The sequence below is a fragment of the Fodinicurvata sediminis DSM 21159 genome, from assembly GCF_000420625.1.
Lineage (GTDB): Bacteria > Pseudomonadota > Alphaproteobacteria > Kiloniellales > DSM-21159 > Fodinicurvata > Fodinicurvata sediminis.
In genome coordinates, this window is sequence record NZ_ATVH01000016.1 from 1 (window position 1) to 55,404 (window position 55,404).

Here is a 55,404-nt window from a genome sequence, read left to right on the forward strand (position 1 = left end):
AGAGCCGTCGTAGACCACGACGTCGATAGGAAGCATGTGGAAGCGCGGCAACGCGTGAAGCTGAGCTTTACTAATCGCTCGATTGGCTTGATCAATCAAAAGCTACCGACCGGCCCCACCGCGCACAGCAGCAAGGCAAAAGCTGCCAGGCGCGCGAAGGCCCCAACAAAAGGCTCCAAAGCCCGAGTGACGAAAAGATCCAAAACGAAACGTGCACAACCTTGCGGTTTTCGACGACCTGGTGGTTAGGGCGGGGGTCCAAACACCCGATCCCATCCCGAACTCGGCCGTGAAAACCCCCAGCGCCGATGGTACTGCGTCTCAAGACGTGGGAGAGTAGGTCGCCGCCAGGTCTTCCAAAACCGCAAGAAACAAAAAGAACCCTCACCGCAATAAACCAACACCACACATACCTAAACACACCCACTAACGCGGGGTGGAGCAGCCCGGTAGCTCGTCAGGCTCATAACCTGAAGGTCGCAGGTTCAAATCCTGCCCCCGCAACCAATTACACAAAGCCCCGCAGGCGCCAAGCCGCGGGGCTTTGTGTGTTTTGGGTGTTTGTTTTGACTGACATAAAGCAGAAAATTGGCCTGCTTGAAGGGGCGGAATTGGATCGGTTCGGCATGCCAATTCTATGGTAATGCTCGGTCTTATCACTTCTGAGGGGCTGTCCCTCATCATCTTTGAGGAAAGTGTTTTGGTGAATATAAGTAAGCTGCGGCCCGGCTATGAATGCTGGCTGTGCCCCAACAATTTCGTTGCGGCAGGAGGTCAGTTGCGCCGGCTGACGTTCGAGCGGTGAGTGCCGGTCTCGAGTCCCGCGCAGATACGGCCGAGCCGCTGGGCGCCCGCGCCCTGCTGCTGTTGGTCGCGCTCGTGTGGGGCGTGAACTTCGTGGCGACCAGCTTCGCGCTGCAGGGCTTTTCTCTCTGGACCTTCCGCACGCTTTCCTTCCTTGTCGGTGGGCTCCTGCTGCTGCCCCTGGCGCGCATACTCGGCGCTGACCTGCGTGTCCCCTCTGCGCGCGACAAGCTGCACCTGATCGTCTCGGGCATGTTTGCCTGCGGCGGGTTCGGCGCGCTGTCGGCCCTTGCGATCCAGCTGACCGCGACCGGCCGGGTCGCGATCTGCATCTATACCATGCCCATATGGGTCGTCCTGCTGGCGCGCATCGCGCTGAAAGAGGCGCTGACGCCGGCACGTACCTTGTCCCTGACGCTCTGTTGTCTGGGGCTGCTCATTCTGCTTTGGCCACTGTTGCAGGCCGGGGTCTCCCTGGGGGCACTGGCTGCCATCGGCGGCGCCATAAGCTGGGCGATCGGCATCGTCTATCTGAAATGGGCGCGAATCGCGGCGCATCCCCTGACCGTCGCCGTCTATCAGATCTTTGCCGGTGCCTTGGTGTCCGCCTTGGGTATGCTCGTGGCCGGAGAAGGTTTCGAGGGCCCTATCGGCCTTCAGTCCTGGTTCGGCCTGCTCTACGGTGTCGTGTGCGGCACCGCGCTGGGGTATCTGTTGTGGTTCCGGGTCCTGGGGCGCCTGCCGGCCGGGACGGCCGGTCTTGGCGTGCTGCTGGTGCCGGTCTTTGGCGTGGTGGCTTCGGCCATTCTGTTGGGCGAGCGGCCCACACCGGCGGACCTGGTGGGCTTCGTGCTGATCCTGGCGGCTGCCCTGGTGGCCCTACGGGCACCGGTTCGCACTGCATGAAATGAGGACCTGCATGAGTTCAGGGCCCCATGACTTCCCGCCCCATGACTTCAGGGAGAGACAAATGACAGACCAGCGAAGCAAGTTCGAGCAGTTCAGGACGTTGCATCAGCGCCCATCCAGCTTCGTCATCCCCAATCCCTGGGATGCAGGTTCGGCGCGCCTTCTGACCAGCCTGGGGTTCGAGGCGCTCGCCACCACAAGTGCGGGCTATGCTTTCGCTAAAGGCAAGCGGGATTCGCTGTCAGCGCTCGGCCGGTCCGAGATGCTGGACAACGCCGCCGAGATCGTTGCAGCCACCCATCTTCCGGTTTCGGCCGATCTGGGCGACGGCTTCGGCGCAGATCCGGAGACCTGCGCCGAGACGATCCGGCGTGCCGCCGACGTCGGCCTTGTCGGCGGGTCGATCGAGGATGCGACGGGCAATCCAGACGAGCCGGTGTATGAATTTTCGCAGGCCGTCGATCGCGTTCGCGCCGCGGCGGACGCGGCGCAGGGGCTGCCCTTCCTTCTGACCGCGCGCGCCGAGAATCATCTCTATGGACGCGACGACCTGGACGAAACGATCTGGCGCCTCCAGGCCTTCGAGGCGGCGGGGGCGGATGTCCTCTATGCGCCCGGCCTTCCCGACCTCGACGCGATTCGGAGCGTTTGCGCCTCGGTCTCGAAGCCGGTCAATGTCGTGATGGGACTCAAGGGCTCGGTCTATTCGGTGGCGGAGCTGGAGGAGGCAGGGGTGCGCCGCATCAGCGTGGGCGGGTCGATGGCGCGGGCGGCCTTTGGTGCCCTGATGCGGGCGGCACGAGAGGTGAAGGAGGCCGGGACCTTCACCTATGCGGCCGATGCCCTGCCCGGTGGGGAGATCGCCGCGCTGATGACGGACAGCCCGCTGGACAGCCGGACATGACCTGCTTGCGCGCAGCCCTTCATCGCTAAAGCGCGGGATATTGCCGCCGACCCGGCTTCACCCTGCTGGGGTGCGCGCAAGGGGCATGCGCAGGGCAAGACGGCCTACTCGCGCTGTTGGACCGTGACGTTGTGCAGAGTCCATTCGCCGCCGGCATTGATCAGCGAGAAGCCGTCGAAGCCGCCGGAGAAGGCCCTGTCCCTGGCCTGAAGCACGACGTTGCCGTTGGCGGTAATCGTCATCAGGCCGTTATCCTGACGTTCCCAATCCAGGGACAGCGTCTGGTCATCGGACAGGGGGAGGTCCGTGCTGTCCAGCACCACTTGGTCGTCATCCGTTATGCGCAGCAGCGCCAGGGGTTCGGCATTGCCCTGGAGATAGGCCAGGCGGTAGCCATGCCCGAGCTGTCTTCCGCGATAGGGCCCGATATTGATCTGGCCGCCGGCGAAGTCACGCCCGGAGAGTTCCGCTGTGATCCGGAAGCTGTCGGACATGGAGACCGAAGTCTGGGCCGCGGCCACCTCGTTCTGGGATGGCAGGCGGAGGCCCAGTTCCCGTTCCAGAACCGTCCCCAGAATGTCCAGGCCGGTTCCCTGGACGGTTTCCCGGCGAGGCTGGGCCATTCGGCTGGTCAATCCGCCATTGCTGACCGAAAAGTCGCCGCGGGCGATCTGCCAGCGCGGATTGGCGGTGTAATTGCCGTCCTGGAAATCATCGGACAGCAGGGTGGTAAACGCGGTCTGGCCTTCATCCTGGTCATCCTGGCTGTCCCTGTCCTCGCTCCAGTCACTGTCCTCGTCCCGGTCGCTGTCCTCGTCGCGGGGGTCTTCCTGCAGGCGGGCGAGCAGTTCGGCCGAGACACGCCCGGTCGGTTCCATGCCGGCATCGGATTGATAGGTGCGGATGGCGGTTCGGGTCTTCGGCCCAAGGACGCCATCGGCGGGGCCGGCGTCGTAGCCGCGGTCATTCAAGCCCTGCTGCACATCGGCAATGTCCCGGCTGGTCAGGTCATCGCTGTCCTCGCGCTCGCCCGTGGCACGCAGGTCCTCGAGCAGTTCGGAAGAGGGGCGGCCGGTGACGAGGTAACCGCGGTCGCTTTCATAGGCCCGGATCGCCTCGCGTGTCGCTTGGTCCATCTCGCCCGAAACCGCGGGAATGCGATAATCGCGCTGACGCAGTTCGGACTGGATGGCGGCGATCATCTCCGCATCGTCGTTGCTGGCTGTGTCGTCCTCTTCTTCGGGCTGCTCGACGCGGCCGAAACGCTCCTCGACGCTTTCATTGATATGGTTCAGCAAGGATCGCGAGGGCTGCCCCGTCACAAGCAGGCCTTCATCGTCCTGATAGGTCTCGATCGCGGCCCGAGTCCGCGATCCCATAAGGCCATCCTCCGGACCGGCATTGTAACCCAGTCGGTTGAGCTTGGTCTGGATCTCCCTGACATCGCGCGATTGCGCGATCTGCACGGCACCTGCCTGGCTTGAAGCCGGCTGTACCAACAGGGAGCTGCGCTCGGAAGCCGCTGAGGCCGCCCCAGGCATTGCCGTGGTGGCCAAAAGAATGGCGACGAGTGCTGTTGAATGCCGCTTGGGGATCATTGCCGAATTCCTCCTTATTATATCAAATGTACAGGCATGAATATCGCAACTGTACAGGCCTACAGATGACCATTCTTGGCTCAAATACAATGAGGAAGGCTGGTCGCTTCCCAGCCGATGCAGTGTGATATCTTCGTGACTGAATGAGTACTTGTTCGGTCTTGTTGCGATATTGGCCGGAGGATTCCGGTTTTGTTGCTGTTTTGTGTCCGTGAAGGTGCGCCTTGCGAAAGGGAAGATAGGCTTTCTTGCGTTTGTGCGTGCTATACAGGAGGCAAAGGGAAATATCCTGGCGTCACCAGTCAGACGGCTTCCCGCTTGCCTCTTGCCGCTCCTGAGCCCAATGCTCCATGGCCTGCAGAATAGGTTCGAGGCTGCGCCCAAGCGGTGTGAGTGAATAATCCACGCGGGGCGGGATCTCGACGTAGTCGTGTCGAATCACGAGGCCGTCCGCCTCCATCTCCCGGAGCGTTTTTGCCAGGGTGCGGTGGGTTATCGCGCCGAGCCGCCGCTGCAACTCATTGAATCGCATTGGGCCTTCGAGCAGCCAGTATATGATCATCGGACGCCATTTTCCGCCGAGGAACTCCAGCGTGGTCTCGGCTGGACAGCTGGGCCGGTTGGATGCGCGCTGTTCGCCCATTTCCAGTATCCTTTGGGAGCGTACTTGCAGAAGGTTTATAGGACCCCATTGTTAAGGCAACTGTAAAGACTGTCTGGCAAGCAAAGAGGCGCTTGCTTGAGTTGAGAGGTATACCCATGAAGACTCTACGCAACACCATCCAACCCCCGGCCGGCCATTGGGTCGGTGACGGGTTTCCCGTGCGATCGCTCTTCAGCTATCATGGCGATACGGAAGCCATCAGTCCTTTCCTGCTGTTCGACTATGCTGGCCCTCATGTCTTCGAGCCGAAGGCCGGGCCGCCACGTGGCGTGGGCGCGCATCCGCACCGCGGCTTCGAGACCGTGACCATCGTCTATGACGGCGAGGTCAGCCACCAGGATTCGAGTGGCGGCGGCGGTACGATCGGCCCGGGCGATGTGCAGTGGATGACCGCCGGTGGAGGCATCATCCACGAAGAGTTCCATTCGAAAGGCTATTCGAAAAGCGGCGGTCCGTTCCGCATGGTCCAGCTGTGGGTCAACCTGCCGGCAAAGGACAAGGGTGTGGCGCCAGCCTATCAGGCGATCACCGACGATACCATTCCGGCTGTCCCCCTTGATGGCGGAAAAGCACGGATCATCGCGGGGATGTTTGGTGAGACGGATGGCCCGGCACGGACCTTTACGCCGATCAACCTGTGGGATGTAAGGCTCGACGCCGGTTCCGAGACTTTCTTGCCCTTGCCGGACGGTCACAACAGCATGATCGCGGTCCTGTCCGGCCATGTCATGATCGAGGGAAAAGCTTTCGGTGAAGCCGAGATCGCGCATCTCTCGACGGAGGGCGAGGGCGTTCGGTTGCAGGCCGATGGCGAGTCCATGATCCTGGTCCTGACCGGTGCGCCGATCGACGAACCTGTCTTCGGTTACGGCCCTTTCGTGATGACCAGCAAGGCCGAGATCCGTGAAGCGATCGAGGATTTCCAGAGCGGCCGCTTCGGCCAGATGCCCGCCAACTGAGGGCCGAGGGGCACAGCCGGGTTTCGGATGCGCGGAGCCTGGCTGCGCTTTCTGCTCCATTCCTGTGCGGCGGGGGGCAGGGGCGAAAATCGCGTGCTGGTCCAGATATGACTGGGGCTTCGACGTACGGCTTGTAGCAAGCTTGTCTTGACGCTCTGTCGAGACCGGAGCCCCAAATTCCGATTATTTCATACCCTCGACTATCTCGGATGGGCTCTTCTAGTGTTTGCTAAAATAGCGTTCATGGTATGGGAATTCATGATCCATACCATAAAGGCTATTTAGATGCGTGATGGTATGATACCCTTTAATGCATGGATTCTGGAATTTGATGAATTAAAAGCTATGCAACCCCTTCGCTTGAAGAGCCTGCCGGAAACGATCCGGCGCGAAATCAGACGCGCACGGCTTGAGCACGCGTGGAGCCAGCTTGAGCTCGGAGAGAAAGTGGGGCTCGCCCAGCGCCATATTTCCGGTATAGAGACCGGCAAGATTGCGCCGCGCTACGACACGCTGATCGAGATTCTTCGCATGCTCGATCTGGATCTGGTGCTTGTTCCCAGAGAGCTTGTGCCTGCGGTGCAAGCGCTCATCCGGGATTATCGCAATCAAGAGGGCCAGGACATCACCGGCGAGCGCTCACTTTATGCCGTCAGTGATCACGATGATGAGCAAGAGCATCAGCAAGGCTTCCGCGATGAATGAGCGGAGAAAGCATGAGCCGTCAGCTCTGGTTGTTTATCTGTACGGCCGGCGCGTCGGCATCATCACCCGCCTGGCAGGTGAGCGGAATCTCTTCGCCTTCGATGAAGACTATATCGAGGATCCTGAGCGATCGACCTTGAGTCTGTCTTTCAAGACTCCATCCGACGGTGTTGTGACGGAGATACGCCCGGTCAACACGCGCGTGCCACCATTCTTTTCCAATCTACTTCCTGAAGGCCATCTCAGGGAGTACCTGTCTGCTCGTGCCGAGGTGAATCCGGAGCGTGAGTTCTTCCTTCTGAATGCTCTCGGCACCGACCTTCCAGGTGCCGTGACAATCGCCCCGACAGATGTCGAAGCTGCCCGGGGTGGTCATGGGCAAGTCGAGGCAACCGCTTACAAGCAAGCTGCCCATACCATGCGGTTTTCCCTCGCCGGCGTTCAGTTGAAATTCTCGGCCATCATGGAGGCTGCTGGCGGGCTTACGGTGCCCGCAAATGGAACCGGTGGTTCCTGGATCGTCAAGCTGCCGTCCGCACGATTCCCGGCCGTGCCGGTGAATGAATTCGTGATGATGGAGCTTGCCCGCCGTATCGGTATCCCTGTGCCGGAGGTAAAGCTGATCCCCCTTTCGGAGATTGCAGGTTTGCCGGCGGATATCGGTGACATGGAAGGGCACGCGCTTGCGGTCGAGCGTTTTGATCGGCTGCCGGACGGCCGGCGGATTCACATTGAGGACTTTGCCCAGGTCTTCGGGTTGTTCCCGGAGCGCAAGTACGAACGCCGAAACTATGCCAACATTGCTGCCGTTCTCTGGGCGGAAGCAGGCGGGGAAGCCGTGAATGATTTCCTGCGCCGCCTGGTGTTTTCCGTGTTGATCGGAAATGCCGACATGCACCTGAAGAATTGGTCCCTGATGTACGCGGATGGCCGCACGCCAACGCTATCACCGGCTTACGACTTCGTTGCCACACTGCCTTATCTGCCGAACGACAAGCTGGCTCTGAGCTTTGGCGGAAGCAAGGATATCCATGGTATCAGCCAGGAGCAGATACGTCGCTTTGCAGATCGCGCAGGTTTGGCTGTCAGTCCCTTGTGGCGTCTGGTCGAAGAGACGGTTCAGGAAACCATGGAGACTTGGCGCGAACACAGTGCCAAAGACCTGCTGCCGGACAGACTCCGAAGCAGCATCGATACGCACCTGCAGACAGTCGCCAAGTCCGTGGAGCCCACAGCGCGTGGGTGAGTTTCAGACTTGCTTCGTTCGGGGGTTCGGACTTGGCCAAGTCGTTAGCAGCAGGCATCCGATCCATTCTTGAGACTGGATTTATATCCTATGGTTGTCTCAGTTCGCTATCGATGCTTCGATATGGTTTCATGAAGGTCTGCATTCGTTGCCGTTCCTTTCGCCCACTGGAGCCCTCATGAACTGCTTGTTTGAAGTGTGCATATCCACCTGTTTTTGGTTATGCTGGAATTCACCAAGTCATTGATGAATAGCCCACAAAGGCAAGCTGGTACTTGCATTAGTGGACCAGATTATCTGGTCCTTTGCAGAGGCCACTCACCAGAGTACAGGGAGGTCATTCATGACAAAGCGTATCGGATTCATCGGGGTCGGGCTGATGGGCTATGGGCCCGCGCGCCTGTTGCTGGAGGCGGGCTATCCCCTGACGCTGCTGGGACATCGCAACCGGGAGCCTGTGGACGACCTGGTGGGACGCGGCGCGCAGGAAGTGGCTAACGCCGCGGAGCTGGCGCGCGGCGTGGATGTGATCATCACCTGCGTTTCCTCCTCGGCCATCATGGAAAGCCTGGTCGAGGGCGCGCAGGGAATCCTGGACGGCGCACGCGAGGGGCAGATCCTGATCGACATGACGACGGCCGACCCACAGTCCACCTTGTCCCTGGCGGGCAAGCTGGCGGAGAAGGGGGTGCGCATGATCGACGCGCCCATGAGCCGGACGCCGCGGGAGGCCCGGGAAGGACGCCTGAACCTGCTGCTGGGGGGCGAGGCGGCCGATCTCGACGAGGTCGAGCCCATCCTGTCGGTCTATTCCGAAAATCGCTTCCGGGCCGGACCGCTGGGCAGCGGTCATACCGTGAAACTGATCAACAATGCGCTCTCGCTGGGACATGCCGCCCTGGCTGCGGAAGCTGCGGCAAGCTGTGAGGCCGCCGGGGTCGATCCTCAGGTGCTCTACGATATCGTCACCGCTGGCGGTGCCGACAGCAAGATGTTCCGCATGGTCATGCCGGCGGCCCTGGAGGGGCGTACGGACGGGCTGGAGTTCACGCTGCAGAACGCGCGCAAGGACTATGGCTATTACCTGAAATCCGCCCGCGATGCCGGCTGCGTTCCCATGACGACCCAAGCCATTCACCAGCTGTTAGAGCTGGCCCTGGCCCAGGGCAAGGGTAACGAGTATGTGCCCTATCTCTATCGGGTGATGCAGGGCTGGCGCACCAAGTGATCCAGGACCCCTTACGCGGATAGGAGAATACATGTCCAAGTTTCCTCTTCTTGCCCTGTCCCCCCTGGGACCGTCGGATATCCAGGAGCAGCTCGATGCGGAATTCGAGTGCCACCTGGTCGGCCGCGACGGATCGCTGGAGGAGCTGCTCGAACGGGTGGGCGGCCAGGTCACGGCCCTGGTCACGACCGGCGGACGCGGCGCCGAGGCGGAGCTGATCGAGGCCCTGCCGAAGCTGCGCGTGATCGCCTGCTACGGTGTGGGGGTCGACGCGATCGATCACGCGGCTGCTGGACGGCAGGGCGTGACTGTCACCAATACCCCGGATGTCCTGACCGACGATGTTGCGGACCTGGCGGTCTTCCTGTTGGGGAGTCTGCACCGCCTGCTCGTGCGTGGTGATCACTGGGTCCGTTCCGGCGCGTGGTCCCGTTCAGGTGATCTTCCCCTTGGGCGCAGCCTGCGCGGACGCCGTGCCGGCATTCTGGGGCTGGGCCGCATTGGAGAGGCCACGGCGCGGCGCCTGGAGGTCTTCGGGATGGAGATCCTCTATCACAAGCGCAGCCCCAAGCCGGACTCGCGCTGGACCTACATGGACAGTCCCCAGGCGCTGGCCCGTCAGTGTGATGACCTCATGGTCTGCTGCAGCGGAGGGGCCGCGACCCGTCACCTGGTCGATGACAAGGTCCTGGAGGCCCTTGGGCCCACCGGAACGCTGGTGAACGTCGCGCGCGGCAGTGTGGTAGATGAAGGGGCGCTGATCGCCGCGCTGCAGGACGGGCGGGTCGCAGGTGCGGCACTGGATGTCTTCGAGAACGAACCGCAGGTGCCAGAAGCGCTCAGCGGCCGCGACAATGTGGTGCTGGCCCCGCATATCGGCAGCGCCACCTGGGAGACGCGGCGCGCGATGGGCAACCTGGTGCTGGACAATCTACGTGCGCACCGGGACGGGCGCGCATTGCTGACGCCTGTATAGCAGGGTCAGCCGGCAGCACCGCGTCCGGGGCCACTTTCCTTCAGGGTCCTGTACGAGCCGTAGTGCTGTTCCAGGTGCCGACGCATCGCCTCTTCGGCCGCATCCGGACTGCCGCTCTCAATGGCCTCGACGATCTGGCGGTGCGCCTCGGAGGCGATCCTGTCCTCGCCGGGCCGTTGCAGGACGTGCGCGCGCCGATCGTCCAGCAGGGTGGACAGCGCCTCGTGCACGGCCATGATGATGGAATTGCCGCTTATCTCCGCAAGGGCGGCGTGAAAGGCCACATCCGAACGCTTGAAGGCTGGTTCGTCGCCAATGGTGCGCAGGTTGCTTTCCAGGGCCTCGCGCAGCAGGCGGTGGTCCTCCGGTGTTCCCTGTTCAGCGGCGTGGCGCGCAATGGCCACCTCGAACAGGACGCGCGCGTCCTGCAGTGAGGTTTGACCCTCGGGGTCTTCCAAAAGGCTGCGCACGGCGCCGGACAGGCGGGGCAGCACGCTTTCCAGCGTGGGCTTTATCACCCGTGGCCGGGTACCGCTGCTGATCGCGACAAATCCGAGTTTCTGCAGGTAGAACAGAGCCTCGCGAATGGCGGGGCGCCCAACGCCAAACTGCTCCATCATCTCGCGTTCCGCCGGCAACTGGTCGCCTGCCTGGTAGTGGCCGTCGCGGATGTCCTGTTCCAGGCGTTCCGCCACCTGTTCCGACAGCGTCTTGCGTTCAATCTTGTAGGTTTTCATTTCAGTTCCTGCGCCGTGAAGCATGCGCTTTCACGGCCATGCCCCATGGATCACCAGCGTCCTTGCGGTTGACCCCGCACGCTTTTCCCAGAGGCGGAAATCCTTGTCATGAGAAAAAGTCTCCGAATGTTCGCCCCCAAACGCTCGCCCCTGGCGGCGTGGGGATGCGTGGGTGCCCCATGAGACCAGACTCGCTGTCAGCGGTAGAGCAGGCTGGGCAGCCACATGGAAATCGCCGGAATGAAGGTGATGAGCAGCAGAGAAATGACCAGAGGCACCAGGAACGGCAGGGTGCCGCGCATGCAGCGCTCGAACGAGACGCCGGACACGCGGGACAGGACGTAGAGAACCATGCCGACGGGCGGTGTCAGCAGGCCAATCATCAGGTTCAGCACCATGATCACGCCGAAATGGACCGGGTCGACGCCCACCTGGACCGCGACCGGCAGCAGCACCGGGACCAGAATGGTGATGGCGGCCACCGTCTCCATGAAACAGCCGACCACCAGCATGATGAGGGTCATGATCAGCAGGATGACCGCCTGGTTGTCCGTGTAGGCGGTGAGCAGGCCAGCAAAATGGTTGGTGAACTGGTTGCTGATCAGGATCCACGAGAAGATCGAGGCTGCCGCCACGACAAGCAGGATGATCGCAGTGGTCTCGATCGTCTCCATGCTGATGCGAAGCAGCCGCCGCGGCGGCAAGGTGCGATAGACGACGGTGCCGAGGAACAGCGCATAGACGACGGCTGCGATCGCGGCTTCGGTCGGCGTGAAGGCGCCGGAAATGATGCCGCCGATGATGATGAGCGGGGTCAAGAGCGACAGGAACGCTTTGCTAAAGGTTGACCACAGGCGGCGGAGATCGAAACGGGTGTCGCGTGGATAGCCGCGGCGGCGGGCGATCCAGGCCACCATGATCATCAGGGTCGCGGCCATCAGCAGGCCCGGGATCAGGCCGGCGACGAACAGCTGGCCGATCGAGGCCGAGGCCATCACGCCATAGATCACCATGGGCAGGCTGGGGGGAATGATGGGGCCGATGGTCGAGGAGGCGGCGGTGATTCCGATCGCGAAGTCGGAATCATAGCCGCGTTCGCGCATCGCCTTGATCTCGATGGTGCCAAGCCCGCCGGCATCCGCGACCGCAGCGCCGGACATGCCCGAGAAGATGATGCTGGCGCCGATGTTGACGTGTCCCAGCCCGCCGCGCATCCAGCCCATCAGGGCGTTGGCGAAATTGAACAGCCGGTAGGTGATCCCCGCGCCGTTCATCAGCGTGCCGGCCAGGATGAAGAAGGGAATGGCGAGCAGCGGGAAACTGTCGACCCCGTTGATCATCCGGTGGGCGACGACGAAATCGGGAACCTGCCCGGTGACATAGACGAACAGAAGGCTGGAGCCGCCGAGGGACACCGCAACGGGAATACCTGCGAGCAGCATCGTGAAGAGAACGGCGAAGAGGAAGCCGAGGTCCTGTTCGGTCCAGGCCAGCCAGACGGAAAGCAGTGTACCGATGGCGAGAATGACAGGCGCAAAGATCCTGGGCCGCTGGCCCTGTGCCATGGGGGTCGCGGTCATCGGGTGCTTTCCTCGCTGTCTCGAGTCCCGGAATTGTGCTGGGGTCGGGTGGTGCTGAACCTCTGCGGCCAGACGCTCCACATACGATGGGCCATCCGAAGGGCCATGAGGGCGAATCCTGCACAGGCCATGTAATAGATGATGCTCTTGGGGATATCGACGGAGGCCATGTAGGAGCCTGTGCGTCCCGCCACTTCATAGCAAAGCCAGGCAAGGATGACGAAGAACACAAGGCATACAAGGTCGACGAACGAGGCCAGCAGCCGCCCGACAGGCGCGGACATGTATCGGTAGAGGAACTCCATCATGATATGGCTGTTCCGGCGCACCGCCATGGCGCCGCCCAGGAAGCCAACCCCAATCAGGAGGTAGCGCGCCATCTCCTCGGTCCAGCCAATCGAGTCGCCAAGTACAAAGCGCGTGAAAAATTGCGCAAAAACGTCGACGGCAAGCAGCCAGAAGACCAGAAGGACGATGTAGTCTTCCGGCGCAAATTCGGTGCGGTCAAATGGGGGTTCAGCCTCGAGCTCGAACGATTCTGATTCGGATGCGTCTTCCGGATGCGGATCGGTCATCTTCAACTCCAAGGCTGTGGGAGCAAACGCAAGGGCACGGCTCCCCGCCTGCCATGCTCGATCCGGCAGGCGGGGAGAGCGTTAAGCGTGATCAGAGGTTCTGGAGGCGATCGAAGGTTTCCTGGGACCAGTCGACGTCTTCACCTGTCAGGTGCGGACGCACGGTCTCGCGGAAGGCTTCGCGGTCCACATCCTGATTGACCGTCGTTCCTTCGTCCTCGAACCAGGCGACCAGTTCCTGCTCGGACTCGATGATATCCTGGGTGGCGCCCTGGGCCGCTTCCTCTAGGACGTTGGTGAGGATCTCCTGGTCCTCCTCGGAAAGCGCATTCCAGGTCATTCCGCTGACGATGGTCAGCAGCGAGTCCGTGATGTGGCCGGTCAGGTTGATGTAATCCTGGACTTCATAGAACTTCTTCGCCCGGATGGTGTTGAGCGGGTTTTCCTGGGCATCGACCGTGCCCTGCTGCAAGGCCAGGTAGACCTCGGCAAAGGCGATCGGCGTCGGGTTGGCGCCGACGGCTTCCGGCATCATCATGTACAGTGGCGCATTGGGTGTGCGGATCTTCAGCCCTTCCATGTCGGAGGGCGTGTCGACTTCCGTGTTCGAGGTGACATGGCGCTGGCCGTAATAGGTCTGGGTTATGACCTTGTTGTCGGTCTCGTCCCGATAGCCCTGGGCCAGTTCGCGAAACAGGTCGCTCTCGCGGTATGCCTTCCAGTGATCGACATCGCGGAACATGTAGGGCGCGCCGGCAATGCCGATCGGGCCATAGGAGCGAGCGGCAAACTGGTTGCCGGTGTAGATCACGTCGACCGTGCCCAGGCCGAGCCCTTCGTTGATGTCCACTTCCTTGCCCAGCGAAGAGGCCGGAAAGACCTCCATCGTATGCCGGCCGTCGGTGCGTTTCTCGAGTTCGTCCGCGGCCCAGACTGCCCATTCGTGAAAGGGCTCCGAGGTCTCGTAGACATGGGCGAACTTCATGTCCTTGGCAGATGCGGTGTTCGCTGTCGCCACGGCCCCGACTGCGAGGGCCATCAATCCACATTTTCCCAGAAACGTAAGCTTGGTCATGAGCTGTTTTCCTCCGTGTACAGGTCTTGTTCTGCTTTTCAGTCTTGTTCGCGATACAACCGCGACAGACATGCACCATTCTTCTTTTTGCCGCGGGATATTATACCTTTCATACCAACATACCAAATAATTTTGCGTGACTTTACATGACTATGAAGGCAAGCGCCGTGAGTGAAGGGCTCCGTAAGTCCAGCCAGGGTCGGCCCCTGAAGTTGTATGCTGGCCAGGTGGCATAGCTTTGCATCAAATGTTCCCGGGCATGACAGCAACCAGCGTTTGCAAGCCTGAGGCAAGGGCCTTGCACAGGATTTGCCATAGTCGAACCTTTCATACTGGTATACAGTTATCGGCAACCTGGTGCGAGATCGGACCTATTGGTTCGGGCGGAAACCAGGACAGGAACGGAGGACCCTCATGGCACAGACCGAAACCCAGTTGGCAGAGGCGGAACGGACTCCGAGTGTGCAGGCCGTGTCTGCGCCGGCCGTGGTGCGCCTGAACCCGGACGACAATGTCATGGTGGCCTGTCGCCGCTTGACGGCGGGGAGCGAACCGTCTGCGCTCGGTGTGAAATGTCTCGATGATATTCCATCAGGCCACAAGGTGGCGGCCCGCGCGATTGCGCATGGTGAGGCCGTTCGCAAATATGGCCAGATCATCGGTTTCGCCACTCAGGACATTGACGCCGGCCAGCACGTGCATACGCACAACTGTGGCATGGGCGACTTCGAGCGCGATTATGCCTACGGCGCCGAGGCACGCCCCACCGACTATGTGCCCGAGGCGGAGCGCGCGACTTTCCAGGGAATCGTGCGCCCTGACGGCCGTATTGCGACCCGCAATTACATAGGTGTCCTGACTACGGTGAACTGTTCCGCGACGGTCGCTCGCGCGGTGGCGGACTCCTTTCGCGGACCAGCGCTCGATGCCTATCCCAATGTGGACGGAGTCGTGGCTTTTGCACACGGAACCGGCTGCGGTATGGCCGGCTCGGGCGAAGGCATGGAACTGCTGCAGCGCACCCTGCACGGCTACCTGACGCATCCGAACTTTGCCGGTGTCCTGCTGATCGGACTTGGCTGCGAGATGAACCAGATCAATCGCATCGTGGAGCGCTTCGGGCTCGAGCGCGGCAGCAGCTTCGACTACATGAAGATCCAGGAGGCCGGCGGTACGCGCGCCGCGGTCCAGGATGGCGTGGAGCGTGTCCAGGCCATGCTTCCTGCCGCCAACGAGGTGAAACGCCAGCCGGTTTCCGCCAGCCATATCAAACTGGCGCTGCAGTGCGGCGGTTCGGATGGTTATTCCGGTATCACGGCAAATCCGGCGCTCGGCGCCGCCGTTGACAAGCTGGTACGCCATGGCGGTACGGCAATCCTCAGCGAGACACCGGAGATCTATGGCGCCGAACATCTGCTGACGCGGCGCGCCGCCAGTCGCGAGGTAGGTGAGAAGCTGATCGAGCGTATCCACTGGTGGGAGGATTACACCGCGAAGAATTCCGGTTCCATGGACAACAACCCCTCTCCCGGGAACAAGGAAGGCGGCCTGACCACGATTCTGGAGAAATCCCTGGGGGCGGCCGCCAAGGGCGGCACGACTCGGTTGGAGAATGTCCATGGTTATGCCGAGCCCATCGCGGGGCCGGGCTTCGTGTTCATGGATTCACCCGGTTACGACCCCTGTTCGATCACCGGTCAGATCGCCAGCGGCGCGAATATCGTCTGTTTTACCACCGGCCGCGGCTCGGTGTCCGGCTTCAAGCCGTCGCCCTCCTTGAAGCTCTGCACGAACTCGACGACCTACCAGCGCATGTCCGAGGACATGGACATCAACTGCGGGCCCGTACTGGATGAAGGCATTTCCATCGAGGAGATGGGGGACAAGATCTTCGATCTGATCCTGCGTACCGCTTCGGGCCAGCAGAGCTGCAGCGAGGCGCTCGACTTCGGTGACAATGAGTTCGTTCCCTGGCAGATCGGCGCGGTGATGTAGGGCGTTGCCGCAGTCAATTCGCGCAACTCTTTACCTTCCTGGGCGGTGATCGCGCTCAGGCTCGCAAGCACGAGGACACTGCCGGGAAAAGCTCGCTTTCAAGGGGTTGTGTGCGGTTATCCAGCTTGCAATTTGCTGGTTTGCTGTCTAAGGTCAGATCCAACAAACAGGGCTTGCAAAGGAAATTCCGACAAGAGAATTCCAGCAGGTGCCGAAACAGGAAGCTGGGCCTGCCATAGCCATACTGGGAATGCCGAAAAGGCGTGGAAGGCAAGGTCGGGGTTGAACAGGGAATAGGGGAGTGCCGGACAGGTATGACCGGGTCCGAGTATGTGCTGGAAGCCGAAGGGCTGACCAAACAGTTTCGCGGCTTCTATGCCGTGAACGGTGTGAATCTAAAAGTCCGGCGGGGGAGCATCCATGCGCTGATTGGTCCCAACGGCGCCGGAAAGACCACTGTCTTCAATCTTCTGACAAAATTCCTGGAGCCCACCTCAGGGCGCATTCTCTATAACGGGGAAGACATCACGCGCAGCGGCTCGGCGGCCATTGCACGCAAGGGCATGGTGCGCTCTTTCCAGATTTCGGCCGTTTTTCCGCAACTAACCACCTTGGAGAATGTACGGGTGGCCTTGCAGCGGCCAACGGGCCTGACCCACAAGTTCTGGAAAGCCGAAAAGGTGCTCGATTCCATGAACGAGCAGGCCATGGAACTGCTGGAAGCGGTGGGGCTCAACGATTTTGCGCAGGTGCATGCTGGCGAGCTGCCTTATGGGCGCAAGCGCTCGCTCGAGATTGCAACGACCCTGGCGCTCGATCCGGAGTTCATGCTGCTGGACGAACCGACCGCCGGCATGGCGCACGAAGATGTCAGCAGGGTATCGGCCCTGATCAAGCGGGTGTCGAAGGACAGAACGATCCTGTTAGTCGAGCATAATCTGAGTGTTGTGTCCGATCTTTCCGACACAATTACGGTTCTCCAGCGCGGAGAGGTCCTGGTCGAGGGCGATTACGAGACGCTGACGAACAACCCCGACGTGCGCGAGGCTTATATGGGAACCGGTCATGCCTGAGAGTAAAGCGACAGAGGGAATGCCGCTTCTCGAGGTCTCGGACCTGCATGCCTACTACGGGGAATCCCACATCCTGCATGGCAGCAGCTTTGTCGTTTCCGAAGGACAGGTCGTAGCCCTGCTTGGCCGAAATGGGGCGGGGAAGACGACCACGTTGCGCGCCATCATGGGCATGGTTCGTGATCGGCGTGGCTCGATTCGTTTCCGGGGGCAGGAGCTGATCAAGCTGTCCTCGGACAAGATTGCCAACCTTGGAATCGGTTATTGTCCCGAAGAGCGCGGCATCTTTGCCAGCCTGGATGTCGAGGAAAACCTGCTGCTGCCGCCGACCGTGGCCGATGGCGGCATGAGTCTTGAGGAGATCTACAGCCTTTTCCCCAACCTGAAGGAACGCCGGCGGAGTTCGGGCACACGTCTGTCGGGTGGCGAGCAGCAGATGCTGGCCATCGGGCGCATACTGCGTACGGGCGCGCGCCTCCTGTTGCTCGACGAGCCGACGGAAGGTCTGGCGCCTGTGATCGTCCAGCAGATTCACGATGTCATCACCCAGCTGAAGAGCCGGGGCTATACGATCCTGCTTGTCGAACAGAACTACCATTTCGCCGCCACAGTCGCCGACCATCACTTCATCATGGAACAAGGCAAGGTCGCCGAGGAGGTGCGCAAGGACGAGCTGAAAGAAAAACAGGATTTGATCGAGACTTATCTGGGGGTCTAGCTGTCCCGAGGACAGAGAGCCCCCCGAAACCACAGGGAGGAACGTATGAAACGTACAACAACAGCAACTTTTGGCGCCCTTGCGGCGTTGACACTGGCCCTGCCGGCGCAGGCCGAAATTTCCGACGATGTCCTGAAGATCGGCGTGCTCAATGACCAGTCCGGACTTTATACCGATCTGGCCGGACCGGGGTCCGTCGAGGCCGCGCGCATGGCGGTCGAAGACTTCGGTGGCACCATCAATGGCAAGGAAATCGAAATCCTGTCAGCGGATCACCAGAATAAACCCGACGTCGGTTCCAGCATCGTGCGCGAGTGGATCGACGAGGAAGGCGTGGACGTGATCGTTGACGTCCCTACCTCTTCGGTCGCTCTGGCCGTCAATGAGATCACGCGCGAGAAGGATACGGCCCTGCTGGTCAACGGTGGCGGCACCACGCGGCTGACCAACGATGACTGCTCACCCACCACCGTGCACTATGCCTATGACACCTATTCCCTGGCCAAGGGCACGGGCCAGGCCATTGTGCAGGAAGGCGGCGACAGCTGGTTCTTCATCACGGCCGACTATGCCTTCGGGCATTCGCTCGAGCAGGATACGGCGGCCGTGGTTGAAGCAAACGGCGGCGAGGTCCTCGATACCATCCGCCATCCGCTGGATACCTCGGACTTCTCGTCCTATCTGCTCCAGGCCCAGGGCTCTGGTGCGAAGGTTATCGGCCTGGCCAATGCCGGTTCGGACACCACCAACGCCATCAAGCAGGCCAACGAGTTCGGGATTGTGCAGGGCGGCCAGTCCTTGGCAGCCCTGTTGATGTTCATCACCGACGTGCATGCGCTTGGTCTCGAAACGGCCCAGGGACTGCAACTGACCACCGGTTTCCTCTGGAACATGAATGATGATACGAAGGCCTTTTCCGAACGCTTTGCGGAGCGTCGGGATGGGCAGTATCCCACCATGGTGCACGCCGGCGTCTATTCCTCTGTGGGCCATTATCTTAAGGCCGTTGCCGAGATCGATGACGATGGCGGCGAAGCTGCGGTCTCTCAGATGAAGAAGATGCCTGTCGATGATTTCTTCGCGCCGAACGGCAAGGTGCGTGAGGACGGCCGCATGGTGCACGACATGTACCTGGTCGAGGTCAAGTCGCCGGACGCGTCCGAGGGCGAATGGGACTACTACAACCTGGTAGCCACCATTCCGGGCGACGAGGCTTACAAGCCGCTCTCCGAGAGCACCTGCTCGCTGGTGAAGTGACGCCAGGGTGACAGCAACAAACGGGGCCGGAACAACCGGTCGGGAGAGGAGGCATCGATGACGGAACTGCTGGGGATACCGCCTCAGGTCCTGTTCGGCCAGGTCATGCTCGGGCTGATCAACGGGTCCTTCTACGCCTTGTTGAGCCTGGGTCTGGCCGTGATCTTCGGCATGCTCAACGTCATCAATTTCGCCCACGGCGCACTCTATATGGTGGGTGCTTTCGTGGCCTGGATGATGCTTAATTATCTGGGCATCGGCTACTGGCCGTCCTTGATTCTGGCTCCGCTTGTTGTCGGAGCGCTTGGCGTGGTGCTGGAGCGCACCATGCTGGCGCGCCTCTATCATCTGGATCACCTCTATGGACTGCTATTGACCTTCGGCTTGGCGCTGATCATCGAGGGTCTGTTCCGCAATGCCTACGGCGTATCCGGAACACCCTACCCAATACCCCAGGCGCTTTCGGGTGGGCAGAACCTGGGCTTCATGTTCCTGCCCAACTACCGGGCCTGGGTTGTTGTCGCTGCAGTGATCGTCTGTTTCGGGACTTGGTTCCTGATCGAGCGGACCCGGATTGGTTCATATCTGCGGGCCGCTGTTGAGAATCAGGAACTGGTGCGCGCCTTCGGTGTCAATGTGCCGCTGTTGATGACCCTGGCCTATGGCGGAGCCGTGGCCCTTGCCGGATTTGCAGGCGTCATGGCGGCGCCGATCTATCAGGTCAGTCCGCTGATGGGGCAGGACATTATCATTAAGGTCTTTGCCATCGTCGTGATCGGCGGGTTGGGCTCGATCTTCGGCTCGATGGTCACCGGTCTGGGCGTGGGAGTCATCGAAGGCATGACCAAGGTGTTCTATCCCGAGGCATCCAGTGTTGTCGTATTTGTCCTGATGGCCATAGTCCTGCTGGTCCGGCCACATGGACTGTTTGGCAGGCCACGCACATGACGATCGCAAAGGAAGACACGGGAAACATGTCGACGGGACAGAAGCTTTCACACGTACTGTCCGACCGCCGGGTACAGTTGGCGGGATTTGGGCTTGGGATCGTTCTGATCGCGATTGCGCCCTTTCTGGGATTCTATCCCATCTATCTCATGAAGCTGCTCTGTTTTGCCCTGTTCGCCTTCGCCTTCAACCTGCTGCTCGGTTTTGTCGGGTTGCTGTCCTTCGGGCATGCAGCCTTCTTCGGCATGGCATCCTATATTTCGGCCCATGCGATCAAGGTCTGGGGATTCAATCCCGAGCTGGGGGTTGCGGCGGGCACCCTGATGGCCTGCGTGTTGGGGGCGGTCTTCGGCTCGCTGGCCATCCGCCAGCGCGGGATCTATTTCGCCATGATCACCCTGGCCCTGGCGCAGATGGTCTATTTCTTTGCCGTGCAGGCGCCCTTCACGCACGGTGAGGACGGGATCCAGGGTGTGCCGCGCGGCGAGCTGTTCGGCTTCATCGACCTGTCCCAGACGATGAACCTCTATTACTTCGTGATGGCCGTCTTCATCCTGGGATTCTTCATCATCTACCGCGCCATCCATTCGCCCTTCGGGCAGATCCTGAAGGCCGTCCGCGAGAACGAGAGCCGGGTCACCTCCCTGGGCTACAACGTCACCGCCCTGAAGGTCGGAGCCTTCACCCTGTCGGCCACCATAACCGGTCTGGCAGGAGCCACGAAGGCCGTAGTCTTCCAGTCGGCGACCCTGACCGATGTCCACTGGTCCATGTCGGGCGAAGTGGTTCTGATGACCCTTCTGGGAGGCATGGGAACCGTCCTGGGGCCTCTGTTCGGGGCGGGCATTATCGTGACGCTTCAGGACTATCTGGCGGGGATGGGATCCTGGGTGACGGTTATCACGGGCTCGATCTTCGTGATCTGCGTCCTGACCTTCCGCCGCGGGGTCGTGGGTGAACTGGCGCGTATCCTGAAGATCCAGTCATAAGGCTCACTCTTTGTGAAAGACCCTGCAGGGGATTTGACCAGATGCCAGCGCATGGGTCACCTTGCCAGGATCTGCGCCTCGATTCCTGCGCGCAGGGAAGCTTCCTGCCCGTTCTCAAGACAAGACAAGCGTGATGGCGATGACTGACGAAACACTCTACACACGCCTTTTCAGCAACCAGCCTGATGCGGACAAGGTCTTCCTGGAGACCGCTGAGGGGCGCGCCCTGACCTATGCCGAAATCCAGGCCGGCGCGGGCCGCGTGGCCAATGCCCTGGTGCGCCTGGGTGTCAAGCCGGGGGATCGAGTTGCGGTCCAGGTTGAGAAGTCGCCCGAAGCGCTTCTGCTCTATCTGGGGACAATACGGGCCGGGGCTGTCTACCTGCCACTCAATACAGGTTATACCCTGGCCGAATTGGCCTATTTTCTGGGAGATGCGGAGCCTACCGTGGTGGTCTGTGACCCGGAAGTGCGTGATGAGATCGCGCGTCTGCCGGAGGCAAAGGCGGTTGCGTCGGTGGAGACCCTGGATGCAGCCGGGCAGGGCAGCCTGGCCGATCGCATGGAAAAGGAAAGTGAGGCTTTCCAAACCGTCCCGCGTGCAGGGGATGATCTGGCTGCCATTCTCTATACCTCGGGCACGACAGGCCGCTCGAAGGGCGCCATGCTCACCCAGTCCAATCTGACATCGAATGCTGAAACCCTGGTTGAGAGCTGGCACTTCACGGCTGACGATGTGCTGATCCATGCCTTGCCCTTCTTCCATACCCATGGCCTCTTCGTGGCCACGAACACCCTGCTGATGGCTGGGGGCAGCCTGTTCTTCCTGCCGAAATTCGATGCCGGGACGGTGATCGACCTGATGCCGCGTGCCACGGCCCTGATGGGGGTGCCGACCTATTACACGCGCCTGCTGGCCCAGGAGTTCTTTACCCATGATGTGACAGAAGGAATGCGGCTGTTCATATCCGGCTCGGCACCGTTGCTGGCCGAGACGCACCAGGCCTTCTCTGCACGCACGGGCCATGCCATCCTGGAACGCTATGGCATGACCGAGATCAACATGACCACGTCCAATCCTTACGAGGGTGAGCGCCGGCCGGGCACGGTCGGCTTCCCCTTGCCGGGCACCGAGCTGCGCGTGGTCGACCTTGAAACCGGCAACCCGGTCGCGACGGACGAGGTTGGTGTCATCGAGGTGCGCGGCCCGCATGTCTTCAAGGGCTATTGGAATATGCCTGAGAAGACAGCCACGGAGTTCCGCGCGGATGGCTTCTTCATCACAGGGGATCTCGGCAAGATCGACGGGGATGGCTATGTCCACATCGTGGGGCGCGACAAGGACCTGATCATTTCCGGTGGCTTCAACGTCTATCCCAAGGAAGTGGAGTCGGAAATCGATGCGCTTGAGGGCGTTGCCGAATCCGCTGTCTTCGGTGTGCCGCATCCCGACTTCGGGGAAGGCGTGACCGCTGTTGTCGTCAGGAATACAGGCGCTCATGTGAGCGAGGAGCAGGTGCTGAACGCCCTCAAGGACAGGCTTGCACGTTACAAGCAGCCCAAGCGGGCCTTCTTCGTCGATGAACTGCCGCGCAACACGATGGGTAAGATACAGAAGAACATCCTTAGGGAGACCTATGACAGGCTTTACCAGCCTGCGGGTCAGGACTGAGGATCGCCCACCCTTTGAATGACCGTCACTCAGCGGCCTGTAGTGCGAGCGGGGGTTTGTGATTTTCGGACACAGCCAACGCGGCTGCAGGAGGTGGGATGCGCCCGCGCATGCGTCTGGCCTCGCCCGGAGACTTGCCGCAGAATTTGCCGAAGCGCCGGTAGAAGGTCGAGAGGTCGTTGAAACCTGAGTAAAAAGCGATTTCCGCGATGGACAGCTGGTCCGAGGCGGGGTCGCTAAATCGGGCCAGGCTGACTTCGACGCGTCGGCGTGCAACCAGTTCCGTGAAACCTTCCGACAGGTCTTCCAGCAGGGTGTGGAGCCATCGCGTGGACATACCCAGGTCAGCGGCGGCGCGTCGGGCGTTCAGCTCCGGATCGCGCAGGTGCGCCTCGATATAGGCCAGGACCCGCTGGCGCTGGAAGCTGCGATAGTTGTGGCGGCGCTCTCCGCCGGACCTGTTGGCCGTTTCGATCGCCAGGCCCAGCAGCCCGCAGAGGTGTGTGAGCAGACCCTGTTGTACGCAGCAGTCGAGCCTGTCGGCTTCGCGTGCCAACTGGCACATGTGCTGGGCCAGAATATGGATCAAGCCGTCGCCGGCGGGCAGGTGCACGACCGGATTGCTTTCCGACAGTGGCAGGAAGGGGTGCACCAGAGATTGGGGCAGGCACCAGCGGGCAAGGCGTGCCGGCGTGTGGGAGATCACCTGGGAGGACATGGAGGTGTCCAGGAGCACGATATCGCCCGGCTTTTGTTGCTGACGGCCGTTCGCCCAGTGGTAGGTGCCCTCGCCCTCGAATACGAGAACCAGATGATAGTGCTGCTCTTCGCTATCCACGCCGGTCAGGCAGTCCTGCGTCACGATGACGGGCGGTGTGGTAATCTCGGACAGTGTGACATTGGCAACCTGACGGCTGCGGATATCGAGTTGCGATGTATCACCGCCGAGAAGCTCGACGGTCTTGTCCACCAGCTGTGTGCAGGCGATCTGCTTGCCGTCGCCGCCGTCCTTTCGCGCCTGTCTCATGATAGTCCCTCCTGTTCCATTGCCCTGTTGTCCCTTCAGGACGCAATCCCCTGCCGGAAAGTTCCCGAAACAAGAATTCAGGGATAATTTCCTGAACCTTTCAGGTGAGACTGCCCGGAATGCCAAGCCTTGCTTCGCGGGTTGCGAAGACAGGGTTCGGGGCAGCTGCTATCCTTAAGCCGTGTAGGTCCCAAGCATACCGGTTCTTTGGGCTGCGGCCTGGAAGGTCATGAAACATGACTGGCGACAAGGAAAATGAGATATGGCGGCACTCGGCCCGGGCCTTTTTCCAGGCTGAAGTGGAGCACCTGATGGACCGCCTCTACGGCACGGCGCTGCGCCTGACGGGCAATCGCAGCGACGCCGAGGATCTGGTGGCCGACAGTCTGGCCAAGGCCTGGAACGGACTTTCCGGATTAGAGGACCGCCAGGCTTTCGAGAAATGGGTCTTTCGCATCCTGGTCAATGGCTTCGTAAGTGATCGCCGGCGGCAGAAAGCCCGCCCGTGTGAAGTGGAGGCGGACAGGGAGGGAGAGTTTTCCCTGTTCGAGAAGCTGCACCAGCCGTTCCTCCTGTGGTGGGGCACGCCCGAGCAGGAGCTTCTCGACAAGCTCTTGCGCGCGGATATCGAAAATGCCCTGGATGCATTGCCGGAAGAATTTCGGCTTGCCGTCGTCATGGTTGAGCTGTGGGGGCTCAGCTATGCGGAGACGGCGGAGATGCTCGATGTTCCGGTGGGAACGGTACGTTCCCGGCTTAGTCGTGGTCGCAGCCTGCTGCAGAGTGCGCTGTGGCATCAGGCCCGTGAAGCCGGACTTCTTAAGGGCGAAGCGAAAGGGACCGCCAGATGACACAGGATCTGCGCTGCGAAGAGGTCATCGACAAGCTGCTGGAGTACCTTGATCGTGAGCTCGACCGCGACACGGAAGATGCCCTGGCACAACATATGGAAACCTGCCGCGCCTGTTTTTCCCGTGCGGAATTCGAGCGCCGGCTGCGCGCCAGGGTGCGCGATATCAGTGAAGCCAAGGCTCCCGACTCACTCCGACAACGGATTCATGCTATCATGGAGCGCTATTAGGGCGCGCTCAATCACGCAAGACTTGTTCGAGAGGCCTCAATGGTTGCTATCCTGGGATTTTCCAAGGATCAGGTCACAGCCGCCGTGCAGGCCATGTATGCGGATTTGGCGGGCGATCCTCGACAGCATTTCCACTTTCCAGTTGGGCGTTCGGCCGCACGGGCGGTGGGCTATCCCGAAGAAACGCTCGAGCAGCTGCCAGAGGCGGCCGTCACGCGCTTCGTCGGTGTAGGTTTCCCATTCCGCGCCGGCGTGGTCCGCGAGGGAGATACCGTGCTCGATATCGGGGCAGGGGCCGGGTGCGATACCCTGATTGCCAGTTCCCTGGTTGGCGAGAACGGCAAGGTCTGGGCGCTCGATATCACCACGGAAATGCTGGATCAGTTGCAAACGACACTCACGCAAGCCGGCATCCGCAATGTCGAACTGGTGGAAGCCGATGCCGAGCGTATTCCCTTGCCCAATCATTCCGTCGATGTGGTGACCAGCAATGGCGTCCTGAATCTGATACCGGATAAGCGCAGAGTGCTGTCCGAGATCTTCCGCGTGCTCAAGCCCGAGGGGCGGGTGCAACTGTCCGATATTGTCATCGACAGGCCCGTTCCGCTGGGCGGGCGAAGTGATCCCGAACTCTGGGCTGAATGCGTGGTGGGCGCCTCGATCAAGGAGGACTACCTGGCCCTGTTTCAGGAAGCCGGCTTTACCGACATTTCCGAGTTGCGCGAGTTCGACTACTTTGCCGAAAGCCCCAGTGCGGATACGCGGCGCATCGCCAATGGCCTGGGCGCACGTTCCATCGATATCTCTATGCAGAGGCCCGCACAGGCCCTCTCGCCAGGATATCTTGGACAGCTCGCCCGCCGTTTGCACCCAAGGCGACTGACACGAATCGGCGCACGGGGCCTGTGGGGTGCAGTGGCCGCCGCTGCCGCCGTGTTCGCTTGCTACGGCCTCGTGGCACTGTTCGGGCTGTTGTCGCTCATGGGGCTCAGCCTCACCCTTCCCGAAGGTCTGTGGGCGTTTGCCATCCTTGCCGCTGCAGTTCTTGCCGTCGCCGCCACGGCTTTGAATTTGCCCCGACATGGCCGACCCTGGCCCCTGCTGGCAACGGGGATTGGTGCTGTACTTATCGCATATGCGCTGTTTGTCAGTTATGACCCCCTGCTCGAGGCGTTGGGTTTCGTCGTTCTTGTCGGTGCAATCGGATGGGATCTCTATCAGGTTTACCTTGCCGAGTGCATTCCGGAGCACCGCAGGCGGTTGCGCCAGGCCAAGGCTTGATGATGCGACCCTCCAGATTCTGGAAATAACCGACTTTTCTTCGCTTGTTATCAGAAATCCTGGCATTCTGGCTTCAAGGAGCAAGGTTCATGTGTATGGTGGGGCCCAATAGGGACCAAGGGCCAGCTATGTGAGACGGGGTGGAATGCTACAGGCGCTTGAAGAGGAATATCGCCATCTGATCGGTCTCTGGAAGGAGGCGCGCAGAGGGCAGGGCGTGCCCACACGCGAGCATTTTGACCCCATGACCTTGCGCGGCCTCGTCTCCCGGGTTCACTTGCTGGAATTCGAGGGCCAGGACAAGTTGATCTTTCGTCTTTCGGGCACAAACGAACAGGCGCGTTTGGGAGAGGATCCAAAAGGGGAAGATTACCTGGCTATAGTTGATGCTCCAGCACGCGCTTACCTGCTACAGAACATGCACACTACGCTGTTTCATCCGGCTGGCCTGGTCGTCACGACGGAAGAGATCCATGCAGACGGAAGCCGTATACCCACGCGCTTCATTGCCTTGCCCCTGCGGGATGCGAGACGCGGGCGCGACCAGGTGATTGCGCTGGTGAGCGAAAAGGGTCCCAAGCAGTATCTCCAGGTTACGTTTCCGGTGCCGCGCGATCGTGAGTGGCACGATGAGGTGATTGCCGTTGAAACCGTGGATCTGGGCAACGGAATACCGGACATCCCCATTTACAAGCGTGAAGCCCTATCCTCTTGAGCGGATCTCGGCAGCGCGGCACAGTCGCGGACGGGCTTGGGGGACAGACGGAGGTGTGCAGGAGGTGGAATGATTGATGCAACTGACCATGCGCACCTGAAGCGCTGCATTGAACTTGCGACAGAGGCGCTTGAGGCCGGAGACGAGCCCTTTGGCTCGGTGCTTGTCTCTGGCGAGGGCGAAATTCTGGCCGAGGATCACAATCGCGTGTCCTCCGGGGACCAGACTCGCCATCCGGAATTCGCCCTGGCGCGCTGGGCGGCCGCCAACATGACGCCGGAAGCACGGGCCGGCGCGACGGTCTATACTTCAGGCGAGCATTGCCCCATGTGTGCAGCGGCGCATGGTTGGGTCGGGCTGGGACGGATCGTCTATGCCAGTTCGTCCCGGCAACTCAGGTCATGGCTGGCGGAGATGCAGGTTCCACCTGCGCCTGTCCGGGCTTTGTCGATCCAGGAGGTGGTTCCCGGACTGGAGGTCGAAGGCCCAGTGCCCGATTTGGCTGAGCAGGTTCGCAGCTTGCATCAAAGGCGGCACCAATTCTGATCTTCCTGGCAGGAGAGGCGTCATGAGGGCTGATCCCTTGATGACGTTGAACGTTCCCTACAGGGAATAAGTGGACTTTCTTACCACCGATGCCGTGGTGATGACGGCCTGATTCGAGGTCTGTATGCATTGCCCATTTCTTCAGAAAGGGTCTAAACTCTGTGCTAAAGCATATACGTGCTTTAACTCTGGATGTTGCAAGCCCACGTTCTAATTAGAGCAATTCATTCAATGCAGATTTTGAACCAGGGAGAGAAACATGGCGGGCAAGGACCAAAAGCCGACAACAACGGATGCGGGGATACCGGTTTCCAGTGATGAACATTCGCTGACGGTTGGGCCGGATGGCCCGATCCTGTTGCAGGATCACTACCTGATCGAACAGATGGCGAACTTCAATCGGGAGCGGATCCCGGAACGTCAGCCACATGCCAAGGGTGGCGGCGCCTTCGGTCGCTTCGAAGTGACCCAGGATGTCAGCAAATACACCAAGGCGGCGGTGTTCCAGCCAGGCACGAAAACCGAGACGCTTATCCGCTTCTCGACGGTTGCCGGCGAACGCGGCAGTCCGGATACCTGGCGCGATCCGCGCGGCTTTTCGCTGAAATTCTATACCAGCGAAGGCAACTATGACATGGTCGGCAACAACACGCCGGTCTTTTTCCTGCGCGACCCACTTAAGTTCCAGCACTTCATCCGCTCGCAGAAGCGCCGGGCAGATACCAACCTGCGCGACCATGACATGCAGTGGGATTTCTGGACCCTCTCGCCCGAGTCTGCCCACCAGGTGGCCTGGCTGATGGGGGATCGCGGTATCCCCAAGACCTGGCGCCACATGAATGGCTATTCCAGCCACACCTACATGTGGGTGAACGCCAAGGGCGAGAAGTTCTGGGTGAAGTATCACTTCAAGACCGACCAGGGTGTCGACCACCTGACCCAGGAGGAGGCCGACCGCCTGGCCGGCGAGGATGGTGATTACCACATGCGCGATCTCTATAATGCGATCGAGCGCAAGGAGTATCCGAGCTGGACGCTCTACATGCAGATCATGCCGTTCCACGAGGCCGAGACCTACCGCTTCAATCCCTTCGATCTTACCAAGGTCTGGCCGCATGCTGACTATCCCTTGATCGAAGTGGGCCGGTTGACGCTGGACCGCAATCCGACCGACTACCACACCGAGATCGAGCAGGCGGCCTTCGAGCCCAACAACCTGGTGCCGGGTATCGGGGTCAGCCCGGACAAGATGCTTTTGGGGCGTCTCTTCTCCTATACTGATGCGCATCGGGCGCGCATGGGCGTCAACTACAAGCAGATTCCGGTGAATCGTCCCAAGGCGCCTGTCCACAGCTATAGCAAGGATGGTGCGATGCGGGTCGAGAACGTTTCCGATCCCGTATATGCGCCAAACTCGAAGGGCGGGCCGGCGGCCGATCCTGAACGCTATCCCGAGGACACGACCTGGGAGGCCAGTGGAGAGTTCGTGCGTGCGCCCTACAGCAAGCGCAAGGACGACGACGATTTCGGCCAGGCCGGGACACTGGTACGTGAGGTCATGGACGATGCCGCGCGCGACCGACTGGTCTCCAACGTTGTGGGACATCTGAAGGGTGGCGTGTCCGAACCGGTCCTGGAACGTGCCTTCGAGTATTGGCGCAACATCGACCAGGATATTGGCGAGCGCATCAAGAAGGGCGTGAAGGGCGGCTGACCGCCTTCACGCGTCCGCTTGTCAGGAGGACAAGCTCCGGGGGGCGAAGCCGGCTCCCCGGAGCTTTTTGTGCGATTCGGATACCTCTCCTATCGACCCGCCCGCAGGCGCCCGACGATGCCGGTGGGGAAGAAGTAGACGCTGAGGATGAACAGAACGCCGAGCCAGAGCAGCCAGCGGTCGGGATCGATGAGACCCGGCAGCAGCGGCACATCGCCCAGCGCTGTAGCACCGATGTCCATCAGGTTCTGCAGATAGTTGCGGGCCAGGATGAACAGTGTGGCGCCCAAAACGGCGCCGTAGATGGAGCCCATGCCGCCGATCACCAGCATTAGCAGGATATCGATCATGATGGTCAGACTGAGCGTGGTGTCGGGGCCGGTGTATTTCAGCCAGATCGCCATCAGAGATCCGGCCAGGGAGGCCACGCCGGCGGATAGGCATACCGCGATGGTGCGGTAGATGACCGTGCGGTAGCCGATCGCCTCGGCGCGGAAGGTGTTCTCACGGATCGCCTGCAGGACCCGGCCGAAGGGCGCGTTGACGAAGCGCAGCAGCAGCAGGACGAGACCGGCGGAGGCGAGGAAGACCAGGTAGTAGTTGAGCAGCCGGCCGTCGATCTTGACGCCGAGGACCTCCGTGTCGATCAGCTTGAAGGCGGGCCCCAGTTCCCGTGGCACACGGTAACTGAGGCCGTCCTCGCCGCCGGTCAGCCCCGAAAGCTGCGAGGCAAGAATCATGAAGGCACTGGCGACTGCCAGTGTCACCATGGCAAAGAAGATCGCCCGCACGCGCAGCGAGAACAGTGCGATGATGAAAGCAAGGGCGATCGAAACCGCCAATCCCGCCAAACTGCCAAGGACCATGCCGCCCCAGCTTGTCGGCCAGACGTCGAGCACGATAGCAACACCATAGGCGCCGATGCCATAGAACATGGTATGGGCGAAGGAGACCACGCCGGTATAGCCGAGCAGCAGGTCATAGCTGGCCACCAGAACGATGAAGACACAGATCGTCGCTGCGGTGTTGAGCGAGCGCGTGCCCGGGAACAGGAAAGGCGCGAAGGCGAGGCCGATCAGGATCGCCAGCAGGATGAGCGTCAGCGCACGGCTGCGTGGCAGGTCGCCGGAGAGAAGAGCGTTCAGCATGACCTTGATTCTCCCGCGCTCAATGCTTGTTGACCGGCAGCAGGCCTTGCGGCCGCCACATCAGCACCGCCACCATCAGCAGGATGTTGGAGCCGAGCGCCACCTTGGGCACCAGGTAGCCGGTGTAGTTGGCCATCAGCCCGACCAGCAGTGCGCCGATGAAACAGCCCTGCACCGAGCCGAGGCCGCCGATGATGACGACGATGAAGACCAGAATCAGGACGTCGAGCCCCATCTGGGCGGTGATGATCTGTTCGTAGAGGCCCCACATCACGCCGCCCAGGCCGGCCAGCGCCGAGCCGGCGACGAACACCAGGATGAAGAGCAGGCGGATGCGGTAACCGAGCGCCTCGACCATCTCGCCGTTCTCGACCCCGGCGCGGATCAGCAGGCCGATCCGCGTGCGCCCCAGGACCCAGAGCAGGGCCAGGAAGATGACGAGGCCGAGGATCACGGAATAGACGCGGTATTTTTCGATGGCCACCATGCCATACACCCAGGCGCCCGTGAGGGCTTCCGGGCGGGGCAGCGGAATGGCGTCGGGGCCCCAGATCAGGCGGATCAGCTCCTCGGCCACGATCAGTCCGCCCATGGTCACCAGGATCTGCTTCAGGTGCGCGCCATAGACCGGCCGCACGATGACCCGCTCGAAGACATAACCGAGGCCGCCGGCGACTAACATGGCCGCCAGCATGGCCGGGAGCACCGCACCGAGATTGAGCAACACGGAATCCGCACCCGTCCACCCTGTGGCCTGCAGCAGGACCGTGGCCCCGACGAAGGCGCCGATGGAGATGAAGGCGCCGTGTCCGAAATTGAGAATGTCCATCAGGCCGAAGACCAGGGTGAGCCCCGAGGCCATGACGAAGATCATCATTCCCATGGCCAGTCCGGCCAGGGTCAACGTGGCCCAGGTCGGGCCGCTGCCGATCAAGACATAGCCGAGGATGAGGAAGGCCGGGACGAGGAGATAGGGCACCCAGGCCCCGAGCCGTTCGGTAAACGGCGCACGCGGTGTGGCGTTTTCGGTCTGGCTGGCGGTCTGGTCGGTCATGACTCTGTATCCAGGCTGAGGCCGAGGAGGCGCTGCTGCAGGGCCTCGTCCTCGGCGAGTTCGGCCATGGCCCCGCCATGGACGACGTGGCCGTCGTCCATCACCGCGACGCTGTCGCCGACGGCGCAGGCCATGTGGAAGTTCTGCTCGACGAGAAGAATCGTGGTTTTGCTGCGCTTGAGATCCAGAAATGCCTCGATCAGGGCCTCGACGATCGAGGGGGCGAGGCCCTTGGTCGGTTCGTCGACCAGTAGCAGGCGTCGCGGCTCGGCGATGGCGCGCGCGATCGCCAGCATCTGCTTCTGGCCCCCGGATAGATTCCCGGCCGGCAGCCGCCAGAATTTCCTAAGCGCCGGGAAGAGCCGGAAGATCCAGTCAAGGCGCGCTTCGTCCATGGGCCCCTTGCGGGCGGCCAGGACCATGTTCTCCTGGACCGTCAGGTTGCTGAAGAGACCCATGTTCTCAGGGACATAGGCAATGCCCTGGCGCGCGATGTCCGCTGTTGCCATGCCGCTGATCTCGGCGCCGTCGAAGACGACCTTCCCCTGAGAGGGCTGCCAGAGACCCATGATGCTGCGCAGTGTGGTGGTCTTGCCGGCGCCGTTGCGGCCCAGCAGCATGGTGAGGCCCCCGGCCGGCACGGTGAGATCGACACCTTGGAGGATATGGTACTGGCCGATGTGGGTGTGGACGCCCTCGAGGTGCAGCAATGGCTCAGGCATGGCTCTTCCTCACACCGAGATAGGCTTCCTGGACGATGGGCGAGGCGATGACCTCGTCGGGCGGGCCGTCGGCAACAAGGGCACCGTTGTGCAGCACTATGATGCGGTCAGCGAGCGAGCGCACCACGTCCATCTTGTGTTCGACCAGCAGGATGGTCTTGGTCCGGTCGCCCTTGATCTCGCGAATCAGGTCGAGAATGACCGGCACCTCGTCGGCGCTCATGCCGGCCGTGGGTTCGTCGAACATCAGAACGTCGGGCTCCAGGGCCAGCAATACGGCGACCTCGAGGCGGCGCTGGCCGCCGTGCGGCAGGGCCGCGGCCGTTTCGCCGGCGCGTTCGAGCAGGTTGGTGCGGTCCAGCAAGGTTTCGGCCTCCTCGATCAGGCTGCCGAAGGAACTGGCGCGTGTCAGGAGGTTGAGGCCGATGCCGCGCCGGCTCTGGATCGCCAGGCGCACGTTCTCCAGCACGCTCAGGTTGGGAAACAGGTTGGTCAGCTGGAAGGCGCGGCCGATTCCGCGATGGGTGCGTGCCGGCGCGCTCAGACCGGTGATGTCTTTCCTGTACAGGCGCACCTGTCCGGTACTCGCCTTCAGCTGGCCGGAAATCATGTTGAAATAGGTGGTCTTGCCCGCGCCGTTGGGGCCGACAATGGCGGTCAGGCTGCCGCTCTCGTAACGGCAGGAGACGGAATCCACGGCGACATGGCCGCCGAAGCGGATCGTCAGGTTCTCTGTCTCGAGCACAGGGGGACTGGATGCGGGCATTGGCTCTTGCTCTTTGAGGGAGAGAGCTGGCGAGGCGCGACACTGCACGCCCCGCCAGACTGCTACCGGCCATTCACCGGTCGTTGCGGATGGGGATGTCCATATCCTCGATCTCGAGGGTGCGAACGAGTTCGGGAATGCCCCAATCCACGTCGTCCTCGACTCGGATCTTGAAGTGGTACATGGCCTGCAGGGCCTGGTGATCCTCCTCGCGGAAGCGCATGGTGCCCTTGGGCGTCATGAACTCCATGCCCTCCATGGCGGCGATCAGGTCTTCGGTCTCGGTGCTTTCGGCCTGGCGCAGGGCCTCCACGATGGCGACGCCGGCCGACATGCCACCGGCCGTGAAGAAGTCCGGCGGTTCGTTGTGGCGCGCGAAGTGCTCCTCGACAAGCCAGTCGTTCATCTCGTTTTCCGGGATCTCGTAGTAGTAATAGGTGGCCCCTTCCATGCCCGGAAGTTCCTTGTAGGCTGCCATCGCGGCCAGGATGTTGCCGCCGGAGGCCAACTCGATGTCGAAACGCTCAGGGGCCAGGGCCTTGATCTTCCCGACGGGATTGCCGCCGCCGGCCCAGACCACCCAGATGATCTTGCGCTCGCAGTTCTCGGCCGCGTTCAGCTCATCGAAGAGGCGCTGCGCGTGGGCCGTGAAGTCCGTGGCATCCTGCGGGGCATATTCCTCGAAGATCAGGCGCGCGTCCGTGTCGACGAGCGCCTCCTTGAAGGCGGCGACGCCGTCGCGGCCGAAGGCATAGTCCTGGGCCAGGGTGGCGATACAGTTGCCCTCCTGGCCGAGGGCGACCGCGTTCGCGATGGCGTCCTGGGAGGAGTTGCGCCCGGTCCTGAAGATGTAACGGTTCCACGCCTCTCCGGTGATGGAATCGGCGACCGCCGGCTCGACCAGCAGGATCTTCTCGTACTCCTGGGCGACCGGCAGCATGGCGAGCGCGACGCCGGAGGACACGGCGCCCACCGCCAGGGTGACCTCGTCATCTCCGTAGGCCTCGGCCAGTAGGGTCTTGCCGAGGTCCGGCTTCAGCTGGGTGTCCTTTTCGATCACCTCGATGGGCCGGCCGCCGATCTCCATGGTGCCGTCGGTGGCGTACTCGAGTCCCATCATCAATCCGTTGTGGGACTGTTCGGCATAGGCTTCGTAGGCCCCCGTCTTGCCATAGACATGGGCGATCTTGATGGGATCCTGGGCAAGTGCGCTGCCGCTTGCCAAGAGTCCTGCGGCGGCTGTTGCTGCCGCCAAGCTTGATAGTAGTCTCTGCATTGTTTTCTCCCTTTCCATGATCGTGGTTCTTATTGTTGTTCCGTTTGTCCTGTCGCACCGGAGACGCGGTGGCCGACGTCCTTCATCAGCACCAGGGCCCGGCCTTCGCAGATCCTGCGTCCTTCGCCGTCGCGGCAGAGGGTTGCCAGGTCCACAAGATCCTTCTCCGGCCGGATGCGCGTGATGGTGACGCTCGCCGTCAGCGGCGTGCCCACCTCTGCTGTGCCGACGAAATCCAGGGTCTGTTTCAGGTAATTCGTGCCGAATCCGGGCAGTTCGGCACCCAGCAGATAGGAGAACAGGCCGCCGATCAGCGGTTCCGGCACATCGCCTGTGGCGTGTGATGATCCGCTGAGGGCCTCGTAGCCGGCAATGGCATCGGCATCGAAGATACGGGTGGTGCTGACAGAGTCGCCGGTTTTCATCACCCTTCCTCCTTACCGCGCACAATGCGCGTTTCTCCGTCCAGGGTCAGCGTTCCGTCTGTCGTGCGCAGGATCCGCGTGGCGAGACGACACTCCTCCTCTGTGGGATGGTCGAGCACCTCCACTTCCAGTCGCACGATCTCGCCGGCGAAGGTCGGTGCGGGGAACATGAGGTTCTGCGAAACCTGCTGCATACCCGGAAAGTGGGTTGCGATCAGTCCACGCAGCGCCGTGTAGAGCAGCATGCCGTGGGCGACCGTGCGCCCAAAGCGGGTTTCCGCCGCGAAGACGGGGTCGACGTGGATCGGGTTGTCGTCGCCGCTGATCACGGCGAAGCGGTCGAACTCGGCCTGGGTGAATTGGCGTTCGGACGTGAAGAGCGTGCCGGCGGTGGGCAGGGACGTAGCGGCGGTCATTGCGCCCCTCCTGTCCCGGTGGAAGGGACGCTCTCGCTTTGAAATTGCGCGCGCAGCACGTGCTTCTGTACCTTGCCGGCCGGTGTGCGCGGGAAGTCCTCGACCACGAAGAAGCGCTTGGGAATGCGGTAGCTGGCAAGATGCTCGCGGCAATAGGCGACGATAGACTCCAGGTTAACCTCTTCGCCAGGACGGGGGCGTAGATAGGCATGGCCGACCTCGCCCCACTTCTCGTCGGGCACGCCCACCACGGCAACCTCCAGCAGTTGTGGGTGAGCGCCCAGTATCGCTTCGACCTCGGCCGGATAGACGTTCTCGCCGCCTGAGATGAACATGTCCTTGATGCGGTCGACCAGGTAGAAATAACCGTCGTTGTCCCGCCGTGCGACGTCGCCGCTGTGCAGCCAGCCCTCGACGATGGTCTTGGCGGTGACCTCCGACCGATTCCAGTAGCCGGGTGTGATGTTCGGCCCGCGCAGAAGCAGTTCGCCCGCCTCGCCGTCGGCAACCTCCCTGCCTTCACTGTTGACGATCCGCGCCTCGACCAGGAGTTGCGGCTTGCCGATGGAGCCGGGCTTGCGGGTGACGTTCTCGGCATCCATCAGGAAGGTCGTTGGCCCGGACTCGGTCATTCCGAACCCCTGCTGGATGTAGGCGCCGCGCTTGGCGTAGCTGTGGAGGATGTGATCGGGCAGCGGCGCGCCGCCGGCACTCCAGCTACGCACCCGGGTCAGTTCGATCTCCACGAAGCGCTCATGCAGGCTCAAGGCCTGATAGACGGCCGGCACGGCAAGCAGCGCCGTCAACTCGCCGCCGTCGATCAGATCGAGTAGCCGGTCGGCGTCGAAACCGGGCAGCACCTTGACGGAGCCGCCGCAGATCAAAGTGGGCAGGGTATGGAGGTTAATGCCGGCTGTGTGGAAAAGCGGCAGATAGCAGGGCGTGGTGTCGGCACCGGTGAGATGGGTTGGCTGGGCGATGTTGATGTAGTTGGCCAGCGCCATGCCGAAGGTCTGGATCACCGCCTTGGGCGTGCCGGTGGTGCCTGAGGTATAGAGCATGTACCAGGGAGCTTCGGGATCGCGTTCCTCGACGCGCGGCGGCCAGCTCGGCGTTTCCTCGGCGGTGAGCAGGTCTTCGTAGCTGTCCGTACCCTGCGTTTCCTCCAGCGGGATCAACGGCAGGGCGCACCCATCGGCCAGCTTGCCGGCGAGTTCGGCCGTGGCCGTGTCGTGCAGCAGGAAGCGCGGCGCGCAGTCCTTGACCACTGGCGTCAGTTCGCTTGCGGTCTGGCGCCAGTTGAGTGGCGTCAGGATGACTCCGGCCTTGCCGCAGCCGAAGAGGATCTCGAAGAAGGCGATGCAGTTGTGGCAGAGGATGGCAACGCGCTCGCCGGGTTCGACGCCGCAACGGCGCAGGGCCGCGGCGAAGCGCTCGGCGCGCTCGTTGAGCTGGCGATAGGTGACGCTTCGACCGGTTGCGACCTCGTGCATGGCCATCTTGTCCGGTAGCAGGCTTGCGCGTTTGGCGGCGAAATCGAAGACTTGGAACACTGCCTCCTCCTCCGCTAGACGGCCCGGCCGAGGAACCGCGCGACACCGGCGCGGGTTTCCGGTCGGGCGGCCTGTTCAATGAAACCACGGCGCTCAGCCTCGAGGGCCTGAGCGATTGCGGCGCGTCGGGCGGGGGCGAGCAGTCGCGCTTTGGTGGCGTGCAGGCCGCCCTGAACCTTGCTCGAGAGTATCTCGACCCAGTCATTTACCTGGCTGTCCAGGGTTCCGGCTGGCACCACTGCGTGGGCGAGGCCGAGGCGACCTGCTTCCTCGGCGTCCACCTGACGGTTCAGCAGCTGGATCTCGGCGGCCCGGGCATGCCCGATCCGTTCGGGCAGCAGCGCGCTCCAGCCGCCGTCGGGACTGAAGCCGACCTCGACGTAGTAGGGCGCAATGAAGGCCTCTTCGGCCAGGACGACGAGGTCGGCGGCGAGAACCAGGCCCAGGGAGCCGCCGGTAACCGGTCCCTGGATGCGGGCGATCACGGGCAGAGGCAGGTCGAGCAGTGCCAGGATCGCTTCGTTCAGCTGGCCAACGATCCGTTCCCCATAGACCGCCATGTCCTCGGCATCGTGGAAAGTGGCGAGATCGCCGCCGGTGGAGAAGCTTCGGCCTTCCGCGGCCAGCACCACGACACGCACACTGTTGTCCCGGCGGACCTCGGCAATGGCGTCCAGCAGGTCTTCCAGCAGCTCCGGCACCAGGCTGTTGTGCCGCTCCGGTCGATTGAGGGTCAGGCGGGCGGTGCCGCTGTCGATCTCGCAGAGGACCAGATTGCCGCTCATGCCGTACCTCCTTCTCCGGGTCGTGGCTTGAGGCCGTGGGCGATCATGTCCATCACGCTGGCGACCACGGGGCCCGGGTCGCGCTCCGCCTCCCAGATGCCGTAGCGCAGGCCGAGAAAGAGCGAGATGCCCATCAGCGCCCAGCTCTCGGCGTCGGAGTCCTGGACGCGGATCTCGCCGCGCTCCGCGGCGGCCTCGCAGCGAGCGCGATAGGCCGCACCGAAATCCTGGAAGTAGAGGCGGAAGGCCTCGGGGTCGACGAACTGCGCCTCGAGGACGATGCGATAGAGGTCCGGGTAGAGTCGCACGAAGCGGATGAAGGCCTCCATGCCCTGCGCTTCGGCGCTCAGGCGGTCGGTGCCCTCGTCGACATTCTCGGTCAGGAAGTCGCGCAGCCGCCGGCCGAGATCGAAGACCAGGGTGCGGAACAGCTCTTCCTTGCTGGAGAAGTAGATATAGAAGGTGCCCTGGGCGGTGCCGGCCGCCGAGGTGATGCCGGCAACCGAGGCCTCGTGGAAGCCCTTGCTGCCGAACTCCTCCTGCGCCGCGTCCAGCAGCTTGCGCACGGTGCGCGCGCCGCGTCGCGTCTTTGGCGGGTTGTTCAGTTCCGGCAGGGCCTGGTCCAAGGCGCGACTCCCAAAGTGTTCCGTCCCGTGACAGCGCTTGCCGGCGCAATGGCCTCGGCTTGCAATTTCCGCTGTCGTGCGTTTTCTTATTATGAGACATGACTCAACTGTCATGTTTATACTAAGACCGCTCATTAGGTCCTGTCAATTCGCTCGATTGTTCGTAGGGAGCGAAGGGCGGCAAGCTGGGAGAAGGGTTTGAGCGAAACGCCGGGGAAGGCCCTGCCGATGGGTGACGGACCTCCACTGCACTATCGCGAGCTGGGGACGGGGTCGCCGCTGCTGCTCCTGCACGGCTTTGGCTGTGACGGCCACAGTTTCGACGGGCTGGCTGACCGCCTGAAGGAGCGATTTCGCGTCATCATTCCCGACCAGCGCGGGCACGGTCGCTCGGCGGCGTGTGCCTTCCCGGACGTGCGGGAGGCGACGGATCCCCTTGATGATCTTGCCGATGATGCGGTGCACCTGATTGATCATACGGCGGGGCAGCCAGTGGTGGCGCTGGGCTGGTCGATGGGGGCGGCGGTGCTCTTTTCCGCCGTCGCGCGCCACGGCCAGGGGCGTTTCGCCGGCCTGGTCGTCGAGGACATGGCACCGCGGGTTGCGAGAGGGCCCGGCTGGGATCTGGGCCTGATCGGGGCCGGCTCACCGAAGGAAACGGCTGCGGTCGCCGATCGCATGAGCGAGGACTGGCCGCAGGTGGTCGAGCGCATGGCGCCACGCGTCTTCGCCGATGCGGACACTCCCATGGCGAAGGATCTGCAGCGCAGCATGCTGGACAGTGATCCCGAGGCGATGGCGCTGCTCTGGCGCGCCTTGGCCACGGCGGATTTCCGCGAGACCTGTTCGGCGATCGACATTCCTGTGCTGCTCACACGCGGCGCACACAGCCGGCTCTATCCGGCGGAGACGATGGACTGGCTGGCCGCGCGCATGACGAAGGCGCATAGCCGGACCTATTCCCAATCGGGCCACGCTCCTCACCTCGAGGAGCCGGCGCGCTTCGCCGCGGACCTGGCCGCGTTCGCAGAGCGATGTGCTCTCGGGCAGGACACGCCAATCTGAAGCAAACTGAGAGTAGACGATCTCACGTAGATTTGGACTCCCGGCACGCCTGAACCCTCACGCTTCGGCCGGACCGCGGTGTGTGTGCGCGCGGTTGACGAACTGGTGCCAGATGCGCCAATCGCCGGCCGCGTTCTGACGCAATATGGTGACGTAAGCGCCGTGCTGTTGGACGGCACGCTCACCCTCCCCGAAGGGTTCGACCTCAAACCGTTAGCTCGCCTGGACATAGACAGCCTCGCCGAGCATTTCGGCTCCTTGGATTTCGACGGAGAAACCGGTCAGCCTGACGCCGCCATCCACGCCGAGCAGCCTGGCCAGAGCGCCGCGGATCGCATCGCGCCCCTCCACGGGCGGGGCATCAGGCAGCAACTGGACAGCCCGTTGGTGATAGAGTTGCGCTACGGTATCCCAATCCCCGGCGAGCGCACGCTCCACATAGGCCTCGGGGATCGTCGCGATCTGCTGCCGTATCTCAACCCGGAACGCTTCCGCCGGCACAGCCCGAAAAGGCGTCTTCTGCTGGCGCCGACCGTGCTGGGGTTTGGAAGGCCGCAAGAAAGTTCCTCTGCATCATCATTCTCCTTGGAAGGGTTCGCAGCGCCGGCCGCCCCAGTCTGTCGTCGGGGTGGAAGGCCTGCGGGGCTGTTGGTTCGTGGAGGCCGGCAACCTTAAGGAGCACCGTGTCTGGACGGGGGTGCCAGAGGAATACAGCACCCGGCTGAATCGTGAACTCTACGACCAGCATGTGCGAGGCGTCCTAGATCTCGATCTTCTACGGCGCCAGCCCCTCGCGGTCCTGCGTGATGTGTATGAGGCGGTCTCAGCGCCGGGTCCCCACAATGATCCAGTAGTCGCGGGGCACGCAGATGCCGAGCTCGGTGCCGAAGCCGTCGTGGAAGGCGATCCAGTCCTGCTGGAGCGCCTTGAGCTGGCCGGCGTCCAGCTTGCCCGCCAGGGTGTGAAGGGGACCGTAACCCTTGAGAAAGGTCTCCCAGGCGGCTTTACCATTCGGCTCCCGATAGAAGGAGGTGCCGCGCTCGAACTTCAGGTCGAAGGCTTCGCCCAGCAGTTCATTCACGCGCTCCGGTTTGCCCCAATCAAAGGGCGAGGGTGGCGGCGATCCCGTGGGGGCGGGCATGTAGCCCTTCATGATCTTGAACATCTCGAAGACGTTTCCGTCGGGCGTCCAGGTGGCCAGCGCTAGTCGGCCGCCGGGCCGGCAGACCCGCGACAGCTCGGCGACGGCGTCCTCCGGCCGCTGCACGAACATGACACCGAAGGTCGAGATGACCGCGTCGAAGGAGGCGTCCCGATAAGGCAACGCCTCGGCATCGCCATGGTCGAAGGGGATATCGAGATTGCGGGCGGCGGCGATCTCCTGCGCCGTGGAGAGCATGTCGGGTGCGAAATCGACACCCGTGACATCGAAGCCGCGTTCGGCGAGGCGTCGGGCCGTCCAGCCCGTGCCCGTCGCGACATCCAGGATCCGCTCGCTGGTCGTCGGTGCGAAGCGGTTGATGCAGTGCTCGATCGCGTCGAGGATGCCGCGACTGATCTCGTCATAAGTGCGGCCGGCACTCGACCAGGTGGCCGACGGCGTTTCGTTGTGGCTGCGGATAATAGAGTCGGGATGTTCCGTTGCTGTGGTCATCGTCATCTCCTTCGAAAGTCATATACAGCACAGGAAAACCTGCGATAGGGTGAGAGCATTCCCGAGCCAGCCCGCATCCATCCAGTTCACAATGTGAACTTTGGGCGGGTGTCCGCGGCAGTTGCGCCGCTCGGGAAGCCACGGAGAAGCCGGGAGGCGATCCGATGACCGAGGACAGTGGGTACGGACAGTTCTGTCCTGTCGCGAAAGCCGCCGAGATCCTTGCCACGCGCTGGACACCGCTGATTCTGCGTGAACTGATCAGTGGCAGTACGCGTTTCAACGACATTCACCGCGGCGTGCCGCTGATGCCCCGGGCCTTGCTGTCGAGGCGGCTGAAGGAACTCCAGACCGCGGGCATCGTGGAGCGGGTGCCAATGGAGGAGTCGAAGAACGCCAGCTATCTGTTGACTCAGGCGGGCGAGGACCTGCGTCCGATCATCGTCTCCATGGGCATCTGGGGACAGCGCTGGGTGGAAAGCGCGCTGGAAGGTCCCGACTGGGATGCCGGCGTGTTGATGTGGGATATGCGGCGCAGGCTCGATACCAGCTATCTGGGGAAGCCACGAACTGTCCTGCAGTTCGAATACCAGGATGCGCCCGCCGAGATGCGACTCTGGTGGCTGTTGATCGAGGACGGGGCGATCGACCTCTGCCAATCGGATCCGGGTTTCGAGGTCGATCTCTATGTCCTGACCACGGTTCCGGTGATGAGTCAGGTCTGGATCGGCAAGGCATCACTGGGACGGGCCATGGCAGATGACGAGATCGTTCTGCATGGCGACGCGGACCTGCGCCGGAACTTCAGCCGCCTGTTGCAGCTCTCCGTGATCGTCGAAGCCGCAAGCCAACCGCCGCGCATGCAGATCACATGATGTGACCTGCTGCCGCCCGGTGCGGATTGATCGTCCGAGATACAAGTTGGCGCCGGGATTGGGACGGGGGAGCTGCTCCAGGACTCGGTGTTCGTCCCTGCTTCCCGAACATGCGGCAAGGCCGCTATACTGGACGCCCAGGCCGGATTCAGGGGTGTGCCGACGATCATGGACTTCTCCATCCGCGAACTTTCAGGCGAGGATACTCACCTCTTTCGGGAGCTTCTCTCGATGTTCGGCGAGGTTTTCGAAGAGGTGGATACCTACTCTGCGGCCCAGCCGGGAGAGGCCTATCTATGCGACCTGCTGAAGGGCGAGCAGCTTATCGCACTGGCTGCGGTGCAGGACGATCAGGTGGTCGGCGGGCTTGCGGCCTATGAACTGAAGAAGTTCGAGCGAGAACGCAGTGAGATCTATATCTACGATCTGGCTGTCGCGGCCGCCCATCGCCGCAAGGGTATTGCCACGGCGCTGATCGATTGCGTGAAAGGGATCGCCTCGCGGCGCGGCGCCTATGTGGTCTTCGTGCAGGCCGAGCCGGGCGATGCAGCCGCAATCGCGCTTTACACGAAGCTGGGTAGGCGGGAGGACGTCCTGCATTTCGATATACCGATCGAGTGACGAGGGTCCCCCGCCCCTCGCTGCCGGGTTTTAGTCCTTGCCGTAGGTTAGGTAGAGGGTCTTCATGATCTCACCCGCGGCCAGGTTGGCCTGCTCGCCGCCGATGTTTGTGGCGACGACGATTGCCAGATCCTGGTCCCGGTCGATCAGGATCTTGGCCAGGTTCATGCTGTTGGAGCCATTGTGGGTGTGCAGCGGGCGTTCGGCCCAGTCGAACTGCTCGAAGCCCCAGCCGAGGGCATAGCCGCCTTCCTCGGGGATGCCGGGTGGGGGATCTGGAATTTTTGCCTGGACTTTGGGTTCCATGATGTAGGCCAGGGTTTCCGGTTCGACCAGATCGGGTCCGCGCTCGGCCTGGCCGGCGATCCAGCCGCCCCAGCGTGCGAAGTCCAGGATGGACATGTGGGCCGTTCCGGCTGGTCCCATGATGGGCGGGATATCCGCCGCGGCGCCCCATAGCCTGGGTTCGGGCTGTCCGTCATCATCAGGAAAATGCCCGACCAGAGCATCGATCAATCCTGGTGTGGCGGTGGCGCCCAGGCCGGCCGTTTCCAGCTCGAGCGGCTGGAAGATCCGTTGCTGTATCAGGGCCTCCCAGGGCTGTCCCATGGCAGTCTCGAGCATGGTGCCGGCGATCAGATAGCCGAAATTGGCATACTGGAAGGGGGAGTTCTCTGGAATGACCGGTTCATTCTTCTTCCAGGCCTCCAGCGCCATCAATCGCAGATTCGTCAGGTTGTAGTCGAAGGCATCCGTATTGAAATAAATCTCGATCATTTCCTGCGTGTCGCTGGGGATGCCGCTGGAGTGTGAAAGCAGCTGTTCCAGGCGGACCTTGGCCAGGGTTTCGTTCATTCCCTGGACCTCGTCTCCCAGCACTTCACCGATGGTGCTGTCCCAGGCCAATCGGCCCTCCTCGACAGCCATGCCGGCAAGAAGGGCTGTCATGGCCTTGGTGTCGGAGCCGATGTGAATCTGATCCTGGAGCTCTGCCTTTGCATCATGCCCAATCGCTCTCACGCCGCTAGCCCCGGCCGCAACGATCTTCCCTTCATGGGCAACGGCGGCGACCAGCGCTGGCAGGGCAAATTCCTGGCGTACAGGCTCAAGTTGGTCCTTAAGGTTGTCGCGGGCGGCGGAATCATTCGCCATGAAGGTTATGAGGAGAAGGGCAAACGCAGGCAGCAGCGCCAACCGGAAGTGCAGCATGATAGTTTCTTTCTTCTTGGTGGGATCAAATCTTCCTGGTTGGGAATAGAGCGATAACAGCATCTGTCCAGCGCGAAGTATGCGCGGAAGTTTTTCGCTGTATCAAGTGCTTAGATCCGGCATGTCCCTTGCTCTTGCATGGGTTTGTCTCCGAACCGGTCGCGAGTCCAGTCGATTCTGCGTCCAGGTCTCCACCCTAGTCTGCCCAGCTGTTCCTGCGCAAAGCACTGGAGCCAGCGGCCCTGTCCTGACTTTCCTGTAGGTTCAGTCGATGGCGTTCGAGGGCTTTCTCCAGCGAGGGCTCATAGCGAACCAGAGGTGGTTTGAGTCCGTTCAGGAACAGCTCCTTGCGCAAGGGGCGGGTCGTACCGGTCAGGCTGACTCTTACCCCGCGGCGTTCAGCCTTCCGAGCCAGCCCCTCCAGTGTATTGGCCGCCGTTGAATCCAGGAAGGGCACGGCCGAAAGGTCGATCACCAGTGCCTTGTGGGAATCGGAAATTCGCTCCAACATCGCGCCGACGGAGGCCGCCGCGCCAAAGAAGAACGCGCCTGAAATTCGGTAGACAACGATATCGGGGTTGGCGCCAGCCTGCTTGTCGTAGGGCTGGCGCTCGTTGCGTGGGCCATCCGCCTTGTCCTCGGCAACAAACGGGACGTGTCGGGCCACAGCGGTGGTTTTCGACATACGGTGAATGAACAGAATGGAGCCCAGTGCCACGCCTACGACTATGGCCTCCGTCAGGTCACGGAAGATGGTCAGCAGGAAGGTCGCCAACAAAACCGCAGCGTCGCCGCGAGAGGCGCGCAGGAGGGTGGCAAAGGCCTGCTTCTCGATCATGTTCCAGGCGACAACAGCCAGCACCCCGGCAAGGCTTGCCAATGGAATATAGCTGGCAAGAGGGGCCACGAAGAGAATGAACAGCAAGAGGAAACCGGCATGCATCATGCCCGCGACGGGACCGTGAGCCCCGGCCCGGACATTGGTGGCTGTCCGCGCGATCGTCCCGGTCACACAGATCCCACCAAAGAGGCCGGAGGCCAGGTTCGCAGCACCTTGAGCCACCAGTTCGCAATTGGAGCGATGGCGCCGTCCGGTCATGCCGTCGGCCACCACGGCGGAAAGCAGCGATTCGATGGCGCCCAGCAGGGTAAAGGCAAAGGCGCTGGGCAGCACCGCGCGCAGTTTGTCCCAGCCGATATCCGGCAGGTTTGGCCGAGGCAGGCTGCTCGGAATGCCGCCGAATTTCGTGCCGATGGTCTCGACCGGCAAGGTGAACAGGCCGGCGGCAAGAGAGGTCAGTACCACGGCGATCAACATTCCCGGCCAGTTGGGGCGCAGCTTCTTCAAGCCCACGATCAGGATGACGGTCGCCAGGGAAAGCACCAGCGTGGTCGTGTTGAAGTTTGGCAGCTTGTCCCAGAGGAAGGGCAGCTTTTCCAGCATGGGCCCGGGGGCCGTCCGCTCCGGATCAAGCCCCAGCAGTTCCTGTAGTTGGCTTGCGAAGATGATCACGGCAATGCCGGCCGTGAAGCCCACGGTGACAGGATAGGGAATGAACTTGATGTAGGTCCCAAGGCGCAGGAAACCCGTAAGCATCAGCATCAGGCCGGAAAGCATGGTGGCGAGAAGCAAGCCATCCATGCCATGGAGCTGGACAGTTGTGGCAACCAGCACGATGAAGGCGCCGGCCGGGCCTCCGATCTGGAAGCGGCTGCCGCCCAGGGCCGATACCAGGAAGCCGCCAATTATGGCGGTATAAAGCCCCTGGGCTGGACTGGCGCCGGAGGCAATGGCAATGGCCATGGAGAGCGGCAGTGCAACAATCGCCACGGTCAGGCCGGCCGTCATGTCCGAGCGCAGTTGTGTCAGTCCGTAACCTTCCCGCAGCACAGTGATCAGTTTCGGTGTGAAGAGCTCGAGAAAGCTGGTGGTGGAGGACGCGGATGTTTCTGATGTCATTCTGTCCGGCTGCCTTGTGAAAGGCGGCGGGATCGTCGGCATGGCTCGGCGGTCGCCGTCGCGGAGGTGGGGGTGTCGGGGTGGGGACTTTTCAGCTGCGCGTCGTTTCGACCGGGGATTTGAGGCGCACCCCACGTCCGCGGGCGTGGCTGGAGGCATTTTCACCAATCAGTTCAATGCCGGCGAGATCCAGGGCCTCAACCACCCGGGTCAGGCTTTCCACCACGCCGCGGACATTGCCCTGGCTGGCCTCCATGCGCTGGATGGTGGGAAGTGAAACACCCGCCAAGTCGGCGAGTGTCCTCTGGTCAATGCCCAGGAGCGCCCTGGCCGCACGCATCTGTGCCGCAGTGATCATTCTCACACCTGTATGATATCTATATAAAGATATATAGAATATGCTAAAAGATGTTTCAAACATCAATTATGACGCTGAATCCGGATTTGCCCGCTGCCCGAGGAAACTGCAGGAGGACAGTCAGCCACTGCTCTGAATGGCGTCCTCCCGCTGCGTTTCACTGCAGGCCCGTCAGGCAGGACTTCGCACAGCGGATTGCGTCTTGCTCCGTGGGTTCAACAACCTGGCGGCCACCAGGTCTCCCGTCACGTTCACCGTGGTGCGGCTCATGTCCAGAAGGCGGTCGACGCCCATGATGATCACCATGCCCTCGACGGGAATTCCGAAGTTCGTGGCCACGCTGAGCAGGATGGCGATGCTGACGCCGGGTGTGCCTGGCGCACCGATGGAGGAAGCCACCAACGTGCCGGTGATGAGAAGAGTCTGGGCCAGCGAGAGCTCGATGCCACTCAACTGTGCCAGGAAGAGAATGGCGACGGTCTGGTAAAGCGCGGTGCCGGCCATGTTCATGGTGGCGCCGAGCGGGACCACCAGGTTTGATACAGCTTCCGCAACACCCAGGCGGCGCGCCGTGGCAATGGTCATCGGCATGATAGCCGAGGAACTGGAAGTCGAGAAGGCGAGCAGCAGGGTACCGCCGCTGCGTGAAAGGAAATCCCAAGGGCTGAGACGGCTGAACAGCAGCAGGATTCCCATGTAGAGCAGGAAGAGCAGGACAAGACCAAGCAGCACGGTGCCGACATAACCTGACATGCCGATCACGGTTTCAAGGCCGGCACGCATCACCAGCTGCGCCATCAGCCCGAACACCGCGAAGGGCGCCAGGAACATCGCCCACTTGACGATGGTCATGGCGATTGCAACCAGGGCATCCATCAGTGCCAGGAAGGGAGCAACCTTCTCGCGACTGACCTGGATGGCCGCCAGTCCGAACAGCAAGGCCAGAACCACAACGGCAAGCATGTCGCCCTGGACGATGGAGGCTGTGGGGTTGGTCGGCAGGATAGCGGTGATTGCCTCGGGAATCCTGGCGCTGTCGAAGTCCTCGCCACTTGGTGTACTGTTTCCCGCGGGCGCTGCAGAAAAGCCGGCCAACCCGCTTCCGGGTGTCAACCAGCGCGCCAGCCCCACACCGATCCAGGCTGCTGCGAAGGTTGTGGCCAGAATGAAGCCGGCCAGTTTCAGGCCGATGCTGCGCAGATCCTGGCCAGAGCCCGCACCGGTTATGCCGCCGATGATCGAGCCGAATATCAATGGCACCAGCACCATGGCGATCAGCCCAAGGAAGAGTTGGCCCGGCAGGGCCATCCAGGCACCAAGCAGTTCTGCTGTGCGGGGGTCGAGCAGTCCCACGTCCGGACTGAGCAACGAGCCTACAGCAAAGCCCAGCAACATCCCGCAGAGGACCTGTGCCCAGAGGCGCGTGCGGATCCAGGCGCGCAGCTTGTAGCGCTGCTGGACAACTTGAAGGACATCTTTTGTGCTGTCTGCCATGAACCCGCCAATAGACGTTTTTTCACTTGTCGCTTCAGCTCTCGGAGGCACTATCCCCGAGATGAGTGACGTAGACAAGCTGTGGGGGGATAACAGTGGAAGATACCGACAGAGACCAGAGCATGATTGGTAGTAAGCGAATCTCCGGGATCATCATCGTCTGTTTCCTGCTGGCTCAGTTTGTTTTTGCCGGCCTGACCCTGGCACAGGAGGGTCCGCTGGCCTCCTGGAACGAAGGGTCTGCCAAGTCCGCCATTCTTGAGTTCGTGGCCGAAACAACCAAGCCGGCTAGCCCGGACTACGTCGCCCCCGAGGAACGGATCGCGGTATTCGACAACGACGGCACGCTCTGGTCCGAGAAACCCCTGTACTTCCAGGTGATGATGGCAATCGATCAGCTGCAGGCGATGGCGACAGAGACTCCCGAGTGGGCGGAAAACCAGCCATTCAAGGCAGCGCTGGAAGAGGATTTCGGGGCTGTTGCGGCCTCTGGCGGCAAGGGGCTCATGAAGCTGCTTAGCGCAACCCAGAGCGGATCAAGCGACAGGACCTTCACGCGCGAAGTCGAGGCCTGGCTCGACACAGCGCGTCATCCGCGTTTCGGAAAAACCTTCACCGAACTGGTCTACCAGCCCATGCTGGAGCTGCTCGATTACTTGAGGACGCATGGATTCAGCACCTGGATCGTTTCGGGCAGCGGCATCGATTTCATGCGCGCCTGGACAGAGGAGGCCTATGGCATTCCGCCCGAGCAGGTGATCGGCTCCCAAGTCGAACTCGACTATGTCATGGATGGCGGGACGCCCAGCTTCCAGCGCCGGCCCGGGAATTTCTTCTTCAACGACGGACCGAACAAGGCCATCGCCATCAAGCGCCATATGGGGCGCCAGCCTGTCATTGCCTTCGGAAATTCCGATGGGGATCTGGAAATGCTCGAATGGACGACAGCGGGCGAAGGCCCGCGCCTCGGAGTGCTCATCCACCACACGGATGCGAAGCGTGAATGGGCTTATGATCGCAAGAGTGATATCGGACGGTTGGACAAGGCGCTGGACGCGGCCCCGGAGCATGATTGGCTCGTTGTCGACATGGCTGCGGACTGGGCGAGAATCTATCCCTGGCAGACGGCTCCATGACCACCTGGATCCATGAGCAGCGACTGTCCACGGTTTATCAGGCAGTTCTGGATAGCGAGGCGCGCACGGTGCTCGATCTTGGCTGTGGAGAGGGCGATCTGTTCCTGCGCCTGATGCATGCCCCCGGAGTGGAAAGGCTGGTGGGCGTTGACCTTTCTACCGAGGCCCTGGATTGTCTGCGCGCCAGATTGGCTGAACAGGAAAAGACACCCAGCGCACAGATCGAACTGATCCAGGCTTCGATGATTGAGCCCGGCCCGGGTCTTTCGGGTTTTGACTGTGCCGTTCTGTTGGAAACGCTGGAACATCTCGATCCCGGACGCTTGTCTATCCTGGAAACTGCGCTGTTCCACAAGATGCGTCCCGCAAGTGTGATCGTGACGACACCCAATGCCGACTATAACGAGTTTCTGGGTGTCCCTTCCCATCGGTTCCGTCATCCCGATCACCGTTTCGAGTGGGGGCGGCGGAAATTCCGGAGTTGGGCCGAGGGGGTTGCGAAACGCAATGACTGCAGTGTTGTCACGCGCGATCTGGCCGGTGCGCATCCCTTCTATGGGGGCGTGAGCCAGATGGCCGTTTTTACCAAACAGAGTGAGGCGGCCGCGCGTTGAGAGTGTTCCCCGCGCGGCCGCTGCTGTATCGACCAGGCTTGTATTACTGTGCCTGGGCGGTCTGGCTGGTCTTCAACTGTTCGAAGAGGTCTGCCATCTTCTGGCCGGCACGCCCGGGGTGCTTGACGTCCTCGGCCGCATCGGCGTTGGCCATGTCGTCGCCCACCTTGATGACGCCAACCATGCCCATGCCGTAGTGTGGCAGGCACTTGTAGCCATAAAGGCCTTCCTGGTCGAAGGTAACGGTGATCTCCTCGTTCATGGCACCTTTCCATTCTTCGGCGCCTTCGGGCAGCATGCCGGGAATGATCTCCGCGTTGTGGTTCCTGTCGGTCAGCACGAAGGTCACGCTGTCGCCGGGCTCGATCTCGAGATAGGCCGGCTCGAAGGCCATGGGCTGGCCGTCCGCGCCCTTGTTCAGCATCTCGACTTCGTAGTCGGCAGCCAGGGCTGTGCTCGCGAAAAGCAGGCCCGCTGCAAGTGCCAGGGAGAATGGAATGTTCAGTGCTTTCATCAGTCCGGTCCTTATTTCGGCTGTTGCGGTTGCCTGAATGCTCGGCAACCGCGTCATGCCTGCTCTTATAGGCGTGTTCGGGCTGAGCGACTTTGCGCTGGAACAAATTCATGGATTGAAAATACTGTTTATCGTTCATAGCCTTGCGAAATTCTTTGCGAGAGCACCAACGGCTTCCTGCAGTTAATTTTGTTTATGCTGCACCGACGGAGTTGCATTGGTGCAAACGATAATCCCGAGGGGGTGGCCAGGACGGCGCTGGAAGAGGGCGCAGGGTAGGAAAAGCCCGCTCGGACCGGTGAGGGGATTGTCATGACCAATACGAAACAACTCTGGATCTTTCTGGCTGTCCTGCTTGGGGTTTCCTTTGCGGTACTTCTCTGGAGCGGCAACCAGATCTACCAGGCAGCACCTCCGGTCCCCGAGGAAGTGGTCACCACCGAAGGGGAAACCGTCTATACGCGTGCGGACATCGAGAAGGGCCGCCGGGTCTGGCAATCCATGGGCGGCATGCAGTTGGGCTCGATCTGGGGGCACGGTGGCTATGTGGCTCCGGACTGGAGTGCCGACTGGCTGCACCGTGAACTTATGTTCCTGCTCGATCGCTGGGCTCAGGAGGAATACGACACCGCTGGCTACGAGGAGTCGAGCAACCAGCAGAAGGCGGCTCTGCGTGGCCGGCTGACCGCACAGATGCGCGAGAACACCTACGATCCCGAAAGCGGCACGATCACGATCAGTCAGGATCGTGCCGAGGCGATCGAAGCGGTTTCCGCGCACTACGAGAGTCTGTTCGGCAACGATCCGGAAACGGCGGACCTGCGCGAAGCCTACGCGATGAAGAACGACACGGTGCCGGATCCGGAAAATCGGCAGGTGATGTCGGCCTTCTTCTGGTGGTCCGCCTGGTCAGCGGCCACGGAGCGGCCAAACGACTCGATTACCTATACCAACAACTGGCCGAGCGAGCCGCTGATCGAGAACCGGCCGCCCTCAAGCACCTTCCTGTGGTCCGCCTTCAGCGTGATTTTCCTGCTGGGAGGAATAGCCCTGCTGGGCTGGCACTATGCCGTAAGCCATTCCCGGGAAGAGGAGCCGCACCGCCTACCGGAATTCGATCCCATGCGGCATCTCAAGCCCACGCCCTCCATGATGGCGACGGCGAAATACTTCTGGGTCCTGCTGGCCCTGTTCCTGCTGCAGATCCTGCTGGGCGCGATCACGGCCCACTACCAGGTCGAGGGCCAGGTGATGTACGGCTTCGAACTGGCCGAGATTCTACCCTATTCAATCACCCGGACCTGGCATACACAGCTGGCAGTGCTGTGGATCGCACTGGCTTGGCTGGGCACCGGTCTCTACATCGCACCGGCGGTCTCGAATTATGAACCGCCCTACCAGCGCCTGGGTGTCAATCTTCTCTGGCTCTGCCTGCTGATTATCGTGGTGGGTGCCTTTGTCGGCCAGTGGCTGGCTGTGATGCAGGAACTGGGGCTGGAGAACAATTTCTATTTCGGTCACCAGGGCTGGGAGTACGCCGACATCGGCCGTTTCTGGCAATACTTCCTGTTCATCGGTCTGCTTCTCTGGTTGTTCCTGGTGGGCCGGGCGCTCTGGCCCACGCTGACCGGCAATTCGGAATCACGCTCTATCGTCGGCCTGCTGTTCCTGTCGACAGTGGCCATTGGCCTCTTCTTCGGGGCCGCCCTGATGTGGGGCGAGAACACCCACCTCTCCATTGTCGAGTACTGGCGCTGGTGGCTGGTTCACCTCTGGGTCGAGGGCTTCTTCGAGGTCTTTGCCACCGCAGTGATTGCCTTCCTCTTCACGCGTCTCGGCCTTTTGCCCGTGAGGACGGCGACCGTGGCGGTCCTGTTCGCCACCATCATCTTCATGGCCGGTGGCGTGCTGGGCACACTGCATCACCTCTACTTCGCCGGTTCGCCGACGCCGGTACTGGCACTTGGTGCCAGCTTCTCCGCCCTGGAGGTGGTGCCGTTGGCCTATGTCGGTTTCGAGGCCTATCACCACTACCGATTGGGCGTGGCGACCCGTTGGATGCAACGCTATCGTTGGCCGGTCATGTTCTTCTTGGCGGTGGCCTTCTGGAATCTTGTGGGCGCCGGGCTGTTCGGTTTCCTGATCAATCCGCCGCTTTCGCTGTATTACATGCAGGGCCTGAATCTGACGCCGCTGCATGGGCATACGGCCCTGTTCGGGGTCTACGGCATGCTGGGCATTGGGTTGGTACTGTTCTGCCTGCGCGGAATAAAGCCCAATCTTGCCTGGCCGGAAGGCACTCTCAAGGTCAGCTTCTGGTGCCTCAACATCGGACTGGCCCTGATGGCCTTGCTGACCCTGCTGCCGCTGGGTGTCATGCAGCTGTTTGCATCTCTCGAGCACGGCTATTGGTACGCCCGTTCGGCCGAGTTCATGCAGCAGCCCATCGTCGACTTGCTGGTCTGGCTGCGAGTTCCAGGGGATACGATCTTTTCCATCGGTGCCCTGGCGCTGGCGTACTTCGTCATCCGGCTATGGGTGTTTCCGCGCCGCGAGGACGAACAGCCTGTCGAGCAGGGTGAAGGCGCTTATGCCGGGTCAACGGGGTATCGCCGTTGATCCGGCGATCCAGTCAGTACAGCTGGGACCAGCCTGAATGATCGAATTCTATTCGGAAATCAGGCTGGTCCACATCTGGGCCGTGCTTGCCAGTGGCGGACTTTTCCTGTTGCGGGGGCTTGCGCTCTTCGCCGGTACGCGCTGGTACATGGCCGCGCTTGTGCGCTATCTCAGCTATACCATCGACACCATACTGCTGACGGCCGCGCTGATACTGATGACAATCGTGCAGCAGTATCCCGTCTTCGATGACTGGCTGACGGTGAAAGTGCTGCTGTTGGTGGTCTACATCCTGCTGGGCTATTACGCCTTCTGGAAGGCGCGGAGCCGCATGATGCAGGTCGGTGCCTGGCTCGCGGCGCTGCTGGTCTACGCGTTCATCTTTTCCATCGCACGCGCACATCATCCTCTGGGGGTCTTCTATACACTTGCGGGGTGAAGCGCCCACAAGCGTTTACGCCTACAGAAGAGGAGAGGGCGGATCGGGCAGGTCCTGCCCATTTGCCAGGGCGGTCGCGAAGCCGTGATTGATATCGCGGTGAATGGCTTCGTCTGCCTGCATGGCAACGATGGCGTCCCTAAGGCGCGCGTCCGGTGCCAGGTTCCAATAGGCGATGGCCACCTCAGGGGCTGGCGGGTTCTCCCGCTGTTCCTGGTCGATTTCCCGCAGGTACTCTGCGTAACCCTTGACGGCATCCTCGGCAAAATAGCCGGTGAGTCGGTGGGCGGTCCTGGGGGAGAAGAGGCAGATCAGGAAGTGGGCGTTATAGAACAGGCCCTGGGCCAGGAGGATCAGGATCCGTTCGAAACCGTTCGGTCGGTCGAGGGTGACGAAAACCATCAGGTGCGTGCGCTGATTCTCGGCTTCGTCCATCAGGCTGCGCACCCAGCCGCGATCGTCCTGGAGGCGCCGCAGGCATTTCAGGTGCAACAGCGTGGCGGCAACCATACCCGGCACGGCGGCTATGGTTTCAAGGACGATGGTACGGTTTCCATAGCGCCGTCCGAAAAGGCTCCGGGCAAGCGCGCCGAGTCCGCGTACCAGGGCCAGGGCAAAACGGTCCGAAAGACCGTGGGGGGCGTGATGGTGTGTCAGGTCCGTCTTGTCGATCTGCAACATGGAGCGGTCTGCACCTGCAAGGGTTGAGGGGCCACTATACAGATCGGCTGCCCAGAGGGCAGCCGATTCGTTGCAGTTTCTGTACCAGACTTCTCGAGGCGAGGCTCAGGACGTCGGCTCCTTGGCCTCATGCTCCTTGAAGATCTCCGGGTTCTCCGGACCTTCCACCACCAGGTGGCCGGCAAGGCCGCGTTCGGCGCGCGAGAGGGCGTGGTCCACCAGGACATAGGTGCCCGGTACTTCCATCTCCAGGTCCACAATCGAGGCGCCGCCCGGGGGCACGCTGATGGTCTGGACATCCATCAGGGGTGCGCTGGTCAGCGAAGCGTCCGAGTAGACCGTGTCGAAGATCTCGCCGATCACGTGGAACGATGAGGTCTTGTTCGGCCCGCCGACCCCGAAGAAGATCCGGATGCTTTCCCCGACTTCTGCCGTCAGGGCCTTGTCGCCGGTAAGGGCCTGGGCTGCGCCGTTGAAGACATAGTACTCCGGCTGTTCGGCCGAGAGCTTCTCGTAGCTCTCCATCAGCTCGCCCCTGGTGCCGAAGGGTTCCTCGGTGTAGAGCTCGCCCTGCATGACGTAGAACTCGCGATCGACTTCCGGCAGGCCGCCTTCAGGCTCGACCAGGATCATGCCGTACATGCCGTTCGAGATGTGGTGGGCCACGCTCGGCACCGCGCAGTGGTAGACATAAAGCCCGGGCTTGAGGGCCTTGAAGCTGAAGCCGTTTGACTCTTCTCCCGGATAGGCCATGGTGGCCCCGCCCCCGCCGTGGGGCCCGGTGACTGCATGGAAGTCCACGTTATGCGGCATCCAGCTGTCCTCGGCATTCTTCATCGAAACCTCGACCGTATCCCCGACGCGGACCCGGACCATGGGGCCCGGTACCTGACCGTTGAAGGTCCAATAACGATAGGTGGTTCCATCATCCAGCTGGCCTACCTTCTCGATGGTTTCCAACTCCACCTTGACGGTTTCCGGTTCCGTGCGGTCGATGGCGGGCGGCAGATCGGTGGGAGCGCGCACGATGTCGGCAACTCCTGCAGTCTGCGCGCTCTCGGGCGCCTTGTCCTCTGCCAGTGCAGATCCGAAACCGCCAAGGGCTATGGCCAGGGCCAGTGCGCTTGTCGTGGTGACCAGGTTGTTGCGTTTCATCGTCTTGCTCCTTGAACGAACGCGTGTCAGGACATCCCGTGATGTCCCGATCCTTATGCGGCAAAATGCGGACACGAACTTTGTTCCGGAACAAACTACGGTGATTTTTATCGCTCGGCCGGGAGGTTGCCGCTAGACTCCGGGCAGACTGCAAGGGGCTGGGATCGAGATTATCTATGGAGGGGAAAGCCGACCTGGATGTGCTGGCCGGAACGGAGTTGTTTCGTGGCCTGTCCCGTCAGGCATTGGAGGACATCTGGACCCAGGGCTTCCGCAAGCAGGTGCCGAACGGGACGGCCCTCTTCCTGCAGGACGATCCTGTCACAGCCCTTTACGTTCTGATTGTGGGGCGCTTGCGCGTCACCCAGACCACCGTCGAGGGGGCGCAAGTCATCCTGCGTTACCTGGGACCCGGCGAACTGGCGGGCTATGTCGCCCTCTCCGGGGCCGGCAGCTATCCAGGCAGTGTGACGGCTGTCGAGGATTCTCATCTGCTGGGTTGGTCCAGGCAGGCCATACGCGATCTCATGGAACGCCATTCGCAAGTGGCGCTCAACAGCGTGTCGGTCCTGGGGCGGCGTTACCAGGAGACGCAACTTCGTTTGCGCGAGCTGTCCACGGAGAAGGTGGAACGACGGATCGCTCATACGCTCCTGCGCCTTGCGGGGCAGGCCGGTCGCCGCACCCCCGAAGGAATCGAGATCGCCTTTCCCCTCTCGCGCCAGGACCTGGCCGAGATGGCCGGCACCACATTGCACACCGCAAGTCGTATCCTGAGCAACTGGGAAAAGCAGGGTCTGGTCCTGAGCGGCCGCCGCCGCATCATGGTCCGTTTGCTGGACACGCTGAGCACCATTGCCGAAAGCGGTTGAGCTTCCTGCGATTTTCGTATCCCTGGCGGTGGAGCTCCAGGTTGGTCCGGCCAGGAATGCCGTTCAGCCATCTTGAGCGCACTTGGCGCCCCATTCGCGAAACTTTTCTTAAAGTTGTATTCCCCATTCTACCAATATTCCGGGCAGATAACCCGACTTGCAGGCGAGGAAACGCGTTAGAGAGAAAGTGCGTGCGCTAATAAGTTGAGCACAAGAAGAAAGGTGAAGATGACTTCACTTGTGTCCCAGCATGCAAGACGAAGCATTTTTGTTGCGGGAATGGCATAGTCGTTGACATCTTTGCACGCAGTTTGAAAGACTGATGCCAATCGCAGTCCGGGTTTTGCCGCTTTGGTGTCTGGATCTATAGGCGATTAACGATAGCAAGCGG

Annotated in this window: 54 protein-coding genes, 1 tRNA gene and 2 rRNA genes; 31 read left to right on the plus strand and 26 right to left on the minus strand. The window is 61.7% G+C overall.

Going from position 1 to position 55,404, the window contains the following annotated elements; translation table 11 throughout:
- The 5 genes from G502_RS0112610 to G502_RS0112635 all read left to right on the plus strand — a co-directional run.
- Positions 1-95, plus strand: a 23S ribosomal RNA gene (locus G502_RS0112610); the annotation flags it as partial.
- A gap of 142 nt (positions 96-237) precedes the next feature.
- Positions 238-353 (plus strand): 5S ribosomal RNA (rrf, locus tag G502_RS0112615).
- 77 nt (positions 354-430) lie between these two features.
- Positions 431-507 (plus strand) — tRNA-Met (locus G502_RS0112620).
- A 294-nt stretch (positions 508-801) separates the two neighbouring features.
- Positions 802-1,710, plus strand: a complete 909-nt coding sequence (locus G502_RS0112630) for a DMT family transporter (protein WP_022729036.1) — start codon at positions 802-804, stop codon at positions 1,708-1,710.
- A 64-nt stretch (positions 1,711-1,774) separates the two neighbouring features.
- Positions 1,775-2,617 carry an isocitrate lyase/PEP mutase family protein gene (locus tag G502_RS0112635; RefSeq protein ID WP_022729037.1) on the plus strand — a complete coding sequence of 281 codons (843 nt, stop codon included), beginning with the start codon at positions 1,775-1,777 and terminating at the stop codon, positions 2,615-2,617.
- 104 nt (positions 2,618-2,721) lie between these two features.
- Here the strand turns inward: G502_RS0112635 and G502_RS21560 are convergent, their stop codons facing one another.
- Together G502_RS21560 and G502_RS20095 are read right to left on the minus strand one after the other, a co-directional pair.
- Complete coding sequence (locus tag G502_RS21560; protein WP_022729038.1) at positions 2,722-4,215, minus strand: peptidoglycan-binding domain-containing protein; 1,494 nt, start codon at positions 4,213-4,215, stop codon at positions 2,722-2,724.
- 295 nt (positions 4,216-4,510) lie between these two features.
- Positions 4,511-4,858, minus strand: a complete 348-nt coding sequence (locus G502_RS20095; RefSeq protein WP_022729039.1) for a winged helix-turn-helix transcriptional regulator — start codon at positions 4,856-4,858, stop codon at positions 4,511-4,513.
- Between the two features lie 116 nt (positions 4,859-4,974).
- On the opposite strand from G502_RS20095, the gene G502_RS0112650 reads away from it, so the two are divergent.
- The 5 genes from G502_RS0112650 to G502_RS0112670 all read left to right on the plus strand — a co-directional run bounded on the left by G502_RS0112650 (position 4,975) and on the right by G502_RS0112670 (position 9,993).
- A complete protein-coding gene (locus tag G502_RS0112650) occupies positions 4,975-5,838 on the plus strand; it encodes a pirin family protein (RefSeq protein WP_022729040.1) in 864 nt (287 codons plus the stop codon).
- 285 nt (positions 5,839-6,123) lie between these two features.
- Positions 6,124-6,543, plus strand: coding sequence for a helix-turn-helix domain-containing protein (locus G502_RS20100; protein ID WP_081649802.1), 420 nt, complete (start codon positions 6,124-6,126; stop codon positions 6,541-6,543).
- Complete coding sequence (locus G502_RS0112660) at positions 6,536-7,789, plus strand: type II toxin-antitoxin system HipA family toxin (RefSeq protein WP_022729042.1); 1,254 nt, start codon at positions 6,536-6,538, stop codon at positions 7,787-7,789. The genes G502_RS20100 and G502_RS0112660 overlap by 8 nt, the downstream gene beginning before the upstream one ends.
- 343 nt (positions 7,790-8,132) lie before the next feature.
- The gene (locus G502_RS20105; protein WP_022729043.1) at positions 8,133-9,017 is read left to right on the plus strand and encodes an NAD(P)-dependent oxidoreductase; all 885 of its coding nucleotides are present in this window, start codon (positions 8,133-8,135) and stop codon (positions 9,015-9,017) included.
- Between the two features lie 31 nt (positions 9,018-9,048).
- Entirely contained in the window at positions 9,049-9,993 is a 945-nt protein-coding gene (locus G502_RS0112670) for a 2-hydroxyacid dehydrogenase (RefSeq protein WP_022729044.1), read from the plus strand.
- 5 nt (positions 9,994-9,998) lie between these two features.
- On the opposite strand, the gene G502_RS0112675 is transcribed toward G502_RS0112670, so the two are convergent.
- The 4 genes from G502_RS0112675 to G502_RS0112690 form a co-directional block, all read right to left on the minus strand.
- Positions 9,999-10,730, minus strand: a complete 732-nt coding sequence (locus G502_RS0112675) for an FCD domain-containing protein (RefSeq protein WP_022729045.1) — start codon at positions 10,728-10,730, stop codon at positions 9,999-10,001.
- A 197-nt stretch (positions 10,731-10,927) separates the two neighbouring features.
- Positions 10,928-12,310, minus strand: coding sequence for a TRAP transporter large permease (locus G502_RS0112680; RefSeq protein ID WP_022729046.1), 1,383 nt, complete (start codon positions 12,308-12,310; stop codon positions 10,928-10,930).
- A complete protein-coding gene (locus G502_RS20110) occupies positions 12,307-12,885 on the minus strand; it encodes a TRAP transporter small permease (protein WP_081649818.1) in 579 nt (192 codons plus the stop codon). Before G502_RS20110 ends, G502_RS0112680 begins: the two co-directional genes overlap by 4 nt.
- A gap of 91 nt (positions 12,886-12,976) precedes the next feature.
- Positions 12,977-13,960, minus strand: a complete 984-nt coding sequence (locus G502_RS0112690; protein ID WP_022729048.1) for a sialic acid TRAP transporter substrate-binding protein SiaP — start codon at positions 13,958-13,960, stop codon at positions 12,977-12,979.
- Between the two features lie 414 nt (positions 13,961-14,374).
- On the opposite strand from G502_RS0112690, the gene G502_RS0112695 reads away from it, so the two are divergent.
- From G502_RS0112695 to G502_RS0112725, 7 genes are all read left to right on the plus strand, one after another.
- On the plus strand, positions 14,375-15,955 hold the full coding sequence (locus tag G502_RS0112695; protein WP_022729049.1) for a UxaA family hydrolase: 1,581 nt from the start codon (positions 14,375-14,377) through the stop codon (positions 15,953-15,955).
- Between the two features lie 314 nt (positions 15,956-16,269).
- Positions 16,270-17,028 carry an ABC transporter ATP-binding protein gene (locus G502_RS0112700; RefSeq protein WP_022729050.1) on the plus strand — a complete coding sequence of 253 codons (759 nt, stop codon included), beginning with the start codon at positions 16,270-16,272 and terminating at the stop codon, positions 17,026-17,028.
- Positions 17,021-17,746, plus strand: coding sequence for an ABC transporter ATP-binding protein (locus tag G502_RS0112705; protein WP_026989437.1), 726 nt, complete (start codon positions 17,021-17,023; stop codon positions 17,744-17,746). Before G502_RS0112700 ends, G502_RS0112705 begins: the two co-directional genes overlap by 8 nt.
- 45 nt (positions 17,747-17,791) lie before the next feature.
- Positions 17,792-19,003, plus strand: coding sequence for an ABC transporter substrate-binding protein (locus tag G502_RS0112710; RefSeq protein WP_022729052.1), 1,212 nt, complete (start codon positions 17,792-17,794; stop codon positions 19,001-19,003).
- Between the two features lie 57 nt (positions 19,004-19,060).
- On the plus strand, positions 19,061-19,951 hold the full coding sequence (locus G502_RS0112715; protein ID WP_022729053.1) for a branched-chain amino acid ABC transporter permease: 891 nt from the start codon (positions 19,061-19,063) through the stop codon (positions 19,949-19,951).
- Complete coding sequence (locus tag G502_RS0112720; RefSeq protein WP_022729054.1) at positions 19,948-20,940, plus strand: branched-chain amino acid ABC transporter permease; 993 nt, start codon at positions 19,948-19,950, stop codon at positions 20,938-20,940. Before G502_RS0112715 ends, G502_RS0112720 begins: the two co-directional genes overlap by 4 nt.
- 133 nt (positions 20,941-21,073) lie before the next feature.
- Positions 21,074-22,612, plus strand: coding sequence for a malonate--CoA ligase (locus G502_RS0112725; protein WP_022729055.1), 1,539 nt, complete (start codon positions 21,074-21,076; stop codon positions 22,610-22,612).
- Between the two features lie 25 nt (positions 22,613-22,637).
- Here G502_RS0112725 and G502_RS21565 read toward each other — a convergent pair whose 3' ends face one another.
- Positions 22,638-23,639 (minus strand): helix-turn-helix domain-containing protein, encoded by a 1,002-nt coding sequence (locus G502_RS21565; protein WP_022729056.1) that lies wholly within the window; start codon positions 23,637-23,639, stop codon positions 22,638-22,640.
- 236 nt (positions 23,640-23,875) lie between these two features.
- On the opposite strand from G502_RS21565, the gene G502_RS0112735 reads away from it, so the two are divergent.
- The 6 genes from G502_RS0112735 to G502_RS0112760 all read left to right on the plus strand — a co-directional run bounded on the left by G502_RS0112735 (position 23,876) and on the right by G502_RS0112760 (position 28,976).
- Complete coding sequence (locus G502_RS0112735; RefSeq protein WP_022729057.1) at positions 23,876-24,490, plus strand: sigma-70 family RNA polymerase sigma factor; 615 nt, start codon at positions 23,876-23,878, stop codon at positions 24,488-24,490.
- Positions 24,487-24,720, plus strand: a complete 234-nt coding sequence (locus tag G502_RS0112740) for a zf-HC2 domain-containing protein (protein WP_022729058.1) — start codon at positions 24,487-24,489, stop codon at positions 24,718-24,720. Before G502_RS0112735 ends, G502_RS0112740 begins: the two co-directional genes overlap by 4 nt.
- A 39-nt stretch (positions 24,721-24,759) precedes the next feature.
- On the plus strand, positions 24,760-26,001 hold the full coding sequence (locus G502_RS20120) for a MerC family mercury resistance protein (RefSeq protein WP_022729059.1): 1,242 nt from the start codon (positions 24,760-24,762) through the stop codon (positions 25,999-26,001).
- A gap of 145 nt (positions 26,002-26,146) precedes the next feature.
- Entirely contained in the window at positions 26,147-26,716 is a 570-nt protein-coding gene (locus tag G502_RS0112750) for a PAS domain-containing protein (protein ID WP_022729060.1), read from the plus strand.
- Positions 26,717-26,785: 69 nt separating this feature from the next.
- A complete protein-coding gene (locus G502_RS0112755; RefSeq protein ID WP_022729061.1) occupies positions 26,786-27,262 on the plus strand; it encodes a nucleoside deaminase in 477 nt (158 codons plus the stop codon).
- A 259-nt stretch (positions 27,263-27,521) separates the two neighbouring features.
- Complete coding sequence (locus tag G502_RS0112760; protein WP_022729062.1) at positions 27,522-28,976, plus strand: catalase; 1,455 nt, start codon at positions 27,522-27,524, stop codon at positions 28,974-28,976.
- An 89-nt stretch (positions 28,977-29,065) separates the two neighbouring features.
- On the opposite strand, the gene G502_RS0112765 is transcribed toward G502_RS0112760, so the two are convergent.
- The 10 genes from G502_RS0112765 to G502_RS20130 form a co-directional block, all read right to left on the minus strand.
- Positions 29,066-30,124, minus strand: a complete 1,059-nt coding sequence (locus tag G502_RS0112765) for a branched-chain amino acid ABC transporter permease (protein WP_022729063.1) — start codon at positions 30,122-30,124, stop codon at positions 29,066-29,068.
- Between the two features lie 19 nt (positions 30,125-30,143).
- Entirely contained in the window at positions 30,144-31,178 is a 1,035-nt protein-coding gene (locus G502_RS0112770; RefSeq protein ID WP_022729064.1) for a branched-chain amino acid ABC transporter permease, read from the minus strand.
- On the minus strand, positions 31,175-31,900 hold the full coding sequence (locus tag G502_RS0112775; protein ID WP_022729065.1) for an ABC transporter ATP-binding protein: 726 nt from the start codon (positions 31,898-31,900) through the stop codon (positions 31,175-31,177). The genes G502_RS0112770 and G502_RS0112775 overlap by 4 nt, the downstream gene beginning before the upstream one ends.
- Positions 31,893-32,666, minus strand: a complete 774-nt coding sequence (locus G502_RS0112780; protein ID WP_081649803.1) for an ABC transporter ATP-binding protein — start codon at positions 32,664-32,666, stop codon at positions 31,893-31,895. Before G502_RS0112780 ends, G502_RS0112775 begins: the two co-directional genes overlap by 8 nt.
- Before the next feature lie 73 nt (positions 32,667-32,739).
- A complete protein-coding gene (locus G502_RS0112785; RefSeq protein ID WP_026989442.1) occupies positions 32,740-33,942 on the minus strand; it encodes a substrate-binding domain-containing protein in 1,203 nt (400 codons plus the stop codon).
- Between the two features lie 29 nt (positions 33,943-33,971).
- Complete coding sequence (locus tag G502_RS0112790) at positions 33,972-34,367, minus strand: phosphate acetyltransferase (protein WP_022729068.1); 396 nt, start codon at positions 34,365-34,367, stop codon at positions 33,972-33,974.
- On the minus strand, positions 34,367-34,783 hold the full coding sequence (locus G502_RS20125) for a MaoC/PaaZ C-terminal domain-containing protein (protein WP_022729069.1): 417 nt from the start codon (positions 34,781-34,783) through the stop codon (positions 34,367-34,369). Before G502_RS20125 ends, G502_RS0112790 begins: the two co-directional genes overlap by 1 nt.
- On the minus strand, positions 34,780-36,336 hold the full coding sequence (locus tag G502_RS0112800; RefSeq protein WP_022729070.1) for an acyl-CoA synthetase: 1,557 nt from the start codon (positions 36,334-36,336) through the stop codon (positions 34,780-34,782). Before G502_RS0112800 ends, G502_RS20125 begins: the two co-directional genes overlap by 4 nt.
- Positions 36,337-36,350: 14 nt before the next feature.
- Complete coding sequence (locus G502_RS0112805; RefSeq protein WP_022729071.1) at positions 36,351-37,121, minus strand: enoyl-CoA hydratase/isomerase family protein; 771 nt, start codon at positions 37,119-37,121, stop codon at positions 36,351-36,353.
- The gene (locus G502_RS20130; RefSeq protein ID WP_022729072.1) at positions 37,118-37,861 is read right to left on the minus strand and encodes a TetR/AcrR family transcriptional regulator; all 744 of its coding nucleotides are present in this window, start codon (positions 37,859-37,861) and stop codon (positions 37,118-37,120) included. Before G502_RS20130 ends, G502_RS0112805 begins: the two co-directional genes overlap by 4 nt.
- A gap of 84 nt (positions 37,862-37,945) precedes the next feature.
- Between G502_RS20130 and G502_RS21570 the strand changes: the two genes are divergently transcribed.
- Complete coding sequence (locus G502_RS21570) at positions 37,946-38,812, plus strand: alpha/beta fold hydrolase (protein WP_022729073.1); 867 nt, start codon at positions 37,946-37,948, stop codon at positions 38,810-38,812.
- Positions 38,813-39,025: 213 nt separating this feature from the next.
- On the opposite strand, the gene G502_RS0112825 is transcribed toward G502_RS21570, so the two are convergent.
- Positions 39,026-39,370: a YybH family protein gene (locus tag G502_RS0112825; RefSeq protein ID WP_155957851.1), complete on the minus strand. Its 345-nt coding sequence runs from the start codon at positions 39,368-39,370 to the stop codon at positions 39,026-39,028.
- 265 nt (positions 39,371-39,635) lie between these two features.
- On the minus strand, positions 39,636-40,466 hold the full coding sequence (locus G502_RS0112835) for a class I SAM-dependent methyltransferase (protein ID WP_022729076.1): 831 nt from the start codon (positions 40,464-40,466) through the stop codon (positions 39,636-39,638).
- Between the two features lie 164 nt (positions 40,467-40,630).
- On the opposite strand from G502_RS0112835, the gene G502_RS0112840 reads away from it, so the two are divergent.
- Both G502_RS0112840 and G502_RS0112845 read left to right on the plus strand, forming a co-directional pair.
- A complete protein-coding gene (locus G502_RS0112840; protein WP_022729077.1) occupies positions 40,631-41,341 on the plus strand; it encodes a winged helix-turn-helix transcriptional regulator in 711 nt (236 codons plus the stop codon).
- Positions 41,342-41,509: 168 nt separating this feature from the next.
- Positions 41,510-41,962 (plus strand): AAC(3)-I family aminoglycoside N-acetyltransferase, encoded by a 453-nt coding sequence (locus G502_RS0112845; RefSeq protein WP_022729078.1) that lies wholly within the window; start codon positions 41,510-41,512, stop codon positions 41,960-41,962.
- A 30-nt stretch (positions 41,963-41,992) separates the two neighbouring features.
- On the opposite strand, the gene G502_RS20140 is transcribed toward G502_RS0112845, so the two are convergent.
- The 4 genes from G502_RS20140 to G502_RS20150 all read right to left on the minus strand — a co-directional run bounded on the left by G502_RS20140 (position 41,993) and on the right by G502_RS20150 (position 46,983).
- On the minus strand, positions 41,993-43,171 hold the full coding sequence (locus G502_RS20140) for a serine hydrolase domain-containing protein (RefSeq protein WP_022729079.1): 1,179 nt from the start codon (positions 43,169-43,171) through the stop codon (positions 41,993-41,995).
- Positions 43,172-43,367: 196 nt separating this feature from the next.
- On the minus strand, positions 43,368-45,131 hold the full coding sequence (locus tag G502_RS20145; protein ID WP_022729080.1) for a SulP family inorganic anion transporter: 1,764 nt from the start codon (positions 45,129-45,131) through the stop codon (positions 43,368-43,370).
- 91 nt (positions 45,132-45,222) lie between these two features.
- Positions 45,223-45,489 (minus strand): helix-turn-helix domain-containing protein, encoded by a 267-nt coding sequence (locus G502_RS0112860; RefSeq protein ID WP_022729081.1) that lies wholly within the window; start codon positions 45,487-45,489, stop codon positions 45,223-45,225.
- Positions 45,490-45,660: 171 nt separating this feature from the next.
- Positions 45,661-46,983: a dicarboxylate/amino acid:cation symporter gene (locus tag G502_RS20150; protein WP_022729082.1), complete on the minus strand. Its 1,323-nt coding sequence runs from the start codon at positions 46,981-46,983 to the stop codon at positions 45,661-45,663.
- A gap of 122 nt (positions 46,984-47,105) precedes the next feature.
- Here G502_RS20150 and G502_RS0112870 point away from each other — a divergent pair, with 122 nt between their 5' ends.
- Together G502_RS0112870 and G502_RS0112875 are read left to right on the plus strand one after the other, a co-directional pair.
- On the plus strand, positions 47,106-48,119 hold the full coding sequence (locus G502_RS0112870; RefSeq protein ID WP_022729083.1) for an HAD family hydrolase: 1,014 nt from the start codon (positions 47,106-47,108) through the stop codon (positions 48,117-48,119).
- Entirely contained in the window at positions 48,116-48,733 is a 618-nt protein-coding gene (locus G502_RS0112875) for a methyltransferase domain-containing protein (protein WP_022729084.1), read from the plus strand. The genes G502_RS0112870 and G502_RS0112875 overlap by 4 nt, the downstream gene beginning before the upstream one ends.
- Before the next feature lie 43 nt (positions 48,734-48,776).
- Here the strand turns inward: G502_RS0112875 and G502_RS0112880 are convergent, their stop codons facing one another.
- Positions 48,777-49,247 carry a pseudoazurin gene (locus tag G502_RS0112880; protein ID WP_022729085.1) on the minus strand — a complete coding sequence of 157 codons (471 nt, stop codon included), beginning with the start codon at positions 49,245-49,247 and terminating at the stop codon, positions 48,777-48,779.
- 312 nt (positions 49,248-49,559) lie between these two features.
- Here G502_RS0112880 and G502_RS20155 point away from each other — a divergent pair, with 312 nt between their 5' ends.
- The gene (locus tag G502_RS20155) at positions 49,560-51,866 is read left to right on the plus strand and encodes a nitric-oxide reductase large subunit (protein WP_022729086.1); all 2,307 of its coding nucleotides are present in this window, start codon (positions 49,560-49,562) and stop codon (positions 51,864-51,866) included.
- A gap of 37 nt (positions 51,867-51,903) precedes the next feature.
- On the plus strand, positions 51,904-52,305 hold the full coding sequence (locus G502_RS0112890) for a SirB2 family protein (RefSeq protein WP_022729087.1): 402 nt from the start codon (positions 51,904-51,906) through the stop codon (positions 52,303-52,305).
- Positions 52,306-52,326: 21 nt separating this feature from the next.
- Here the strand turns inward: G502_RS0112890 and G502_RS0112895 are convergent, their stop codons facing one another.
- On the minus strand, positions 52,327-52,986 hold the full coding sequence (locus G502_RS0112895) for an alternative oxidase (protein WP_022729088.1): 660 nt from the start codon (positions 52,984-52,986) through the stop codon (positions 52,327-52,329).
- A gap of 105 nt (positions 52,987-53,091) precedes the next feature.
- Positions 53,092-54,141, minus strand: a complete 1,050-nt coding sequence (gene nirK / locus G502_RS20160; RefSeq protein ID WP_022729089.1) for a copper-containing nitrite reductase — start codon at positions 54,139-54,141, stop codon at positions 53,092-53,094.
- Between the two features lie 176 nt (positions 54,142-54,317).
- Between nirK and G502_RS0112905 the strand changes: the two genes are divergently transcribed.
- Complete coding sequence (locus tag G502_RS0112905) at positions 54,318-55,013, plus strand: Crp/Fnr family transcriptional regulator (protein WP_022729090.1); 696 nt, start codon at positions 54,318-54,320, stop codon at positions 55,011-55,013.
- The last annotated feature ends 391 nt before the right edge of the window (positions 55,014-55,404 follow it).

Coding starts and splice junctions, on each gene's coding strand:
- G502_RS0112635 (WP_022729037.1), top strand. CDS start 1,775: ATGACAGACCAGCGAAGCAAGTTCGAGCAGTTCAGGACGTTGCATCAG.
- G502_RS21560 (WP_022729038.1), bottom strand. CDS start 4,215: ATGATCCCCAAGCGGCATTCAACAGCACTCGTCGCCATTCTTTTGGCC.
- G502_RS20095 (WP_022729039.1), bottom strand. CDS start 4,858: ATGGGCGAACAGCGCGCATCCAACCGGCCCAGCTGTCCAGCCGAGACC.
- G502_RS0112650 (WP_022729040.1), top strand. CDS start 4,975: ATGAAGACTCTACGCAACACCATCCAACCCCCGGCCGGCCATTGGGTC.
- G502_RS20100 (WP_081649802.1), top strand. CDS start 6,124: ATGCGTGATGGTATGATACCCTTTAATGCATGGATTCTGGAATTTGAT.
- G502_RS0112660 (WP_022729042.1), top strand. CDS start 6,536: ATGAATGAGCGGAGAAAGCATGAGCCGTCAGCTCTGGTTGTTTATCTG.
- G502_RS20105 (WP_022729043.1), top strand. CDS start 8,133: ATGACAAAGCGTATCGGATTCATCGGGGTCGGGCTGATGGGCTATGGG.
- G502_RS0112670 (WP_022729044.1), top strand. CDS start 9,049: ATGTCCAAGTTTCCTCTTCTTGCCCTGTCCCCCCTGGGACCGTCGGAT.
- G502_RS0112675 (WP_022729045.1), bottom strand. CDS start 10,730: ATGAAAACCTACAAGATTGAACGCAAGACGCTGTCGGAACAGGTGGCG.
- G502_RS0112680 (WP_022729046.1), bottom strand. CDS start 12,310: ATGACCGCGACCCCCATGGCACAGGGCCAGCGGCCCAGGATCTTTGCG.
- G502_RS20110 (WP_081649818.1), bottom strand. CDS start 12,885: ATGACCGATCCGCATCCGGAAGACGCATCCGAATCAGAATCGTTCGAG.
- G502_RS0112690 (WP_022729048.1), bottom strand. CDS start 13,960: ATGACCAAGCTTACGTTTCTGGGAAAATGTGGATTGATGGCCCTCGCA.
- G502_RS0112695 (WP_022729049.1), top strand. CDS start 14,375: ATGGCACAGACCGAAACCCAGTTGGCAGAGGCGGAACGGACTCCGAGT.
- G502_RS0112700 (WP_022729050.1), top strand. CDS start 16,270: ATGACCGGGTCCGAGTATGTGCTGGAAGCCGAAGGGCTGACCAAACAG.
- G502_RS0112705 (WP_026989437.1), top strand. CDS start 17,021: ATGCCTGAGAGTAAAGCGACAGAGGGAATGCCGCTTCTCGAGGTCTCG.
- G502_RS0112710 (WP_022729052.1), top strand. CDS start 17,792: ATGAAACGTACAACAACAGCAACTTTTGGCGCCCTTGCGGCGTTGACA.
- G502_RS0112715 (WP_022729053.1), top strand. CDS start 19,061: ATGACGGAACTGCTGGGGATACCGCCTCAGGTCCTGTTCGGCCAGGTC.
- G502_RS0112720 (WP_022729054.1), top strand. CDS start 19,948: ATGACGATCGCAAAGGAAGACACGGGAAACATGTCGACGGGACAGAAG.
- G502_RS0112725 (WP_022729055.1), top strand. CDS start 21,074: ATGGCGATGACTGACGAAACACTCTACACACGCCTTTTCAGCAACCAG.
- G502_RS21565 (WP_022729056.1), bottom strand. CDS start 23,639: ATGAGACAGGCGCGAAAGGACGGCGGCGACGGCAAGCAGATCGCCTGC.
- G502_RS0112735 (WP_022729057.1), top strand. CDS start 23,876: ATGACTGGCGACAAGGAAAATGAGATATGGCGGCACTCGGCCCGGGCC.
- G502_RS0112740 (WP_022729058.1), top strand. CDS start 24,487: ATGACACAGGATCTGCGCTGCGAAGAGGTCATCGACAAGCTGCTGGAG.
- G502_RS20120 (WP_022729059.1), top strand. CDS start 24,760: ATGGTTGCTATCCTGGGATTTTCCAAGGATCAGGTCACAGCCGCCGTG.
- G502_RS0112750 (WP_022729060.1), top strand. CDS start 26,147: ATGCTACAGGCGCTTGAAGAGGAATATCGCCATCTGATCGGTCTCTGG.
- G502_RS0112755 (WP_022729061.1), top strand. CDS start 26,786: ATGATTGATGCAACTGACCATGCGCACCTGAAGCGCTGCATTGAACTT.
- G502_RS0112760 (WP_022729062.1), top strand. CDS start 27,522: ATGGCGGGCAAGGACCAAAAGCCGACAACAACGGATGCGGGGATACCG.
- G502_RS0112765 (WP_022729063.1), bottom strand. CDS start 30,124: ATGCTGAACGCTCTTCTCTCCGGCGACCTGCCACGCAGCCGTGCGCTG.
- G502_RS0112770 (WP_022729064.1), bottom strand. CDS start 31,178: ATGACCGACCAGACCGCCAGCCAGACCGAAAACGCCACACCGCGTGCG.
- G502_RS0112775 (WP_022729065.1), bottom strand. CDS start 31,900: ATGCCTGAGCCATTGCTGCACCTCGAGGGCGTCCACACCCACATCGGC.
- G502_RS0112780 (WP_081649803.1), bottom strand. CDS start 32,666: ATGCCCGCATCCAGTCCCCCTGTGCTCGAGACAGAGAACCTGACGATC.
- G502_RS0112785 (WP_026989442.1), bottom strand. CDS start 33,942: ATGCAGAGACTACTATCAAGCTTGGCGGCAGCAACAGCCGCCGCAGGA.
- G502_RS0112790 (WP_022729068.1), bottom strand. CDS start 34,367: ATGAAAACCGGCGACTCTGTCAGCACCACCCGTATCTTCGATGCCGAT.
- G502_RS20125 (WP_022729069.1), bottom strand. CDS start 34,783: ATGACCGCCGCTACGTCCCTGCCCACCGCCGGCACGCTCTTCACGTCC.
- G502_RS0112805 (WP_022729071.1), bottom strand. CDS start 37,121: ATGAGCGGCAATCTGGTCCTCTGCGAGATCGACAGCGGCACCGCCCGC.
- G502_RS20130 (WP_022729072.1), bottom strand. CDS start 37,861: ATGACAGTTGAGTCATGTCTCATAATAAGAAAACGCACGACAGCGGAA.
- G502_RS0112835 (WP_022729076.1), bottom strand. CDS start 40,466: ATGACCACAGCAACGGAACATCCCGACTCTATTATCCGCAGCCACAAC.
- G502_RS0112840 (WP_022729077.1), top strand. CDS start 40,631: ATGACCGAGGACAGTGGGTACGGACAGTTCTGTCCTGTCGCGAAAGCC.
- G502_RS0112845 (WP_022729078.1), top strand. CDS start 41,510: ATGGACTTCTCCATCCGCGAACTTTCAGGCGAGGATACTCACCTCTTT.
- G502_RS20140 (WP_022729079.1), bottom strand. CDS start 43,171: ATGCTGCACTTCCGGTTGGCGCTGCTGCCTGCGTTTGCCCTTCTCCTC.
- G502_RS20145 (WP_022729080.1), bottom strand. CDS start 45,131: ATGACATCAGAAACATCCGCGTCCTCCACCACCAGCTTTCTCGAGCTC.
- G502_RS0112860 (WP_022729081.1), bottom strand. CDS start 45,489: ATGATCACTGCGGCACAGATGCGTGCGGCCAGGGCGCTCCTGGGCATT.
- G502_RS20150 (WP_022729082.1), bottom strand. CDS start 46,983: ATGGCAGACAGCACAAAAGATGTCCTTCAAGTTGTCCAGCAGCGCTAC.
- G502_RS0112870 (WP_022729083.1), top strand. CDS start 47,106: ATGATTGGTAGTAAGCGAATCTCCGGGATCATCATCGTCTGTTTCCTG.
- G502_RS0112875 (WP_022729084.1), top strand. CDS start 48,116: ATGACCACCTGGATCCATGAGCAGCGACTGTCCACGGTTTATCAGGCA.
- G502_RS0112880 (WP_022729085.1), bottom strand. CDS start 49,247: ATGAAAGCACTGAACATTCCATTCTCCCTGGCACTTGCAGCGGGCCTG.
- G502_RS20155 (WP_022729086.1), top strand. CDS start 49,560: ATGACCAATACGAAACAACTCTGGATCTTTCTGGCTGTCCTGCTTGGG.
- G502_RS0112890 (WP_022729087.1), top strand. CDS start 51,904: ATGATCGAATTCTATTCGGAAATCAGGCTGGTCCACATCTGGGCCGTG.
- G502_RS0112895 (WP_022729088.1), bottom strand. CDS start 52,986: ATGTTGCAGATCGACAAGACGGACCTGACACACCATCACGCCCCCCAC.
- nirK (WP_022729089.1), bottom strand. CDS start 54,141: ATGAAACGCAACAACCTGGTCACCACGACAAGCGCACTGGCCCTGGCC.
- G502_RS0112905 (WP_022729090.1), top strand. CDS start 54,318: ATGGAGGGGAAAGCCGACCTGGATGTGCTGGCCGGAACGGAGTTGTTT.